At 73.5% G+C, this 55,397-nt stretch carries 51 protein-coding genes (1 of these 51 running past the window's edge); 24 read left to right on the top strand and 27 right to left on the bottom strand.

The window, feature by feature from the left end:
- The 3 genes in view from DOO78_RS12765 to DOO78_RS12755 are tightly spaced (at most 42 nt apart) and all read right to left on the bottom strand, a layout consistent with a single transcriptional unit that may run on beyond the window.
- Window positions 1-494, bottom strand: the 5' end (the start) of a protein-coding gene (locus DOO78_RS12765) for a ketopantoate reductase family protein (RefSeq protein WP_111470175.1). 496 nt of this gene lie to the left of the window's left edge; the window shows 494 of its 990 coding nt (coding positions 1-494); the start codon lies at window positions 492-494; its stop codon lies beyond the left edge, outside the window.
- An 8-nt stretch (window positions 495-502) separates the two neighbouring features.
- Window positions 503-1,495 carry a ketopantoate reductase family protein gene (locus tag DOO78_RS12760; RefSeq protein WP_111470174.1) on the bottom strand — a complete coding sequence of 331 codons (993 nt, stop codon included), beginning with the start codon at window positions 1,493-1,495 and terminating at the stop codon, window positions 503-505.
- Between the two features lie 42 nt (window positions 1,496-1,537).
- Entirely contained in the window at window positions 1,538-2,734 is a 1,197-nt protein-coding gene (locus tag DOO78_RS12755) for a M20 metallopeptidase family protein (RefSeq protein ID WP_111470173.1), read from the bottom strand.
- 497 nt (window positions 2,735-3,231) lie between these two features.
- Here DOO78_RS12755 and DOO78_RS27085 point away from each other — a divergent pair, with 497 nt between their 5' ends.
- The 5 genes from DOO78_RS27085 (at window position 3,232) to DOO78_RS12735 (ending at window position 6,460) form a co-directional block, all read left to right on the top strand.
- Window positions 3,232-3,474: a hypothetical protein gene (locus tag DOO78_RS27085; protein ID WP_128080047.1), complete on the top strand. Its 243-nt coding sequence runs from the start codon at window positions 3,232-3,234 to the stop codon at window positions 3,472-3,474.
- A gap of 199 nt (window positions 3,475-3,673) precedes the next feature.
- On the top strand, window positions 3,674-4,243 hold the full coding sequence (locus DOO78_RS12750; protein ID WP_243634528.1) for a tripartite tricarboxylate transporter TctB family protein: 570 nt from the start codon (window positions 3,674-3,676) through the stop codon (window positions 4,241-4,243).
- 30 nt (window positions 4,244-4,273) lie between these two features.
- Entirely contained in the window at window positions 4,274-5,773 is a 1,500-nt protein-coding gene (locus tag DOO78_RS12745; RefSeq protein WP_111470171.1) for a tripartite tricarboxylate transporter permease, read from the top strand.
- 169 nt (window positions 5,774-5,942) lie between these two features.
- Complete coding sequence (locus tag DOO78_RS12740) at window positions 5,943-6,269, top strand: antibiotic biosynthesis monooxygenase family protein (protein WP_111470170.1); 327 nt, start codon at window positions 5,943-5,945, stop codon at window positions 6,267-6,269.
- A 35-nt stretch (window positions 6,270-6,304) separates the two neighbouring features.
- On the top strand, window positions 6,305-6,460 hold the full coding sequence (locus DOO78_RS12735) for a hypothetical protein (RefSeq protein ID WP_207802888.1): 156 nt from the start codon (window positions 6,305-6,307) through the stop codon (window positions 6,458-6,460).
- A 263-nt stretch (window positions 6,461-6,723) separates the two neighbouring features.
- Here the strand turns inward: DOO78_RS12735 and DOO78_RS12730 are convergent, their stop codons facing one another.
- Window positions 6,724-7,743, bottom strand: a complete 1,020-nt coding sequence (locus DOO78_RS12730; protein ID WP_207802887.1) for a S1C family serine protease — start codon at window positions 7,741-7,743, stop codon at window positions 6,724-6,726.
- Between the two features lie 107 nt (window positions 7,744-7,850).
- Between DOO78_RS12730 and DOO78_RS12725 the strand changes: the two genes are divergently transcribed.
- On the top strand, window positions 7,851-9,485 hold the full coding sequence (locus tag DOO78_RS12725) for a Na+/H+ antiporter (RefSeq protein WP_165838869.1): 1,635 nt from the start codon (window positions 7,851-7,853) through the stop codon (window positions 9,483-9,485).
- 246 nt (window positions 9,486-9,731) lie between these two features.
- Entirely contained in the window at window positions 9,732-10,388 is a 657-nt protein-coding gene (locus DOO78_RS12720) for a CBS domain-containing protein (RefSeq protein ID WP_111470295.1), read from the top strand.
- Window positions 10,389-10,629: 241 nt separating this feature from the next.
- Here the strand turns inward: DOO78_RS12720 and mscL are convergent, their stop codons facing one another.
- Window positions 10,630-11,109: a large-conductance mechanosensitive channel protein MscL gene (gene mscL, locus DOO78_RS12715; protein ID WP_243634527.1), complete on the bottom strand. Its 480-nt coding sequence runs from the start codon at window positions 11,107-11,109 to the stop codon at window positions 10,630-10,632.
- A gap of 364 nt (window positions 11,110-11,473) precedes the next feature.
- Between mscL and DOO78_RS27870 the strand changes: the two genes are divergently transcribed.
- Window positions 11,474-11,941 carry a hypothetical protein gene (locus DOO78_RS27870; RefSeq protein ID WP_207802886.1) on the top strand — a complete coding sequence of 156 codons (468 nt, stop codon included), beginning with the start codon at window positions 11,474-11,476 and terminating at the stop codon, window positions 11,939-11,941.
- A 211-nt stretch (window positions 11,942-12,152) separates the two neighbouring features.
- On the opposite strand, the gene DOO78_RS12705 is transcribed toward DOO78_RS27870, so the two are convergent.
- The 6 genes from DOO78_RS12705 to DOO78_RS12680 form a co-directional block, all read right to left on the bottom strand.
- Entirely contained in the window at window positions 12,153-13,574 is a 1,422-nt protein-coding gene (locus tag DOO78_RS12705) for a TRAP transporter large permease (RefSeq protein WP_207802885.1), read from the bottom strand.
- A gap of 3 nt (window positions 13,575-13,577) precedes the next feature.
- Entirely contained in the window at window positions 13,578-14,111 is a 534-nt protein-coding gene (locus tag DOO78_RS12700; protein ID WP_165838868.1) for a TRAP transporter small permease, read from the bottom strand.
- Between the two features lie 154 nt (window positions 14,112-14,265).
- Window positions 14,266-15,249 carry a TRAP transporter substrate-binding protein gene (locus DOO78_RS12695; RefSeq protein ID WP_111470165.1) on the bottom strand — a complete coding sequence of 328 codons (984 nt, stop codon included), beginning with the start codon at window positions 15,247-15,249 and terminating at the stop codon, window positions 14,266-14,268.
- 87 nt (window positions 15,250-15,336) lie between these two features.
- Entirely contained in the window at window positions 15,337-15,588 is a 252-nt protein-coding gene (locus DOO78_RS12690) for a hypothetical protein (RefSeq protein ID WP_111470164.1), read from the bottom strand.
- A gap of 95 nt (window positions 15,589-15,683) precedes the next feature.
- Entirely contained in the window at window positions 15,684-16,118 is a 435-nt protein-coding gene (locus DOO78_RS12685) for a CBS domain-containing protein (RefSeq protein WP_111470163.1), read from the bottom strand.
- A gap of 155 nt (window positions 16,119-16,273) precedes the next feature.
- Window positions 16,274-18,058: a glucan ABC transporter ATP-binding protein/ permease gene (locus DOO78_RS12680; RefSeq protein WP_111470162.1), complete on the bottom strand. Its 1,785-nt coding sequence runs from the start codon at window positions 18,056-18,058 to the stop codon at window positions 16,274-16,276.
- A gap of 493 nt (window positions 18,059-18,551) precedes the next feature.
- Between DOO78_RS12680 and DOO78_RS12675 the strand changes: the two genes are divergently transcribed.
- Window positions 18,552-19,538, top strand: coding sequence for a Bug family tripartite tricarboxylate transporter substrate binding protein (locus tag DOO78_RS12675; RefSeq protein WP_111470161.1), 987 nt, complete (start codon window positions 18,552-18,554; stop codon window positions 19,536-19,538).
- A 103-nt stretch (window positions 19,539-19,641) separates the two neighbouring features.
- Entirely contained in the window at window positions 19,642-20,640 is a 999-nt protein-coding gene (locus tag DOO78_RS12670; protein WP_111470160.1) for a Bug family tripartite tricarboxylate transporter substrate binding protein, read from the top strand.
- Here the strand turns inward: DOO78_RS12670 and DOO78_RS12665 are convergent.
- The 3 genes from DOO78_RS12665 to DOO78_RS12655 all read right to left on the bottom strand — a co-directional run bounded on the left by DOO78_RS12665 (window position 20,576) and on the right by DOO78_RS12655 (window position 24,419).
- Window positions 20,576-22,480, bottom strand: coding sequence for an AsmA family protein (locus DOO78_RS12665; RefSeq protein ID WP_111470159.1), 1,905 nt, complete (start codon window positions 22,478-22,480; stop codon window positions 20,576-20,578). The genes DOO78_RS12670 and DOO78_RS12665 overlap by 65 nt on opposite strands.
- Before the next feature lie 100 nt (window positions 22,481-22,580).
- A complete protein-coding gene (locus DOO78_RS12660) occupies window positions 22,581-23,327 on the bottom strand; it encodes an aspartate/glutamate racemase family protein (RefSeq protein ID WP_111470158.1) in 747 nt (248 codons plus the stop codon).
- Window positions 23,328-23,459: 132 nt separating this feature from the next.
- Window positions 23,460-24,419, bottom strand: coding sequence for a TauD/TfdA family dioxygenase (locus tag DOO78_RS12655; protein WP_111470157.1), 960 nt, complete (start codon window positions 24,417-24,419; stop codon window positions 23,460-23,462).
- A 186-nt stretch (window positions 24,420-24,605) separates the two neighbouring features.
- On the opposite strand from DOO78_RS12655, the gene DOO78_RS12650 reads away from it, so the two are divergent.
- Window positions 24,606-25,739 (top strand): M20/M25/M40 family metallo-hydrolase, encoded by a 1,134-nt coding sequence (locus tag DOO78_RS12650; RefSeq protein WP_111470156.1) that lies wholly within the window; start codon window positions 24,606-24,608, stop codon window positions 25,737-25,739.
- Window positions 25,740-25,982: 243 nt separating this feature from the next.
- Here the strand turns inward: DOO78_RS12650 and DOO78_RS12645 are convergent, their stop codons facing one another.
- Window positions 25,983-26,387, bottom strand: coding sequence for a gamma-glutamylcyclotransferase family protein (locus DOO78_RS12645; RefSeq protein ID WP_111470155.1), 405 nt, complete (start codon window positions 26,385-26,387; stop codon window positions 25,983-25,985).
- Between the two features lie 41 nt (window positions 26,388-26,428).
- Between DOO78_RS12645 and DOO78_RS12640 the strand changes: the two genes are divergently transcribed.
- From DOO78_RS12640 to DOO78_RS12630, 3 genes are all read left to right on the top strand, one after another.
- Window positions 26,429-27,826, top strand: a complete 1,398-nt coding sequence (locus DOO78_RS12640) for an L-lactate permease (protein WP_111470154.1) — start codon at window positions 26,429-26,431, stop codon at window positions 27,824-27,826.
- Window positions 27,827-27,965: 139 nt separating this feature from the next.
- A complete protein-coding gene (locus DOO78_RS12635; protein WP_111470153.1) occupies window positions 27,966-28,943 on the top strand; it encodes a Bug family tripartite tricarboxylate transporter substrate binding protein in 978 nt (325 codons plus the stop codon).
- 125 nt (window positions 28,944-29,068) lie between these two features.
- On the top strand, window positions 29,069-29,644 hold the full coding sequence (locus tag DOO78_RS12630) for a DNA-3-methyladenine glycosylase family protein (RefSeq protein ID WP_111470293.1): 576 nt from the start codon (window positions 29,069-29,071) through the stop codon (window positions 29,642-29,644).
- A gap of 92 nt (window positions 29,645-29,736) precedes the next feature.
- On the opposite strand, the gene DOO78_RS12625 is transcribed toward DOO78_RS12630, so the two are convergent.
- On the bottom strand, window positions 29,737-31,158 hold the full coding sequence (locus DOO78_RS12625) for a dipeptidase (protein ID WP_207802884.1): 1,422 nt from the start codon (window positions 31,156-31,158) through the stop codon (window positions 29,737-29,739).
- Window positions 31,159-31,466: 308 nt separating this feature from the next.
- Here DOO78_RS12625 and DOO78_RS12620 point away from each other — a divergent pair, with 308 nt between their 5' ends.
- Together DOO78_RS12620 and DOO78_RS12615 are read left to right on the top strand one after the other, a co-directional pair.
- The gene (locus DOO78_RS12620; RefSeq protein ID WP_111470152.1) at window positions 31,467-32,711 is read left to right on the top strand and encodes an ABC transporter substrate-binding protein; all 1,245 of its coding nucleotides are present in this window, start codon (window positions 31,467-31,469) and stop codon (window positions 32,709-32,711) included.
- 483 nt (window positions 32,712-33,194) lie between these two features.
- Window positions 33,195-34,094 carry a metallophosphoesterase gene (locus tag DOO78_RS12615; RefSeq protein ID WP_207802883.1) on the top strand — a complete coding sequence of 300 codons (900 nt, stop codon included), beginning with the start codon at window positions 33,195-33,197 and terminating at the stop codon, window positions 34,092-34,094.
- A gap of 10 nt (window positions 34,095-34,104) precedes the next feature.
- Here DOO78_RS12615 and DOO78_RS12610 read toward each other — a convergent pair whose 3' ends face one another.
- Genes DOO78_RS12610 through DOO78_RS12600 form a run of 3 tightly spaced genes read right to left on the bottom strand, consistent with a single transcriptional unit; the run spans window position 34,105 to window position 36,930 of the window.
- The gene (locus DOO78_RS12610) at window positions 34,105-34,866 is read right to left on the bottom strand and encodes an alpha/beta fold hydrolase (RefSeq protein WP_111470150.1); all 762 of its coding nucleotides are present in this window, start codon (window positions 34,864-34,866) and stop codon (window positions 34,105-34,107) included.
- Between the two features lie 40 nt (window positions 34,867-34,906).
- Window positions 34,907-35,911 carry a DMT family transporter gene (locus DOO78_RS12605; RefSeq protein ID WP_243634526.1) on the bottom strand — a complete coding sequence of 335 codons (1,005 nt, stop codon included), beginning with the start codon at window positions 35,909-35,911 and terminating at the stop codon, window positions 34,907-34,909.
- Window positions 35,912-35,922: 11 nt separating this feature from the next.
- Window positions 35,923-36,930 carry an NAD(P)H-quinone oxidoreductase gene (locus DOO78_RS12600; RefSeq protein WP_111470148.1) on the bottom strand — a complete coding sequence of 336 codons (1,008 nt, stop codon included), beginning with the start codon at window positions 36,928-36,930 and terminating at the stop codon, window positions 35,923-35,925.
- A gap of 147 nt (window positions 36,931-37,077) precedes the next feature.
- Here DOO78_RS12600 and DOO78_RS12595 point away from each other — a divergent pair, with 147 nt between their 5' ends.
- Both DOO78_RS12595 and DOO78_RS12590 read left to right on the top strand, forming a co-directional pair.
- On the top strand, window positions 37,078-38,325 hold the full coding sequence (locus DOO78_RS12595; protein WP_111470147.1) for an ABC transporter substrate-binding protein: 1,248 nt from the start codon (window positions 37,078-37,080) through the stop codon (window positions 38,323-38,325).
- A 121-nt stretch (window positions 38,326-38,446) separates the two neighbouring features.
- Window positions 38,447-39,673: a glycoside hydrolase family 108 protein gene (locus DOO78_RS12590; RefSeq protein WP_111470146.1), complete on the top strand. Its 1,227-nt coding sequence runs from the start codon at window positions 38,447-38,449 to the stop codon at window positions 39,671-39,673.
- 159 nt (window positions 39,674-39,832) lie between these two features.
- Here the strand turns inward: DOO78_RS12590 and ugpC are convergent, their stop codons facing one another.
- The 6 genes from ugpC to DOO78_RS12560 form a co-directional block, all read right to left on the bottom strand.
- On the bottom strand, window positions 39,833-40,909 hold the full coding sequence (gene ugpC, locus DOO78_RS12585; protein ID WP_111470145.1) for a sn-glycerol-3-phosphate ABC transporter ATP-binding protein UgpC: 1,077 nt from the start codon (window positions 40,907-40,909) through the stop codon (window positions 39,833-39,835).
- Complete coding sequence (gene ugpE, locus DOO78_RS12580) at window positions 40,909-41,760, bottom strand: sn-glycerol-3-phosphate ABC transporter permease UgpE (protein WP_111470144.1); 852 nt, start codon at window positions 41,758-41,760, stop codon at window positions 40,909-40,911. Before ugpE ends, ugpC begins: the two co-directional genes overlap by 1 nt.
- Entirely contained in the window at window positions 41,747-42,628 is an 882-nt protein-coding gene (ugpA, locus tag DOO78_RS12575) for a sn-glycerol-3-phosphate ABC transporter permease UgpA (protein ID WP_111470143.1), read from the bottom strand. The genes ugpE and ugpA overlap by 14 nt, the downstream gene beginning before the upstream one ends.
- A gap of 33 nt (window positions 42,629-42,661) precedes the next feature.
- On the bottom strand, window positions 42,662-43,993 hold the full coding sequence (gene ugpB / locus DOO78_RS12570; protein ID WP_111470142.1) for a sn-glycerol-3-phosphate ABC transporter substrate-binding protein UgpB: 1,332 nt from the start codon (window positions 43,991-43,993) through the stop codon (window positions 42,662-42,664).
- Between the two features lie 225 nt (window positions 43,994-44,218).
- The gene (locus DOO78_RS12565) at window positions 44,219-44,536 is read right to left on the bottom strand and encodes a DUF2171 domain-containing protein (RefSeq protein WP_111470141.1); all 318 of its coding nucleotides are present in this window, start codon (window positions 44,534-44,536) and stop codon (window positions 44,219-44,221) included.
- Between the two features lie 88 nt (window positions 44,537-44,624).
- Window positions 44,625-45,788 (bottom strand): diaminopropionate ammonia-lyase, encoded by a 1,164-nt coding sequence (locus tag DOO78_RS12560; protein WP_111470140.1) that lies wholly within the window; start codon window positions 45,786-45,788, stop codon window positions 44,625-44,627.
- Window positions 45,789-45,960: 172 nt separating this feature from the next.
- Here DOO78_RS12560 and denD point away from each other — a divergent pair, with 172 nt between their 5' ends.
- Complete coding sequence (gene denD / locus DOO78_RS12555) at window positions 45,961-46,947, top strand: D-erythronate dehydrogenase (RefSeq protein ID WP_111470139.1); 987 nt, start codon at window positions 45,961-45,963, stop codon at window positions 46,945-46,947.
- A gap of 35 nt (window positions 46,948-46,982) precedes the next feature.
- Here the strand turns inward: denD and DOO78_RS12550 are convergent, their stop codons facing one another.
- Together DOO78_RS12550 and DOO78_RS12545 are read right to left on the bottom strand one after the other, a co-directional pair.
- Window positions 46,983-47,387, bottom strand: a complete 405-nt coding sequence (locus DOO78_RS12550) for a YkvA family protein (protein ID WP_111470138.1) — start codon at window positions 47,385-47,387, stop codon at window positions 46,983-46,985.
- Between the two features lie 2 nt (window positions 47,388-47,389).
- Window positions 47,390-47,839: an acyl-CoA thioesterase gene (locus DOO78_RS12545; protein WP_165838867.1), complete on the bottom strand. Its 450-nt coding sequence runs from the start codon at window positions 47,837-47,839 to the stop codon at window positions 47,390-47,392.
- A 148-nt stretch (window positions 47,840-47,987) separates the two neighbouring features.
- On the opposite strand from DOO78_RS12545, the gene DOO78_RS12540 reads away from it, so the two are divergent.
- From DOO78_RS12540 to DOO78_RS28425, 5 genes are all read left to right on the top strand, one after another.
- Complete coding sequence (locus DOO78_RS12540; RefSeq protein WP_111470136.1) at window positions 47,988-48,962, top strand: tripartite tricarboxylate transporter substrate binding protein; 975 nt, start codon at window positions 47,988-47,990, stop codon at window positions 48,960-48,962.
- A gap of 134 nt (window positions 48,963-49,096) precedes the next feature.
- Window positions 49,097-50,089 (top strand): tripartite tricarboxylate transporter substrate binding protein, encoded by a 993-nt coding sequence (locus DOO78_RS12535; RefSeq protein ID WP_111470135.1) that lies wholly within the window; start codon window positions 49,097-49,099, stop codon window positions 50,087-50,089.
- Window positions 50,090-50,437: 348 nt separating this feature from the next.
- Complete coding sequence (locus DOO78_RS12530) at window positions 50,438-51,145, top strand: GntR family transcriptional regulator (RefSeq protein ID WP_165838866.1); 708 nt, start codon at window positions 50,438-50,440, stop codon at window positions 51,143-51,145.
- 78 nt (window positions 51,146-51,223) lie between these two features.
- Window positions 51,224-52,798, top strand: a complete 1,575-nt coding sequence (locus tag DOO78_RS12525; RefSeq protein ID WP_111470133.1) for a gamma-glutamyltransferase — start codon at window positions 51,224-51,226, stop codon at window positions 52,796-52,798.
- Between the two features lie 81 nt (window positions 52,799-52,879).
- The gene (locus DOO78_RS28425; RefSeq protein ID WP_111470132.1) at window positions 52,880-55,198 is read left to right on the top strand and encodes a methyl-accepting chemotaxis protein; all 2,319 of its coding nucleotides are present in this window, start codon (window positions 52,880-52,882) and stop codon (window positions 55,196-55,198) included.
- Window positions 55,199-55,397: the final 199 nt, after the last annotated feature.

Below are 55,397 nucleotides of genomic sequence, written 5' to 3'. Positions count from 1 at the left end.
AGCTTGCTGCCCTTGCTCGTCACCTCGATCACGCCCGGCTCCGGCACGTGGCAGGCGGAGTAGATGACGCCGCCGATGGCCCGGCCCGGCCCGATCCGTTCCCAGACGCTGCCGTCGGGATCGGCCTCCGGCACGCGCTGCCCCTCCTCCGGCCCGCCATGCCCGGCGAAGTACCACCAGGGGATGCCGTTGGTGACGAAGAGGACCGGCGTCTCCGGCCCGAGCAGCGGCGCGATGGCCCGCGCCACGCTGCCGAGCGCCGGCACCTTGGTGCAGACGATGACGGCATCCTGCGGGCCGAGCCTGGCCGGGTCGTCGCTGGCCTGCGGCCGCAGATGCATCTCGCCGTCACCGGCGCGGATCAGCAGCCCGCGCTCGCGGATCGCCGCGAGATGCGCGCCGCGGGCGACCACCGAGACCTCGGCGCCGCCCTTGCCGAGCCGGCCCGCCAGATGCCCGCCGATCGCCCCGGCGCCGAAGATGCAAAGCCGCATCGCCTTCTCTATCCCATCCCCGCCGGCGCCACGTAGAGCCCGGCCCCGGTCGCGGCCTGCGTGGCGAGCGCGACCATCAATTCCAGCATCGGCACCGGCACCCCGGCGGCGCGGGCCAGCGCCAGCGGCGCCTGGAACAGCGCCTCCACCTCCATCGGCCGCCCGGCCTCCAGGTCCTGCAGGATGGAGGGCCGGTGCCGCAGCCCGGCGGAGCGGGCGATGCGCGCCTCCGGCGCGTCGCCGGCGATGGGCTGGCCATGGGCGGCGGCCAGCGCCATCACCTCGCGGGCGATGGCGATGGCGGCCTCGCGCACCGCCGGCGCCGCCAGCACCTCCTGCATCGAGGCGCGGGCGAGCAGGCAGAGCGGCCCGGTCATCAGGTTGCCGAGCAGCTTGGTCCAGACCGCCCGGCGGATGTCCGGCACCGCCTCGCCGCGCATGCCGCCGGCCGAGATCGCCGCGGCCAGCGCCGCGAGCCGCGGCGTCATGGCGCCGTCGAGCTCGCCGAGCAGCACGCGGCTGTCGGGCGCGAGGGCCTCGATCCGCCCCGGCGCGGTGACGCTGGCCGCGGCGTAGACCACGCCGCCGAGGGTGCGCGGGATGCCGACGGCCCGCCGCAGCGCCTCGCCGGGATCGAGCGCCGGCAGCCGCTCGCCCTCCCGCGCCGTGCGGTCGAAATACCACCAGGGGATGCCGTTCATGACGAAGGCGACGGCGGTCTCCGGCCCGAGCAGCGGCGCGATGCCGGCGGCGACCTGCGGCAGGGCCGGCGCCTTGACGGTGACGATCACCGCATCCTGCGGGCCGAGATCGCGCGGGTCCTCGCTCGCCCGGGGCTGGCAGTACAGCATCCCATCGGCCGCCGCGACCGTCAGCCCCCGCTCGCGGATCGCGGCCAGATGCGCGCCCCGGGCGACGACCGAGACCGCCGCCCCGCCGCGCGCCAGCCGGGCCGCGACATGGCCGCCGATGGCGCCGGCGCCGTAGACGCAGACCCTCATGCGCCGGCGGCGCCCCGCACCTGTCTCATGCCCGTGCCTGCCTCATGCCAGCATGTCGAGCGCGATGCGCGAGAGGGCCTGCACGCCGAGGCCGATGCAGCGCTCATCCGGCTGGTAGCGGTCGTTGTGCAGATGGTCGTCGCGGCCGGGGGCGCCGCTGCCGACGCGGAGATGGAAGGCCGGCACCCGCTCGGCGAACTCGGCGAAATCCTCCGCCCCCATGCTCGGCCGCCCCTCGGCCAGCACCTCGCCGAGCTGCCGCCGCACGGCGGCGACGGCCGGCTCGAGCACGCTCTCGGCATTGATCAGCGGCGGCACGCCGCGGCGGAAGTCGAGCGCCGAGCGCGTGCGGTGCATCGCGTCCAGCCCCGCCGCCAGCCGGCGCAGCGCCGCCTCCGCCACGTCGCGCGCCGCGGGCTGCAGCGTGCGCACCGTGCCCTTCAGCGTCACCGTCTCGGGGATGATGTTCGGGGCGGTGCCGCCCTGCACCATGCCGATGGTGACGACGGCGGGCAGCAGCGGGTCGATCTCCCGGCTCACCACGGTCTGCGCCTGGCCGATGAAGGCGCCGGCGGCGACGATGGGATCGATGGCGAGCTCCGGATGCGCGGCATGGCCGCTGCGGCCGCGGATGACGAGGTCGAAGCGGTCGGCCGCCGCCAGGGTGGAGCCGCGGACATAGGCGAAGCGGCCGACCGGCATGTCCGGATGGTTGTGGAAGCCGAGCGCCATGTCGACGCCCTCCAGCACGCCATCGGCGATCATCGCCGCGGCGCCGCCCAACGCCTCCTCGGCCGGCTGGAAGACCAGCACCACGCGGCCGGCGAGCTGCGGCGCCAGCCCCCGCAGCACCTCGGCGACGCCGAGCAGCGTCGTCGTGTGGATGTCATGGCCGCAGGCATGCATCGTCCCGGGCACGGTGGAGGCGAAGGCGAGCCCGGTCTCCTCCTGGATCGGCAGCGCGTCCATGTCGGCGCGGATGGCCAGCGTCGGGCCCGGCCTGCCGCCCTCGATCACCCCGACCACGCCGGTGCGGCCGATGCCGGTGCGGTGCGGGATGCCGAGGCGGGCCAGCTCGGCGGCCACGATGCCGGCGGTGCGCATCTCCTCGAAGCCGAGCTCGGGATGGGCGTGGATGTCGCGGCGGATCGCCACGAGGCCCGGCTCGATCGCCGCGACCGCCTCCCGGATGCGCGTTTCCGGGTCGTTTTTCAGTCGTTCGGAATGGGCGGCCGACATGGTGCGATCCCAGGCAGCAAGTCCCGGAGGATTGCGGGAAGCCCCTTCCCTGTCCAGGGCGCCGCCCGGCGCCGGGGCGCGGCTTGCCGGGCCGGCATCCGGCATGCGATACGCAACCCGCCCGTCCGGGGAGGAAAATGTCCGGGATCCCGTCACGCCGTGTCCTGCACGCAGGCGGCGCCACCTTGGCGCTGCTTATGGTTGCGCGTGTCCGGACGGTGCGGCGGCACCCGGCGTCGCATCGCGCCCTGCCCGTTCCTCGCAGCGCCCCGCGCTGCCGTGCGACGCGATCGGATGGCTCCGCCGTCGCATATGTGAACCGCCGGCGCGTGCCGTCCCGGCCTGCTCGCCACCCCACGCCGACACCCGCCCGCCACACCGGTCTCCCTGGACCGGCGCGGGCCGCTGGCCCGTCGCCCGCCGCGGCGCCGGCGGCCGACGACGCGGCGCGCGCTCTTGCACTTTTGGCCGAGACGCGGCACGCAGCGCTTCCGGCCGTGCCGGTGCACCGCGAGTTGGAGGCTGATCCCGTCGGCATCCGCTCAACCGGGCCGGCCAGCCTGATGGCTGCCTGCCAGGCGCGGATCATCGCCGCGGCATGGGCCGAACGGGTGCTGCCTGTCCGTTGCACCGGCGATGCGTCCGGCGGGCCCGACGTCTCCGCCCATGCAGAGTTCCTGCGGGCCGGTGGTGCCCGCCGGGCGCCGGTGGCCAGGGCCGCCGGCGCGCAGGTCGCTTGAGGCCGGCCGCGCGTCCTGCGCCGCCTGCATCAGGCATCGGTCCTGTGGCTGGGCGGTGTCCCGCGCGGCCATGGGATGAGTCTGCCGGGCGCTGGCGGGCTGACTGTTGGACTGACAATGCCCGGAGGATCGTGCCGGGATGGTGGGAGCCGAGAAAGGTCGCCGCATGAAACTGAACGCGAAGGACATTGCCGCAGGCTTGTTCCTGATCCTGCTGGCGGCAGTCGGCCTCTGGCTCAATCAGGACCATGCGCTCGGCAGCGCCCGGCGGATGGGGCCGGGCTACATGCCGATGCTGGTCTTCTGGATCCAGATCGGCCTCGGCTTCCTGGTGCTCGGGATCGCCTTCTTCAACGGGCCGGACCCGCTGGAGAAATGGACCGGCCTCGAGATCGGCAGCCTCGTGCTCGGCATCGCCGCTGGCACGGCGGCGATGCTGGTGGCGCCGCATCTCAGCAGCTTCTTCACCACCTCCTATGCCGATCTCGGCTTCGGCATGCTGGTCGGCTTCCTGGTGATCTGCGTCGCCAAGGGCTGGCGGCTGATGGGCTATATCTGCGCCGCGATGTGCGCCTTCTGCCTGCTGCTCGAGCGCGGCGGGCTGATGCTGGCGCTGATCGCCACCATCGTCCTCTCCGCCATGGCCGAGCCGGAGCACCGGCAGCGGCCGCTCGGCGTGCTGGGCATGGCGGTGTTCCTGCTCGCGCTCTGCTGGTGGGTCTTCATCAAGCAGCTCGACATCCGCGTGGCCGTCTGGCCGCAATTCTGAACCAGGCGCCGGGAGGGAGCCACACGGACCATGGATATCCTAGGCAATCTGGCACATGGATTCAGCGTCGCGCTGAGTTTCCAGAACCTGCTCTTCGCGCTGATCGGCGCGCTGATCGGCACCGCCATCGGCGTGCTACCGGGCATCGGGCCGGTCGCCACCATCTCGCTGCTGCTGCCGATCACCTTCGGCCAGCCGGCGACCACCGCCATCATCATGCTCGCCGGCATCTACTACGGCGCGCAGTATGGCGGCTCGACCACCGCCATCCTGCTGAACCTGCCGGGTGAGATCAGCTCGGTGGTGACCACGCTCGAGGGCTACAAGATGGCCCGCAACGGGCGGGCCGGCGCGGCGCTGGCCACCTCGGCGCTCGGCTCCTTCTTCGCCGGCTCGGTCGCCACCATCCTGGTCGCCGCCTCCGGCCCGCTGCTCACCTCGGTCGCGCTCTCCTTCGGCCCGGCCGACTACTTCTCGCTGATGCTGCTCGGCCTCATCATCTCGGCGGTGCTGGCGCAGGGCTCGGTGCTGAAGTCGGTGGCGATGGTGGTCATGGGCGTGCTGCTCGGCCTGGTCGGCACCGATGTGCAGACCGGCCAGCAACGCTTCACCTTCGGCATCCCCGAGCTCTCGGACGGCATCAGCTTCGTGGCGCTGGCCATGGGCATGTTCGGCATCGCCGAGATCATCCTGAACCTCGAACGCCCCGAGGCGCGCTCGGTCCTGAAGACCAAGGTCGACAGCCTCTGGCTGACCAAGGAGGAATGGAAGCGGGCGACGCCCTCGGTGCTGCGCGGCACCATCGTCGGCTCGGTGCTCGGCATCCTGCCGGGCGGCGGCGCCTCGCTGGCGGCCTTCGGCTCCTACATGATGGAGCGGAAGATGTCGAAGGGCCGGCACATGTTCGGCCAGGGCGCGATCGAGGGCGTGGCGGGGCCGGAAGCGGCCAACAACGCCGCGGCGCAGACCAGCTTCATCCCGCTGCTCACCCTCGGCATCCCGGCCAACGCCGTCATGGCGCTGATGGTCGGCGCGCTGATCATCCAGGGCATCCAGCCCGGGCCGCGCATGGTGGAATCGCAGCCCGACCTGTTCTGGGGCCTGATCTGCTCCATGTGGATCGGCAATGTGATGCTGCTGGTCATCAACCTGCCGATGATCGGCATGTGGGTGAAGCTGCTGCAGGTGCCCTACAAGTTCCTCTACCCGTCGATCCTGGTCTTCTGCTGCATCGGCGCCTACTCGGTGAACAACAACGTCTTCGACGTCTACTCCACCGTGCTGTTCGCCATCTTCGGCTACTTCTGCAACAAGCTGCGGATGGAGCCGGCGCCGCTGCTGATCGGCTTCGTGCTCGGCCCGATGATGGAGGAGCATCTGCGCCGCGCCATGCTGCTCTCGCGCGGCGACCCGATGGTCTTCCTGCAGCGGCCGATCAGCGCGACGCTGCTGGCCATCGCGGCCATCGCCCTGCTGGCGATGATGCTGCCCAACCTGCGCAAGGGGAAGGAAGCGGCGATGGCGGGCTGAACGCCCCGCCCGCCCCAGGTCTGGAAGGCCGCCCCGCCTGTCGGGGCGGCCTTTTCTTTTCCGCCGCCGCGCCGCAGGCTGCGCCACCGGATGCGGCGGGTCTGGCCCTGGGCCATCGCGCCGCGCCCAGGGCGGGCGGCCCGGGGACCGGCAGAGCGAGGAGAATGCCATGTTCATCGCCATGAACCGCTTCCGCGTGGCCCCGGGCTCGGAAGCGGAGTTCGAGACCATGTGGAAATCCCGCGACAGCCAGCTGCAGAGCGTGCCGGGCTTCCTGGAATTCCACCTGCTGAAGGGGCCGGCCAAGGAGGACCACGTCCTCTATTCCTCGCACACCACTTGGCGCTCGCGCGACGATTTCGAGGCCTGGACCCGCTCCGAGGCCTTCCGCATGGCGCACCGCAACGCCGGCACGACGCGGCCGCTCTATCTCGGCCATCCCGAATTCGAGGGCTTCGAGCCGGTGCAGACCATCACGCGGGACCGTGCCGGCTGAGATGCGCCGGCAGCAGACCGGCGGGAGCCTGGACGGTGCCGGCTAGGATCCTGCTGGTCGCGGCCGGCGCCATCACCGCCCTCTTCGTCGCCCGCGACGCGCCGAACTTCCAGGTGATCGAGGGCATGGTCGGCATCGCCATCATCGCCGTGGTGGTCGGCGTGCTGGTGCTCCTGAACCGGCGCGGCTAGGGCAGGTCCCGATCAGGTGGACTCACCTGATCGGGTGACGATGCCCTGGAACCAGTAGACTAGAGCAGATCCTGTCCGGATGACCTCATCCGGACAGGTGAAGATGCTCGTAAAAACAAATACCGAGAGCATTGCAGGTGAACGGAAGCTCACCGGAAATGCTGTGGGGCGCTGTTCGATCGCGGGACGCGCCCGGATGCCCGCCCGCAGCGGTGCGGGCCGCCCGGGGCGCGCCGCTCAGGGTCGCTCCTCAGGGCCACTCCTCAGGGCCGCTCGGCCGGCACCACGCGCAGCCGCCGTGGATCGCCCCGCCGCAGCACCAGTGCCTCGGCCGGCCGCCCGACCCGCTCCCCGGTGAGCCAGCGCAGCAGGGCATCCACCCCGGTCACCGGCTCGCCGGCGATGGCGAGCAGCAGGTCGCCGCGCTCGATGCCCGCGCGATCGGCCGGCCCACCCGGTTGCACGGCGGCGACGAGCACGCCATGCGCCTGCTCGATCCCGAGCGGGCGGGCGAAGCGCCGCGGCACCGCCTCGCGCTGGCCGGTCAGGCCGAGCGCGGCGCGCCGGACCCGGCCGAAGCGGATGAGCTGGCCGAGGACGAGCTGCGCGGTATTGGCCGCGACCGCGAAGCAGAGCCCCTGGGCGCCGGCGATGATGGCGGTGTTGATGCCGATCACCTGCCCGCCGCTATCGACCAGGGCGCCGCCGGAATTGCCCGGGTTCAGCGCCGCGTCGGTCTGCACCAGATCCTCGATGGGCCGCCCGCCACGCCCCGGCAGGCTGCGGCCGAGGGCGCTGACCACGCCGGCGGTGACGGTCGAGGAGAAGCCGAGCGGGTTGCCGATGGCGATGGCGAGCTGGCCGACCCGCAGCGCCGCCGAATCGCCGAGCCGCGCCGCGGGCAGCGCCGCCGCGCTCTCCGCCCGCAGCAGGGCGAGGTCGGTATCGGGATCGACGCCGAGCACCCGCGCCGCCATGGGCCGGCCCTCGGCCGCGGTCACCTGCACCGTGCCGGCGCCGGCGACGACATGGGCATTGGTCAGGACGAGCCCGTCCGGTGCGACGATGACGCCGGAACCGGCACCGGCGCTCCGCTCGCCGCGCACCGCCACATGCACCACGGCGGGCCCCACCCGCTCCACCGCCGCGGTCACGGCGCGCGAATAGGCATCGAGCAGGGGTGCGTCCTCGGACGCCTGGGGGATATCCAGCATGGTGACATCCAGTTGGGCGCCCGGCGGCGCCCGGGCCACCTGGCCGTTCGGGCAGGGCACGCGCCGCATCGGGGCATTTCCGCCCGGCCGCCATCCGCGGTAGGAGGCCGGCTGCACCAGGGCCGATGCGCGCATCGCGGCGCGATCGGCCCCGAGGATGCGTCCGGGGGCGTTGCATGGACCTTGTCGACACGCTGCTGGTCCTGATCGCCGCCTGCATCGGCTTCGCCCTGCTCTCCCGCCGGCTCGGCCTGCCCTATGCCGTGATCCTGGTAATCGGCGGCATGCTGCTGGCGCTGGTGCCGCAGCTGCCCACGGTCCGGCTCGATCCCGACCTCGCCCTCGCCCTCTTCCTGCCGCCGCTGCTGCAGGCCAGCGCCTGGCGCACCGACTGGAGGTCCTTCCGCAGCAACCTGCGCTCCATCCTGGCCCTGGCGCTCGGCGCCGTGCTGTTCACCGCCTTCTGCGTCGCCCTGGTCGCGCGGCAATTCCTGCCGGACCTGCCCTGGTCGGTCGCCATCGCGCTCGGCGCCATCGTCGCCCCGCCCGATGCGGTGGCGGCGGAGGCCGTGCTGCAGCGGCTGCGCCTGCCGCGACGGATCGTCACCGTGCTGCAGGGCGAGAGCCTGGTGAACGACGCCTCCTCCCTGGTGCTCTACCGGCTGGCCGTTGCCGCGGCCGTGGCGCAGGGCAGCATCGCGCCCCTCGATGGCGGCCTCGCCTTCCTCGCGCTCGGCGCCGGGGGCATCGCCACGGGCTGGGTGGTCGGCCGGCTGACGATGATGGCCCTGCGCCGGCTCGGCGACCCGATGCTGGAGGTGACGACCAGCTTCCTCGCCGCCTATGCCGCCTACCTCGCCGCCGAGAGCATCGGCGTCTCCGGCGTGCTCGCGGTGGTGACGGCCGGCCTGCATATGGGCCAGGCGCAGCACGCCCTGCTCACCTCCCGCAGCCGGCTCAGCGCCCAGGCCGTCTGGGGATTCGTCGAATTCGTGCTCACCAGCCTGATCTTCATCCTCATCGGGCTGCAGCTCCGGCAGGTGCTGTCGAACATCGCCGACCGCGGCATCGGACAGTTGCTGGCGCTCGGCGGCGCCGTCGCCGCGACCGTCGTCCTGTCGCGCTTCCTCTGGATCTTCCCCACCCTCTGGCTGGGGCGGCTGGCGCCGGCCCTGGCCCGCCACGCGCCGCTCTCCTCCTGGCGGCAGGCCACGATCCTCTCCTGGGCCGGCATGCGCGGCGTGGTCAGCCTGGCCGCCGCCCTCGCCCTGCCCTTCGAGGTGCCGGAACGCGACCTGCTCGTCTTCCTCGCCTTCGTGGCCATCCTGGCGACCCTGGTGCTGCAGGGCACCACGCTCGAATGGCTGATCCGCCGGCTCGGTGTCGAGGAACCGGCGCCGGAGGGCGGCATCGATCCGGACGAGGCCGAGGGGCGGCGCCTCATGGCGACCGCCGCCCTGGAGGAGATCGAAGGCCGGGTGGAGGATCCGCTGGAGGGGGCGATCGCCCGCGAGATGCTGCCGGAATTCCAGGACCGGGCGGAGCATCTGCACCGGGTCGCGACGCATGACGCGGCGGCGACGGCCGAGCGCGCGGCGCGGCGGTCCCTGCGCCTGGCGGCGCTGGAGGCGGCGCGGACCAAGCTCATCGCGCATGCCCGGGCCGGGAATCTGCATGCCGACATCCTGCAGAAGCTGGAGCGGGAGCTCGACCTGGAGGAGCTGCGGGTGCGCGCCGTCCTCGGCGATCCGCGGAGCCCGGCGGAGCGGGCGGCGGATGCGGCGCGGCGGGCGGCGCAGGGCCCGGGCTGAGGCCGGCGCCGGCTTGGACAGCGGGCGCTGGCCTCCCACCTCTTCGGCCGCGCGGTTCGGGCTTGACCCGGCGCAAGGCAGCCTGCCGAAAGTTCCGGCAGGTTCACCGCATGGGGCGGGCGACCGCCGCGCCTCCTAGGGCATTCTCCGTTCACATGCGTTCACGGCAAATGCTCTAGCCTATTGTTCTCAGAGCATCTTCACCCGCTCCAAGGGAAGGGCAAGACCATGCAGGTCCGCGATGTCATGAGCCGGAAGGTGATCTCGGTCCCCGGCGACACCCCCGTGATGGCCGTGGCGCGGCTGCTGGCCGATCGCGGCATCTCCGCGGTGCCGGTGACCGATAGCTGGGGCCTGCTGCTCGGCGTCGTCTCCGAGGCGGACCTGATCCGCCGCCTCTCCACCAGCGACGAGCCGGAGCCGGGCTTCTGGCGCGCCCTCTTCTACGACCGGGAGAAGGCCGCGGCGCGCTACGCGGCGGGGCATGGCGCCACCGCCGGCGACATCATGACCCGCAACGTCATCACGGTGACCGAGGAGGTCCCGATCGAGCATGCGGCGCATATGCTGGAGACGCACAACATCCGGCGGTTGCCGGTGGTGCAGGATGGCATGCTGGTCGGGATCCTCTCCCGCGCCGATCTGCTGCGGGCCCTGCTCGCCCCCGCCACCGAGACCTCGGACCAGGCGATCCGCAGCGCCGTGGCGGCGGAGATGGCGCGGCTTCCCTGGGCGGACGCGCCCTATGTGTTCTTCGAGGTCGCCGAGGGGGTCGTGACCCTCTACGGCTTCTGCCACTCCCAGGCCGTCCGCCGCGGGCTGGAGGCCATCGCGGCGGGGGTTCCGGGGGTGCGGAAGGTTGAGGACCGCATCACCGATGCGAGCCCCGGCCGCTGGGCCTGACGCCCCGGGGCGCAGTCGGATCGCGGGCCGAGGTGATGGCCTGGCGGCGTGGATGGCGCCGGTACCGGTAAGGGCCGCGGCCGGCGCAGCGTCGGCCGGGCCGGGATGCAACCGGGCCCGGCCGGCCAGCGGCCTTGCGGAGGCTGCCGCCCCGCCAGGTCGCATGCGGGCTCGGCCCCGATGCGGCGGCCCTGCCTGAGGACCAGGCCCCGGCGCGTCGCCGCCGCACCGGGGCCCGCTGTCAGGCCGGCGGCCTGGGCGTGGCCACGGCGGCGCCCGGCAGGCCGCGCTGCACCTTGAGCTCATCGCGGATCTCGGCGAGCAGGCTCTCGGTCGGCGTCGGGCCCGGCGGCGGCGTCTCCACCTTGCCCAATTCGCTGACCCGCAGCTTCGACAGCGCCTTGACCACCCAGAAGATGGCGAAGGACACGATCAGGAATTTGATGATCGTGTTGATGAAGCTGCCGACCGCCAGCACCGCGGCGCCGCCGTCGCGCGTCGCCTGCAACGAGGCGCGGCGCTCGCCGCTCATGACCACGAAGATGTTCGAGAAATCGACGCCGCCGATGAGCAGGCCGATCACCGGGTTGATGATGTCCTCCACGAAGGAGGTGACGATCGAGGTGAAGGCGGCGCCGACCACCAGGCCGACCGCGAGATCCACCACGCTGCCGCGCATGATGAAGGCTTTGAATTCCCGCAGCCAGGCGGGCTCGTGCATGGAAATGGGTGGCTGCATGAGGTCTCGACTCCGCGCATGGTAGTGGACCCGGGTCGGAGAAGGCGCCGGCCGGCGATCCGTCGCTATGCAAGACGTGCAACGGACCGGCGTCCAGAGCCTCCGTGCCGGTCCGCGCGGAGCGTCGCAGCCCTCCCTGCGAAGCGTTCCGCCGGGAACACGCCCGACGCCCGCGCCCGGTTGCATCCGCGCCGTTCCCGCTGTCCCCGGACGCGATCACAACGCTGGGTGGTCATCGGATGCGCAACCAAGCCAGCGGGGCGACGTTGCGCCGTTGCGGGCGGACGATGGTTCCCTCCGACACGCCGGAGAGTATCCGCCCCGGATTCGAGGAGGAGAGGCGAGGATGATGGGCAGATTGCTCGGGGCCGTGGCTTTGGCGACGAGCCTGGCCGCCTGCGGCACCAACAGCACGGACCGGACCACGGGCGGCGCCGCGGCGGGCGCGGCCACGGGTGCCGGAATCGGCGCCCTCGGCGGCCCGGTCGGCGCGCTGGCCGGCGCGGCCATCGGTGGCGGCGCGGGCGCGGTCACCGGTGCCGCCACCTCGCCGAGCGACGTCAATCTCGGCAAGCCGGTCTGGAAGAATCCCGAAGTCCGCACCCCGCTCGACGAGAAGGGGAAGAAGAGCGCCAGCCGCCGCAAGGCCACCGCGACCCAGACGGCGCGGCATGAGCCGCGCGACGAGCGCGACCGCGCCTATATGGGCGGCGGCGTGGTCGGCCCATCCACATCCGGCGGCAGCGCGGCGACGAGCACGGGCACCGGCGCCACCACCCCCGCCGGCTCCTCGACGGCCGCCCCGGCGCGCTAGAGCATTGTTTGGTCGCGTGATGCACGCTTTCGGTGAGTCAACCTCGAGCGATCACGCGCCAGAGCAGAGCCCGATCAGGTGGGCTTACCTGATCGGGTGAAGATGTTCTGAAAACAGTGTCTGGGGCGCTTCCCGTGAACGCCGGTTCACGGGAAGCGCCCAGCATAGCGAGCAGGCAAGCGCGAAGGCGCGCCCCTGTCGTCAGGCTGTCCTATCGCGCCAGCAGCCAGTCCGGCAGGCCGGTGACCAGCGTCACCGGGAAGACGGTGCACAGCACCACCGTCAGCACCAGCATCAGGAAGAAGGGCAGCGAGGCCATGGCAACCTCGGTTTGCTCCTTGCCCGTCATCGTCTGCATGACGAACAGGTTGAAGCCGACCGGCGGCGTGATCTCGGCGATCTCGACTAGCAGCACGATGAAGATGCCGAACCAGACCAGGTCGAACCCCGCATGCTGCACCAGCGGGATGACGATGGAAGTGGTGAGCACGATCATCGAGACGCCGTCGAGCGCGGTGCCGAGGATGACATAGACCACCGTCAGCACCGCGATCAGCCCGTAGGGGCCGAGATTCATCGCCGCCACCGCCTCGGCCAGCGCCGCCGGGATGCCGGTCAGCGCCATCGCCTTGGTCAGGAAGGCGGCGCCGGCCAGGATGAACATGATCATGCAGGAGAGCCGGGTCGCGCCCTTCACGCTGTCGAGGAAATTCTCCCAGGTCAGGATGCGCTCCCCGGCGGCGATGCCGAGCAGGGCGAAGAAGGCGAAGGCCATCGCCTGGTGGAACACGATCACCCCACCGATCCAGAGCAGGGCACCGAGCGCCAGCACGCCCCAGCCGGTGCGCCGCCCGAGCGCCATGAGCAGGGAGCCGAGCACGCCGAAGGCCGCGGCCTCGGTCGCCGTGGCCCAGCCGGCGAACATGGTGCCGATGACGACGATGATGAGGATGGTGCAGGGGATGAGCTGGGCGCTCTGCCGCAGCTTGGCGGCGAGCGGCATCCGCGGCTCCGGCGGCGGCTGCTTGTCCGGGTTCAGCATCGCCCAGATGGCGATATAGGCGCTGAACAGCAACATCACGATCAGCCCCGGCAGGCAGCCGGCGATGAAGACGCGGATGATCGAGACCTCGGCCGCCACCGCATAGACCACCATGATGATGGAGGGCGGGATGAGGATGCCGAGCGTGCCCGAGGTGGCGAGGCTGCCGACCGCGACATCCTCGTCATAGCCGCGCCGCTTCAGCTCCGGCAGGGCGATCTTGGAGACGGTGGCGCAGGTCGCCGCGCTCGAGCCGGAGACGCTGCCGAAGATGCCGCAGGCGAGGATGTTCACGTGCAGCAGCCCGCCCGGGATGCGCCGCACCCAGGGGGCGAGGCCGTTGAACAGCTCCTCCGACAGCTTGGTGCGGAACAGGATCTCGCCCATCCAGACGAACATCGGCAGCGCCGCCAGCGTCCAGGAGCCGGTCGATTCCCAGAAGGCCGAGGCAAGGAAAAGGCCGGGCGTCGGGTGCACGAAGGTCATCGCCACATAGCCGACGGCGGCGAGCGACATCGAGATCCACAGCCCGGCGCCGAGCAGGATGCAGAGCAGGACCAGCAGCAGCAGGGCGAAGGTGAGGAGATCCACGGCTCAGACCTCCGCCGAGAAATCGCCGGCGGCGGCGCGTTCCTCGGCCGCCACCACATAGCCTGGCTTCCGGCCGCGCAGCACCGTCACCAACTCGTCGAGGATCGCCACCAGCAGCAGGCCGGCGCCGATCGGCATGGCGAGCTTCGGGATCCAGAGCGGGATGGGCACCGTGCCCTGCGCCACCTCCTCGATCTCGTAGGAGAAGAGCATGTCGGAGAAGGTCCAGCGGGTGACATAGGCCATGATGACCGCGGCCAGCACCAGCACCGTGGCCTCGGCGACGCGCCGGGCGCCGGGACCGAGGCGCTCGATCAGCATGCCGACGCGGATCAGCTCGCCGCGGCGGAAGGTGGCAGCCAGGGCGAAGAAGGTGGTGGCGACGCAGAGATAGGCGCTGACGTCATCCGCCGCGGGAAGCTGCCGCTCCATCTCGCGCATCGCGACCTGCGCCATCATCACGAGGAAGATGGCGAAGAGCGACAGCGCGGCGAGCGCAGCCCCGAGGGCGTAGAGGGCATCGAGCAGGCGGCGCATGCGGAACGCCCTTTCCGGAAAGCGACGGCCGCACGATGCGGGCGGCCTTCCGGCCAGGCAAGGGGCCCTGCCCCCTCCTTTGCGGCGGCGCAGGCCGGGCTTGCCGCGCGCTTGGGCAGGCCGTGCCGCTTGCCGAGGCTGCTCTCGCCGGCCGCTACCCCGCCTGCAGCGAATCGATGAGCTTGCGCCCGTCCGGCCCAGCCTTGGCGACCCATTCCTCGGCCATGGTCGCGCCGATCTTGCGCAGCGCGGCGAGGGCATCGGGCGGGATGCTGCCGATCGTCATGCCCTTCTCCGCCAGCCGCGCCTGCGTCGCCTCCTGCGCGTCCCTGGCATAGCCCCAGCCGCGATCCTCGGCGCGCAGGGCGGCGGCCGCGACGGCCTCCTGCACATCCTTCGGCAGCGCCTCCATGGCGCGGCGCGAGACCATGACCGCATTCTTCGTCATGGAGAAATTCGCGGGCGTGAAGACCTTGCAGTAGTCCCAGGCGGAGGTGTCGACGCCGGTCTGCGCGCTCGTCACCATGGCGGTGGCGATGCCGGTGGCGAAGGCCTGGGCCAGCTCGGCCTGCTGCACCAGCACCGGATTCGCCTGGATGAGGGCGGCGAAGCGGTTGGTCATCGGGCTGAAGGTGCGGAAGCGGCTGCCCTTGAAAACGTCGAGGCTGGTGATCGGCACCTGGGTGTAGAAGCCCGCGGCCGGCCAGCCCACCGTGTAGAGGAGCGAGACGCCCTGCTTGGCGAATCGCTGCTCGATATAGGGCCGCTGCAGCCCGGCCAGCTTGCGGGCGCCGGGGAGGTCGGGCGCCAGGAAGGGCAGCGAATCGGCGTCGAAGAAGGGGTCCTCGTTGGAATAGGCCGCGAGCAGGACCTCGCCGAGCTGCACCTGGCCGGTCTGCACGCCGCGCTTGATCTGCGGCATGGGCAGCAGCGAGGCGTTGCTGTGCACCGAGATCGCCAGGCGGCCGCCCGTCGATTTCTCGATGTCCTCGGCGAATTCGCGGATGTTGCGGGTGTGGAAATTCCCGTCCGGATAGGGCGTGGCCATCTGCCAGCGGGTCGCGCCCTCGGCGCGGGCGCCGCCGGCGAGGACGAGGAAGGCGGGCGCCGCGAGGGCGGCGCGGCGGGAGATCGGCATGGTCGGTACCCCGGGTCTGGCTGCCGCGCCATCAAGGCGCGGCGCGCCCGGCCCGGCAAGCCCCATGCCATGGCCGGGCGGCCGGGCTCAATGCCGCGGCGGCTCGACCCCGGCGCCGAGCAGGAACTGGCGGATCGCCACCACCTCGTCCTTCGAGAGGCTGTGCCGGCTGTCATGGAAGCCGTGGGTATGGCCGTTGAGGCTGACGATGATCTGGCCATGGCCGCCATGCGTCACCTCGGCGCCGAGATCCTCGATCGCCGCGAAGACGTGCTTCGGGTCGAGATTGGCGCTGACCGGATGGGCGAACAGGGCCTGCAGGGTCTTGCGGTTGCTCATCGGACTCCTCCGCTTGCGATGGGGGGAGTGTCCGCCCAGCCCGGCCGGCCGTCCTTGCGGCAGGTCAAGCTGGCCGGCGCCGGGCCTCCCGCGGCCTATCCCGCCGCGGCGACATAGGCCTTCAGCTCCTCGGCCTCCTGCTCCGCCTCGTCGATCCGCGCCTTCACCAGGTCGCCGATCGAGACCAGGCCGACCAGCCGGTCGCCGTCGAGCACCGGCAGGTGGCGGATGCGGCGGCGGGTGACCAGGGCGAGGGCGTGCGTCACCAGGGTCTGCGGCGCCACCGTGACGAGATCGCGCGTCATGAACTCCTCGACCGAGCGACCGGTGGTGCCCGGGCCATGCGCCGCCATGCCGCGCACGATGTCCCGCTCGCTGACGATGCCGAGCAGCGCGCCGCCGGCATCGCGCACCAGGGCGGCGCCGATGCGGCGCTCGCTCAGCACGCGGGCGACGGACAGCACCGTATCGGCCGGGCCCACCGAGATCACCTCGGTGCCCTTGCCCTTGAGGATCGCGCCAATGATCACGTGCCTGCCCTCCCGGAGCCGTCCTTCCGCGGCGCGGAGCGGGGGCGACGAGGCTCCCCCGCGCCCGCTCCGCGCCTTGTCGGAAGGCTGCGCCCGCCGGCCGGCCGGTTGCAAGGAAAACGCGCCCCGCAACCTGTCCCGCCGGCGGCGGAGGGCTATTCGGCGGCCTTCACCGCCTCGTTCATCGGCTCGGTGCTGGTGAGCTGGGTCCGCACCAGCTCGGCGAAGCGGCCACCCTGGCGAACCAGGGCATCGAAGGTGCCGCGCTCGACGATGTGCCCGGCATCGAAGACCATGATCTCGTCCGCGTCGCGCACGGTGGAGAGCCGGTGGGCGATGATGAAGGTGGTCCGGCCCGCCATCAGCGCCTTCAGCGCCTTCTGCACCCGGGCCTCTGTGGCGGCGTCGAGCGCGCTGGTCGCCTCGTCCAGGATCAGGATCGGCGGGTCCTTCAGCAGGGCGCGGGCGATGGCGAGCCGCTGCCGCTGCCCGCCCGAGAGGCTGGCGCCCCGCTCGCCCACCATCGTGTCGTAGCCGCGCGGCTGGCGGGTGATGAAGTCATGCGCCTCGGCCATCCGGCAGGCGCGCTCGATCTCGTCCTGGGTCGCGCCGGGCCGCCCGACCAGCAGGTTGTCCCTGATCGTCCGGTTGAAGAGCATGCTCTCCTGGAAGACCACGCCGATATTCTGCCGCAGGCTCTCGATCGTGATGTCGCGCAGGTCGTGGCCATCGATGGTCACCCGCCCGCCGACCGGGTCCCACAGGCGCTGCAACAGGGCCATGGCGGTGGACTTGCCGGCCCCGGTCTGGCCGACCAGCGCCAGGGTGCGGCCCGGCGCGGCACGGAAGGAGACATCGGCCAGGATGCGCGGCCCGCCCGGATAGGCGAAGGAGACGTTCTCGAAGGCGACCTCGCCCTGCACCGCCGGCAGCGGCACGGCGCCGGGCTTCTCCGGCACGCTGGTCTCGGCGTCCATCACCTCGAAGAATTGCTGGATCGCCGGCGCCTGGAAGACCAGGCGCGAGACGAAGGCGACCGCCGCCTCGAGCTTGCCGATGACCAGGTTGGCGAAGCCCATGAAGCTGACGATCTCGCCGACCGAGGCCTTGCCGTCGAGGTGCAGCACCGTCCCCAGCATGAAGATCGAGATGGTGGTGATGGTGCTGGCGGCGCGGGTCAGCACCGAGACCAGCGCCCACCAGTTGAGCACGGGGAATTGGTGGTCCAGCACCTGCCGGACGATGTCGCCGAACATCCGCGCCTCGGAGTTCAGGCGAGTGAAGGACTGCACGACGACGACGTTGGAGAGCGCATCCTGGGCGTTGCCGGCGAGCTGGGTCTGGAAGCGTTCCACCTGCGCCTGGGCGTTCTCGGTCTTCTGGATGATCAGGGTGATCAGCGTCGCGAAGACCACCACCAGCACCACCAGCAGCAGGCCGAGCCGCCAGTTCATCGCCAGCGTCAGCGGCATCAGGATCAGCGCCGCGATGAAGGTCGACATGTGGTCGCGGAAGAAGCTCAGCCACATGCTGAACAGGTTGTCGGTGCCGGTCAGCATCACCTTCATCAGCCGGCCCGACTGGATGTCGCCGTGGAAGGAGAGCGGCAGCGAGAGCACGTGCTGAAAGTAGCGCGCCATGGCGGCCAGGCGGTTGCGGTGCGCCATGCGGTCGGCGAGCAGCGAGACCGCGACATTGGCGCCGATCCCCGAAAGCCCGACCGCAGCCCAGAGGGCGAGCAGGGCCAGCGCCTCGTTCCAGACCGCCTCGCGCGTCATGTAGACGGCGCGGGTCAGCACATCGACCACCCGGCCGAACAGCACCGGCTCGAGGAAGACGAGCCCGGCCATGGCGACATTGGCGACCGTCATCCCGATCGCCACCCATTTGTCGGGCTTCAGCAGTCCCAGGACGCGTCCATACAGCCTGACAAGTTGCATCCGGCGGTGCCCCCGTCTGCCCCGATCACCCTCTGCCCATCATGCAGCGGCCACAGGACTTCGTCGCGCGCTGCGTACAGGCGGCCCCACCCTTCGGGCAAGCCTCTGCCGCCGGGCGTCCCCCGGCAGGCCCTGGGGTGATCGGCCGGGCGGCTGCGGAGTTCCCCGCGGCCGGGGCAGCCTGGGCGGGCCGCCCGGGTCCGGCCCGGGCCGCTCGCGCCGGCGTGGCAAGGGCGGATGGGCGGCGCGGCTCATCTGCCGAATGTGATCGTGCCCTGGCCCGGCCCGCTGGCATTCACCGGCCATGCACGTCCTGGCGGCCAGCATCCCCGCCGCGCCCGGATTGATCGGGCGGGCCGGCCGGGCGATAGGCTGGCGGCGGCCTTCCGGGCCTCGCCGGCATGGCGTTCCGGAATGCGAATGATACTACAATGCGCCGGCGTTCGGCTGCCGCCAGCGGCCGCGAACCGGAGACCGGGAGGAGACCTGAGCCATGATCACCCGCCGTGCCGCGCTGGCCGCCAGCGCCGGGCTGCTCGCCATCCCCGCCGGGGCCGAGGAGGCCTGGCCCTCCCGGCCGGTGCGGATCGTCGTGCCCTTCACCCCGGCCGGCACCACCGACATCGCCGCCCGCATCCTCGCCGAGCGCCTGACGGCGCATCTCGGCCAGCCCGTGGTGGTCGAGAACCGCCCGGGCGCCGGCGGCAATGTCGGCTCGGACTATGTCGTGAAGGCCGAGCCGGACGGCTACACGCTGCTGATGGGCACCGTCTCCTCCGGCGCCATCAACTACAGCCTCTACGGCGCCAAGATGCCCTACAAGCCCGACGACCTGATCGATGTCGGGCTGATGACGCAGGTGCCGAACCTGATCTTCGTCACCAACGCCCTGCCGGTGAAGACGCTGCGGGAGCTGGTCGACCTCGCCAGGAAGAAGCCCGGGCAACTCAATTACGGCAGCTCGGGCGCCGGGACCTCGCTGCACATGACGGGCGAGCTGCTGAAGGCAGTGGCCGGCATCGACCTCATCCATGTGCCCTTCCGCGGGGCCGGGCCGATGCTGCAGGAGGTGATCGCCGGCCGGATCGAGGTCGGGGTCGACAACCTCCCCTCGGTGATCGGCCATATCCGCGACGGCAGGCTGCGGCCGCTCGCGGTCACGACGAAGATCCGCTCGCCCGCCCTGCCGGAGGTGCCGACCACCGCCGAGGCGGGCTTCCCGGAGGTGCTGGCCACCGCCTGGTTCGGCCTCCAGGCGCCACTGAAGACGCCGCAGCCGATCATCGACCGGCTCGGCCGCGAGATGGATGCGATCATGAAAGAGCCGGGGACGCGCGAGAAGGTCGGCGATCTCGGCGGCATGCCGCCGGGGCTGACGGCGGATGGCGGCACCAGCCCGGCCGCCTTCAAGGCCTTCGTCCGCGCCGAGGTCGCCAAATGGGCCGAGGTGGTCAGGCGATCGGGCGCCTCGGCGGAATGAGCCGCCGGCGCGGCGCTCCCCTGCACCACGGGGAGCGCCCGCCGCCATCCCCGGCCGGCGCGGCCTTGCCGCCGCCGCCGCCGCGGGCTAACCGCCCCGCCCCATGAGGACCCCCCGCCGCACCCTCCTGGGCGCCCTTCCCCTCCTCGCCGCGCCGCGGCTGCTGCAGGCCCAGCCGGCCGCGACCGGCGCCTGGCCGAACCGCCCGATCCGCCTCATCGTGCCCTTCCAGGCCGGCGGCGCCACGGACGTGACCGCCCGGGTCATCGCCGAGCAGATCGGCACCCTGCTCGGCCAGCCGGTGGTGATCGACAACCGTGCCGGCGCCGGCGGCAATCTCGGTGCCGATGCCGTCGCCAAGGCGGAGCCGGACGGCCACACCCTGCTGATGGCCACCATCGGCACGGCCAGCATCAACCAGTATCTCTACCAGAAGCTGCCCTACGATCCGCAGAAGGACCTGGCGCCGATCGCCCTGGTGAACGAGGTGGCGAACGGCGTCATCGTCGATGCCCGGGTGCCGGCGCAAAGCCTGGCGGAGCTGGTCGCCCTGGCCAAGGGCGATCCGGGCGGCATGAATTACGGCACGCCGGGCAACGGCACCTCCGGCCATCTCTGCGGCGAGCTGCTGAAGGCCCGCGCCGGCATCGACCTGCAGCACGTGCCCTATCGCGGCACCGGCGCGGTGATCCCCGAGCTGCTCGCCGGGCGCCTGCAGGTGGCGGTGGACAACCTGCCGGCCTATCTGCCGCACCTCGCCTCCGGCGCGCTCCGCCTGCTCGCCGTCACCTCGAAGGAGCGCTGGTTCACCGCGCCGGAGACGCCGACCGTGGCCGAGGCGGGCGCGACGCTCGGCCTCAAGGGCTTCGAGGCGGTGGCCTGGTTCGGCCTGCAGGCGCCGGCCAAGGTGCCGCGGCCGGTGATCGAGGCGGTGGCCGGCGCCACCCTGCGCGCCCTGGGCGAGGCCTCGGTGCAGGCGAAGCTGCGCGAGATCGGCAGCGCGCCGCGGCCGATGGGCCCCGAGGACTTCGGCCGCTTCATCGCGAGCGAGAACGCGAAGTGGTCGGAGGTGGTGCGGATCTCGGGGGCGCGGTTGGAATAGCCGCCGCCTGGAAGCAGGGGTTGCGCTGCGCGAAGTCGCGCAGCCGCGGCGGCAGCGGCGCCACCACATCCCCGGCCGCCAGCCGGGCCCGGCCATCCGCCGACCAGCTGGCCGGCCGGATGCTCGGATCGCCGAAGCTGCCGAAGACCCGCACCGGGATGTCGAGCGCCCAGAAGCTCGTCGTGCTGCGCAGGCTGCCGATCACCAGGTCGAGCTGCCGGCGGTTCAGGTCGAAGCTGGCCGTGCCCGCCACCTGGCCCGTGGCGGCGCGGATGCGCAGCGGCGCCACCTCGCCCACCCCCGCCCGCATCTCCAGCATGCCGAGCAGGCAGGTGACCGGCACCATGCCGCGCGGCGTGCGGAAGAGCAGGCGGATATCGGTCGAGGCCATCTCGATCACCTCGCGCGCGATCTGCCCCTGTTGCATGGCCAGCACGGCCGAGACCCGCGCCCCGCGCGCCGCGGCATTCAGCCGCTCGCCCTCGCCCTGGGCCGTGACCCAGCCATCGAGGCGCCCGGCGAGCGGCAACGGCCGCAGGCCGAGGACGCGGCGCATGGTCTCGACATCGCCTGCCTCCATGCGGACCTCGGCGGCGACCACGCCGCCCTCGCCCTTCGCATCCACCCGGCCGCTGGCGCGCAGCCGCGCGCCGCTGGTGCTGAGCGCCAGGGTGGAGACGGCGATGTGGCGCGGCTCGAGCGAGCCCTCGAAGACGACGTCGCGCGCTTCCAGCCGCGAATAGAGCAGCTCCTCGACGGTGATCCGGGCGGTGAGCCGCGGGTCCGGCGAGGCGCTGACCGCCAGCGGCAGATCGGCTTCCGGCTCGCGCGACCGCGACCCGGCGGCAAGCCGGCGGTTCAGGTCGAGCCGGCCAAGCCCGAGATCGAGGGCGACGGCATCCGGCTCGCCCCTGCCCCCCTCGGTGAACTTCGCGCTGCGCACCGTGACCGCCTCGCCGGCCAGCCGCCCCCGCCCTTCGCTCAGCCGCCAGACCGCGCTGCGATGCACGAGCCGGCCCTCCAGCTCCAGGCCGCCCGCGATCGCCGCCTCGGCGCCGCCCAGCGCCAGCAGCCGGTCGAGCGTCGGCGCGCGCAGCTCGGCCCGGCCGTCGGCGCCGTCGATGTCGAAGGGATCCTCCATGTGCCCCGTGAAATCGAGCCGGGTATCGCCGGAGGAGAGGCGCAGCCGGGTGCCGTAGGGGCGGCTGACGTCGCGCAGCCGGGCGATGGAGTCGAGATCGCCCTCAAGGGCGATATCGAGGTCGTTGTAGGTGCCGGCGGCCTCGATGCGGACCGGGCTCTCCAGGTCATCGGTGCGGATGCTGGCCCGGTGCAAGGCGGTGCGCAGCCGCTGGCCGCTGCTGGTGCGGACGATGACCTCGCTGTCGCGCAGCGCCGCGTCGAGGAGCAGCGGGGTGCCGGCGCGGCCGGCCGGCGCCTCCCCGGCCTCCCGCGCCGGGCCGAATTGCCAGTTCTTCCGGCCGGCCCCGACATGCTCGAGATGCAGGCTGAAGCCCTCGACCTCGACCGCCCGCAGCCGCGGCGGCCCATCGACCAGGGAGAGCAGGTCGAGCTGCAGGCGCGCATGGCCGAGGGTCAGCATCTCCGGCCGCGTGCCGCCCGCGAGATTGGCGATGCGCAGGCCCCGCAATTCGAGCTGCAGCCAGCGCCCGGGCGCGAGGCGGAGCGAGTCGATCGCCACCTCGCGGCCCAGCGCGGCCGAAGCCCGGGATGCGGCGAGGGCGGCGACGTCGAGATGCCCCAGCGCGAGATAGCCGGCGAGGCCGAGGGCCGGCAGCCAGAGCAGCGTGCTGAGGCCGGACAGGACAGGACGAAGCAACGAACCTCCCGCGGCGGGCAGCGCCCAGCCATGGCCGCGGCCGAGAATCGGCCGCGCGAATCGCCCCTGTCAACACGCTCGGTTGCAGCGGCCTTCCCGCTCAACCATCGCGCAGCAGGGCGGCGAGCGCCGGGTCGAGGCCGAGGCTCTCCCGCCCCCGCGGCGCGGCGTAGCTGCCGGTCCGCGGCTTCGGCGGGCGGAGCGCGACCAGCATCTCCAGCAGCTTGACCCCACAGGCGATGCCATCGAGCAGCGGCACCATGGCCGCGCGCTGCAGCCGCGGCCCCATGCCGGCCAGCGCGGCGCCGCCGAGCACCACGGCATCGGCCCCCTCGGCCACCACCTCGGCGATGGCAGCGTCCATCTGCCGCGCCACCGCCTCCGGGTCGCGCACCGCATCCTGCGGCGTCAGCGCGATGCCGCGCAGCGCCGCGAGGCGGCCGGCGAGGCCGTGCTGGGCGATCCGCTCGCGGTAGGGATCGACGCTGCCCATGGTCACCAGCCCGAAGCGGCCGCCGAGCAGGCAGGCGGCGAAGCAGGCGGCCTCGGTCATGCCGACCACCGGGCAGGGCAGGAGCTGCCGCGCCGCCTCCAGCGCCGTGTCATGCGAGACGGCGAGCAGCACGCCATCCACGGCGCCGGCATGCTCGGCGAGCAGGGCGAGCAGCCCGTGCGCGGCGATCGCCCCCTCGGCGCGGGTGGCGATGACGGCCGGGCCGAAGCGCGGCGTCGCCGGGACGATCTCGGTGCCCGGCGCGGCGGCGGCGCGGGCGGCGGCGGCGCAGAGATCGGTGATCGCCCCGGTGGTGTTGGCATTGGCCACCAGGAGGCGGATCGGGGCGGGCATGGGGCGGACTCCTCAGCATGTTGACCGGGGGATGCCGACCGGGGCGCATCGACCGGCGGCTGCGATCGGCCCCTCGGGGCATCGCCGGTGGCTGCCTTGCAAAGGCCGCACCGCGACCCAGGCCGCGCCGGCTCAGCCGCCGACCAGGCCCTCCGCCTGCGGCACGCCGCCGCGCGGCGCCCCGGCCGCGGTGGTGCCGAAGACCGCGCCGAAGCTCTCCGGCAAGGCGCGCGAGCCGGGCGTCGCCAGCCAGAGCCGCAGCATCGCGCGGGCCGCCACCGCATCGGCCGGCGCCTCCCCGGCGACGACCTGCTTCCAGACGAGATGCGGGTTGTAGAGCAGCAGGTCCCCCGCATGCAGGGCGAGGGTCAGCGCCTGGCCGGGCAGCGCCGCGGCGGCATCGAGCGCCGCCAGGGCCCGGAGCTGCGCCGGCTCCAGCGCCGGCTCGAACAAGGCCTCGCGGTCGTAGCGGCCGACGAAGCTGCCGCTCGCGGTGCTGAAGACCGGCATCTGCGCCGGCGCGCCCTCGCCGTTGCGGTGCGGCAGGCCGGCATGCAGCGCCGCCAGCGCGGCGCGGTCGGATCGCAGCAGCGCGTTGTGCAGCGCCGGCGCCGAGACCAGCGTCACCGCGCCGCCCTCGCGCCGCTGCCGCAGGCAGAGCAGCATGACCGCATCCGCCGGATCGGCATGGAAGCGGGGCACCGACGCGGCCCCGGCGCCGGGGCTGGCGAGCCGGCCGACCAGGCCGCCCGCCGCGTCCTGCGGCAGGCTGGTGCCGAGATGCGCGCCGAGCAGCAGCAGCGCCGCCTCCGCCGCCGCGCCCGGCAGCCGCTCCAGGTCGAGGCCGCGCAGCAGCACGAAGCCGCGGCCATGCTCGAGCCGCCCGGCCACCGCGTGCAGCATCGGCGCCAGGCGGGGCAGCGCGGCATCGCCCGGGCCGGCGGGGAGCCTGCCATCGAGGGCGGCGAGGGCGGCGACGAGCTCGGCCGTCGCCTCGACGCCGATCGGCAGCATCCAATCGGCCGGGGTGAGGGCGGCGCCACTCCAGACGGAGAGGCCGGCTTGCGGCACCAGGCGGGGCGGGGGGGTCATCCCGCCAGTCTAGAGCAACCGCACGCTGACCGTGCAGCGGGCAAATGCTCCCCCGCATTGATCCCCGACATCGATCCCAAGCATCGATCCCCAGCATCAATCCCTCGGGGGCGCTCCCCGCCGATCCGCCCCTTGATGCACCGGCCGGGTCGCGGGAGGCTTGGCGCGACGACCCAGGAGACCGCCATGGACGCGCCCGCCCTCGACCTGCCCTTCGATGCCGAGGCGATGCTGCCCGGGCTGCGCCGCTGGGTGGAGTGCGAGAGCCCGACCTTCGACGCCGCCGCGGTCAACCGGATGATGGGCATCGCCGCGCGCGACCTCGCCCTGATGGGCGCCCGGGTCGAGACCATCCCCGGCCGCATGGGCTTCGGCGACTGCGTGCGGGCGAGCTTCCCGCATCCGCGCCCGCAGGAGCCCAGCATCCTGGTGATGGGCCATCTCGACACCGTGCACCCGGTCGGCACGCTGGCGCCGCTGCCCTGGCGGCAGGAGGGCAACCGGCTCTACGGCCCCGGCGTCTACGACATGAAGGGCGGCAACTGGATCGCCATCGAGGCGATCCGCCAGCTGCTGCGCGCCGGCATCGCCACCCGCCGGCCGGTGACGGTGCTGCTGACCAGCGACGAGGAGGTGGGCAGCCCCTCGACCCGCGACCTGATCGAGGCCGAGGCGGCGCGGCATGCCGTGGTGCTGGTGCCGGAGCCGGCGCGCCCGGATGGCGGCGTGGTGACGGGCCGCTACGCCATCGCCCGCTTCAACCTGCGCGCCACCGGCCGGCCGAGCCATGCCGGCGCCCGCCTCGCCGATGGCCGCAGCGCCATCCGCGAGATGTGCCGCCAGGTGGTGGCGATCGAGGCGATGACGAGCGATGCCGTCACCTATTCGGTCGGCGTCATCCATGGCGGGCAATGGGTGAACTGCGTCGCCACCCATTGCGATGCCGAGAGCCTCTCCATGGCCAAGCGGCAGGAGGATCTCGACGAGGCGGTCGAGAAGATGCTCTCGCTGCGCCCGACCGGGAACGACGTGCAGCTCAGCGTCACGCGCGGCGTGACGCGGCCGGTCTGGGAGCCGGACGAGAAGGTCATGGCGCTCTACGGCACGGCGCGGCAGATCGCCCAGCGCATCGGCTTCGACATCCCGCACCAGAGCGCCGGCGGCGGCTCGGACGGCAATTTCACCGGCGCCATGGGCATCCCGACGCTCGACGGCCTCGGCGTGCAGGGCGCCGGCGGCCATACGCTGGAGGAGCATCTGCTGATCGACAGCCTGGTGCCGCGGGCGAAGCTGCTCGCCGGGCTGCTGCAGCTCGCCTAGGGCACGTCCCCTGAGCACCGGTTCAGGAGAAGTGCCCTAGGCTATTGTTTTCAGAGCATCTTCACCCGATCGGGATCTGCTCTAGGCCATTGCTTGATCGCGCGAGTCACGCCTTCGGCGAGTCCGCCTGATCAGGATCTGCGATGGGCGCGGGCAGCGGCCCGGGCGGCGCCGGATGGGAGGAAACGGGATGTGGCAGGCGGCAGGGCCGGGACCCGGGCGGCGCCCCGGCGGCGCGGACGCTCACCCGCCGCGGGCGAGCGCCGCCTCCAGCGCCGCGGGATCGAAGCCGAAATCCCGGTAGCCATGCCGCAGCCGCTCGACATAGCCGGGGGCCGGCGGGCCGGGCCGGTCCACGCGCTCCAGGTAGATCCAGGCCGCGCGCCCATCCGGCAGCGCCAGGCGCCGGCGCTCATAGACCTGCGGCACCCCTTCGTGCCGGTCCAGCACGGCGAGATGCGCCGGCGTCACCCGCCACAGCCCGACCGGGCAGGTGGCCGCCGGATCCGGCTCGATCCGGGCATAGCGCCGCAGCACCAGCCGCCAGCCGGGCAGCGACAGGCCGCCCGCCGGCTCGGCGCCGGGACAGCGCTGCCGCATCTGGGCATGCGAGAGGTTGCTGCCATAGGCGGCGTAGAGATCGCTCATCGGCGGCGAGAATCCCGCTCCGCGCCAGGGCCGGCAAGCCGGTGACGCTGGCGCTGCAGGCCCTGCCGCTCCTGCTGCTGCTCGCCCTGCTCGGCAGCGGCCGGGCGGGGCCGGTCGTGGCCTGCCTGGTCGCGCTGGCCGCCACCCTGCCGGCCACCCTCCTCGCCCTGCCCGATCCCGGCGCCCTGCCCGGCTTTCTCGGCGACCAGGCGGGGCGCTGGCTCTTCCTCGGGCTGCAGCCGGTCGCGGTGGTGAGCGGCGGGCTGCTCTTCCATGCCGCGGCGACGCCCGCGGCCGAGGACGCGGCCGGGCCCCTGCCCGCCAGCCCGGCCCGGGTCTTCGCCGTCTCCCTGCCGATGGGCGCCTTCCTCGAGAGCGTTACCGGCTTCGGCATCGGCATGGTCTTCGCGCTGTCCGGCCTGCGGCGCCTCGGGCTCGGGGGGCCGGTGGCCGGGGCGCTCGCCCTGCAATCCCTGGTCATGATCCCCTGGGGCGGGCTCGGTCCAGGCACCGCGCTCGGCGCCGCCCTGGCCGGGGTGCCGGCGCAGACCCTGTCCTGGCTCGCCGCCTGGATGACGGCCGCCTGGCTGCTGCTGCTGGCGCCGCTCCTCTGGTCGCTCTCGGCGCGCGCCGGGCTGCCGGTGCCGGGGCGCGAGCGGGCGGCGCAGCTCGCCATGCTCGCCACGCTCGGCGGCCTGCTGCTGCTCGCCGCCGCGACCTTGCCCTTCGAGCTCGCTGGCCTGCTCGCCGCCGGCCCGGTCATGCTCTGGGCGCTCTGGCGCGCCAACCCGCCGCGGAGCCCGCGCGCCACGCTCGGCCGCGCCGCGCCCTATCTGCTGCTCACCCTCTGCCTGCTGGCGGCGCGGCTCTGGCCGGGCGCACCGGCGCTGCACCCCTACCCCGACTATCCCGGCCTGCCGCTGACCCATGTCGCCGTGGTGCTCTGGCTGGTCTCCGGCGGGCTCCTGCTCGCCCGCCGCGACGGGCCGGCCCGCGCCGCCGCGGCGCTCCGCCGGGCGGCGCGGCCGGCCCTCGCCCTGCTCCTCTACGTCCTGCTCGGCCGGCTGCTGACGGCAAGCGGCGCCGCCGCGGCGCTGGCCACCGCGGCCGCGGCGGCGCTCGGGCCGCTGGCGCCGCTCGCCATCGCGCCGGTGGCGCTGCTCTCCGGCCTCGTCACCGGCAGCAATGTCGGCTCCAACGCGGCGCTGATGCCGGTGCAGGTGGCGCTCGGCGCCGCCGCCGGGCTGCCGCCTCCGCTCGCCCCGGCGGTGCAGAATTTCGCCGGCGCCGGCAGCGTGCCGGCCAGCCTCGGCGTCACCGCCCTGGCCTGCGCCCTGCTCGCCGACGGCACCCGGCCGGCCCAGCTCTGGCGGCTGCTCTGGCCCTCCCTGGCCATGGTGCTCGGCCTCGGTTGGGCGGCGACGCTGTTGCTGCGCTGAAGGCCGCTTGCTACAGCGACGATGCGTTCGCCCCTGGACGCCAGGATGCCGCCCCGTCCCCGTCGTGCCGGCCCCGGTCCTGCTGCCGGGCGGCACCGCGCGGCCGGGACGGGACCACCGCCCAGCCAGGATCCCGCCGATGCTCACCCGCCGCGCCGCGCTCGGCACCGCCGCTGGCCTGCTGGCCGCCCCCGGCCTTCCCCGGACCGCCCGCGCCCAGGCCGGCTTCCCCGACCATCCGCTGCGGCTCGTCGTCGGCTACCCGCCCGGCGGCGTCACCGACATCGTCGCCCGGATCCTCGCCGAGCCCTTCGGCCAGCGGCTCGGCCAGCCGGTGGTGGTGGACAACCGCGCCGGCGCCGGCGGCAATATCGGCGCCCAGGCGGCGAGCAACGCCGAGCCGGACGGCTACACGCTGCTGGTCGGCACCGCCGCCATGTTCGGCGTGAACCCGCTGCTCTACGCCAATTCCGGCGTCGACCTGATGCGGGACTTCCTGCCGCTCGGCACCATCAACGACATGGCCAACGTCCTCTCGGTCAACCCGAAGCGGCTCGATGTCGGCTCGGTGTCCGAGCTGGTGGCGCGCGGCAAGAAGGGCGGGCTGATCTTCGGCTCGGTCGGCAATGGCAGCTCCTCGCATCTCTGCGCGACGTTGCTGCAGCGCCTGGCCGGCTTCGAGGCGGTGCACGTGCCCTATCGCGGCTCCTCGCCCGCCGTCGCCGCGCTGCTCGCCGCCGAGGTGGATTTCCTCTTCGACACCACCGCCACCTCGACGCCGCAGATCCAGGCCGGCAGCTTCCGCGCGCTCGGCGTCAGCACCGCGACCCGCGCCTCCGCCCTGCCCGAGGTGCCGACCATCGCCGAGGCCGGTGTGAAGGGCTATGCGGTCTCGGTCTGGAACACGCTGCTGGTGCATCGCCGGACGCCGGAGCCGGTGGTGGCGCGGCTGCGCCAGGGCTTCACCGCGGCGATGGACGCCGCCACCCAGGCGAAGCTGCGCGCCAGCTTCGTCGATCCGCTGCTGGTGCCGCCGGCCGAGCTGCCGGCCTGGCTGGAGCGCGAGCAAGCCACCTGGCTGCGCATGGCCAGGGAGGCCGGGGTTTCGGTCGACTGATGGTCGAGATCGTCGGCACCGGCGCGGCGCCGGCGAGGCCCGGCCCGACTCCCACTCCTCGGGCGCCCGGTCCTTGGGCGAAGGCGGAGCGGCACCTGCGCAAGGACCCGCGGCTGAAGCCCTGGATGAAGCGGATCGGCGCCTGCACCCTGGTCGCGGTGGAGCGCGAGCCCTACGAGGCGCTGGTGCGCGCCATCGCGCATCAGCAGGTGCATGGCCGCGCCGCCGAGGCGATCCTCGGCCGCTTCATCGCCCTCTATCCGGGGCAGGGTTTCCCGCCGCCCGAGGCGGTGCTGGCGACCGATGCGGCGGCGCTGCGCGGCTGCGGCTTCTCGCAATCCAAGGTCGCCGCCATCCGCGACATCGCCGAGAAATCCGCCGGCGGGCTGGTGCCGGTGCGGGCGGGCTGCGCCCAGCTTTCGGATGCGGCGCTGATCGAGCGGCTGGTCGCCATCCGCGGCGTCGGCCGCTGGACGGTGGAGATGCTGCTGATCTTCACCCTCGGCCGGCCGGACATCCTGCCGGTCGACGATTTCGGGGTGCGCGAGGGCTGGAAGGTGGCGGCGGGACTCGAGACCCAGCCGAAGCCGAAGGAGCTGGCGGCGATCGGCGAGGCCTGGGCGCCCTGGCGCAGCATCGCCGCCTGGTATCTCTGGCGCATCGCCGATGCCGCCAAGCGCAGCGCCTTCAAGCCGCAATAATACGAACGGCCGTTGCGGGCGACCCATCAACGGCCCCTCCGTCGCCGGGTGGTTTGCTCCGCAACCCTGGCTACGCGCCACCTGGCGCGGCCTCAGCCCGGCAGCACCGCCTCCAGCACCCGGGCGTAATTGCCGCCCAGCAGCAGCGCCGCCTCATCCGGGGCGAAGCCCTGCGCCAGCAGCGCCGCGGCCAGCGCCGGCGTCTCGCGGTAATCGCCATAGGCCGGGGTGCCGAGCAGCCCCAGCATGTCGCTGCCGATGCCGACATGGGCGATGCCGACCGCATCCACCATGCGGGCGATGCTGGCGGCATAGGCACGGAGCGTCGGCGCCTCCGGCCCGGTCAGCGGCCAGACGCCGATCACCCCGCCGGTCCCGGCCACCAGCCGCGCATGCTCGGGCGTGATCCAGCGGCTGCGCAGGGAGGGGCGCGCCGAAAGCGCGGTGTGCGACAGCACCAGCGGCCGCGTCGTCACCTCGGCGGCGCGCTGGGTGAGCCAATAGGTGCCATGCGCGACATCGACCACCACGCCGAGCCGGTTGCAGCGGCGCACGACCGCCGCGCCGAACTCGGTCAGCCCGCCATGCACCGGCGCCGCGGTCTGGATGTCGCCGAGCTCGTTGACGCGGTAATGCACGAGCTGGAGATGCCGCAGGCGGTGCGCCTGGATGGCGGCGTCCAGCCGCGCCTCCTCGCCCTCCAGCCAGTCGGCGCCCTCCGAGGCGACGATCACGGCGGGGCCGGCCCCAGGCTGGCGGGCGGCGCGCAGCCCGGCCTGGTCCGTCACCACGGCGAGACCCTGCTCCGCGACCAGCCCGGCGAGGCGGGCGAAGGCGGCCTCGGCATGGGCGCGGAGCTCGCCCGGCAGAGGCGTGCGGTAGGCCTCGATCCGCCGCTCCGGCGTCACCATGGTGGTCGGCGTGTCGGCCACCATGGCCAGCGCGACGAGCCGCATGCCGCCCTCGCGCATCGGCCCCGCCAGCGGCTCGGTCGGCCGTGGCCGGTTGCGGCCGAGGATCACACGGCCGGCATGGCTGTGCAGGTCCATGGGCGCGGCGCTGGCGAGCAGCGCCTGCGCCGCGGCGGAGGGCGGCGCCTCGCCCCTGGCGCAGCCGCCGGCGGCGGCGCAGAGCAGCGGCCCGGCCGCCAGCAGGGCCCGCCGCCGCAGCCAGGGGCCCGGCAGCCAGGGGTCCGGGGGCGTGCCGGCGGCGGCCGGCTCCCACCGCGCCTCCCGAAGCTGCCAGCGCCAGCCGGCCGAATCGTCGGCCGGCAGCGCCTGCCAGGTCCCGCGGACGCGCTGCGGCCCGGCGCCGGGCCGGCCGGCGACGCCCAGGACCTCCACCGTCATCGCCGGGTCGGGCGGGCAGGCGCCGCAGCAGCCGGCCTCGGGCAGCAGCAGCGCATAGCCGGGCGGGGTGCCTGGCAGGGTGAAGGCGGCGCCCTCGATCACCACCGCCGCGCCCGGCGCCGGCAGCCCCTGCCCCAATGCCAGCGCCGTCCAATCGAGCCGCACGCGCCGCCCTCACCCCATGGTCCGCCCGGCAGTCCATCCTAGAGCAGATCCCGATCAGGGGGACTCCCCTGATCGGGCGAAGATGCTCTGAAAACAATAGTCTAGGGCACTTGTCCTGAACCGGTGTTCAGGGGACGTGCCCTGGAGCGTGATCGCTTGAAGTGGCCTCACCGAAGGCGTGACCCACGCGACCAAACGGGACGCAGCGGCCCCTCCGGCCAGGGGAGGGTCGCGGGAGCCGGTTCCCAGGACCGTGCGGCACGCGCATGCTGGCGCCGCAACGAGCCACCAAACCGGGAGCGTCCTCCATGACCCATGCCATCACCCGCCGCGGCCTGGCCACGGCCGCCGCCGGCCTCGCCCTGCCGCTCGGCCGCGCCCAGGGCCAGAGCCAAGCCCAGGGCCAGGCGCCGGTGATCCGCCTCGGCGTGCTCTCCGATTTCTCCGGCCCCTATCGCGACTGGTCCGGCCCGACCACCCTCGCCTGCGTGCAGCAGGCCGTGGCCGAGGCGATGGCGGCGCATCCCGGCCTGCGCGTCGAGCTGCTGCAGGCCGACCACCAGAACAAGACCGATATCGGCGCCAACACCGTGCGGCAGTGGTTCGACCAGCGCGAGGTCGATGCGGTGGTCGATGTCAACAACTCCGCCGTCGGGCTCGCGGTCTCGGGCGTCGCGCGGGAGAAGAACAAGGTCTTCCTTGCCTCCGGCGCCTCCACCGCGGCGCTGACCGGCGCGCAATGCTCGCCCAACACGGTGCAGTGGACCTACGACACCTACATGCTCTCGAAGGCGACGAGCACGGCGATGGTGAAGGATGGCGGGACCGCCTGGTTCTTCATCACCGCCGACTACGCCTTCGGCCATACCATCGAGCGCGAGGCGCGCGGCTTCATCGAGGCGGCGGGCGGCAAGGTGCTGGGCGCGGTCCGCTACCCCTTCCCGCAGACCACGGATTTCTCCGCCCTGCTGCTGCAGGCGCAGGCGAGCGGGGCGAAGGTGCTCGGCCTCGCCAATGCCGGCAACGACACGGTGAACGCGGTGAAGCAGGCGCAGGAATTCGGCCTGCCGAAGCGCGGCATGAAGATCGCGCTGATGCTCGCCTACCTCACGGACATCCACACCATGGGCCTGCCGGTGGCGCAGGGGCTGCGCCTGACCGAGAGCTTCTACTGGGACCTGAACGACCGCACCCGCGCCTTCTGGGGCCGGGTGAGGGAGCGCACCGGCGGCGCCTGTCCGAACCAGATGAATGCCGGCGGCTATGCCGCGACGCTGCACTACCTGAAGACCTGCGCCGCCATGGGCGCGGCGCGGGCGAAGGAGAGCGGGCAGGAGACGGTGGCGGCGATGAAGGCGATGCCGACCGACGACGACTGCTTCGGCCAGGGCAGCATCCGCAAGGACGGGCGCAAGCTGCACCCGGCCTATCTGTTCGAGGTGAAGCGGCCGGAGGAGTCGAAGGCGCCCTTCGATTACTACCGCCTGGTCGCCACCACCCCGCCGGAGGAGGCCTTCCGGCCGCTCGCCGAGGGCGGCTGCCCGCTGGCCTGATTCCAACGGCGGTTGATGGTGACCCATCAACGGCCCCCATTGGCGGTTCCCTTGGCGCCGGCGCCGCCATGCGGCGTCGGCATCCCTTCCCGGCGCCGGGGCGATGCGGCGATGCCGGCTTCCGGTAGCGCCGACGTGAGGGCTTGTGTAAGAAGCCACCGCGTCCCGGGCGCCGGGGAGGCGGCCTGCGGCCCGGTGATTCGGGGTTCGGCAGCATCTCGCGGCGCAGACTGGGGGAAGGGCCCGATCGGGCGTCCGGCGGCCCGGATTGCGGCCGGACTCGCACCAATCCACACGGAGACGGCCCAGGGGAGGACACCTCAGGGGCGCGGCCTGGCCCGCGCGTCGCGCAGCCGGCGCGCGCCAGGCGAGGCTTGGGCCAAGGTCGGCCAGGGTCGGGACGAGTAGACGGGGACTGAGATGGACGGTGATGCGATGGCCCTGGCCCGCGGGGGAGAGGCGCGGCCTGGCTGGCGGACGCGCTTGCGGCGCCGCGCCGTGCTGCGCGGCGCGGGCGCGGCGGGCACCGGTCTCGGCGGCTTCGGCGGCTTCGTCCTCCGCCCCGAACCCGGCCCGGCGCTGCGCCTGGTGCGGCACCGGCTGGCCCCCGCGAGCTGGCCGGCGGACCTGCCGCTCAGCATCGCCCTGATCGCCGATCCGCATTGCGGCGGGCCGCAGGCGACGCTCGAACGGCTGGCGCGGATCGTGGCGACGACCAATGCGCTGCGGCCGGACCTCGTCGTGCTGCTCGGCGACTACCTGGCCGATCACCGCTTCACCCCCAACCGGCCGGGCTTCCGCGCCGTGGCCGAGGTGCTGGCCGGGCTGCGCGCGCCCCTCGGCGTGCATGCCATCCTCGGCAACCATGACTGGTGGGAGGATGCGGCGACCCAGGCCGGCGGGGCGGGGCTGCCCGAAGCGGCGGAGGATTTCGCCGCCGCCGGCCTGCCGGTGCTGCACAACGCGGCGCGGCGGCTGCTGCATCGCGGCCGGCCGGTCTGGCTCGGCGGCCTCGGCAGCCAATGGGCCTACCGGGCGCGGCGTGGCGCCTATCGCGGCGCCGACGACTTGGAGGCGACGCTCGCCGCCTTCACCGACGACGCGCCGGCCATCCTGCTGGCGCATGAGCCCGACATCTTCCCGCAGGTGCCGGCGCGGGTGGCGGTGACCCTCTCGGGCCACACCCATGGCGGCCAGGTGCGGATCGGCGGCTATTCCCCGGTGGTGCCCAGCCGCTTCGGCAACCGCTACGCCTATGGCGCCATCGAGGAGGCGGGGCGGCACCTCGTCGTCTCCGGCGGCCTCGGCAACTCCATGCTGCCGGTGCGGCTCGGCATGCCGCCCGAGCTGACGCTGGTCGAGCTCGGCGGCCCGGCGGCCTGACGACCGCGCCTCAACCGCCGAGGAAGGGCTCGACCAGGGCCAGGAAGCCCTCCGGGTTCTCGGCATGCACCCAATGCCCGGCAGCGGGCACGGTGGCGAAGGCAGCGGCGGGGAAGAGCGCCCGGAACCGGGCCTCGTGTTCCGGCCGCACATAGGGGGAGCGCTCGCCGCGCAGCACCAGCACCGGCCCGTCGTAGCGGCCGGGGAGCTCGGGGAACCCCTCGATCGCCGGCATGGCCGCGGCGATCTCGGCGAGGCCGAGGCGCCAGTGCGGGCCGCCCTCGCCGAGGCGGAGATTCTGCAGCAGGAAGGCGCGGATGCCGGCCTCCGGCACGGCCGGCGCCAGCGCCGCATCCGCCTCTCGCCGGGTCAGGCCGGGATGCAGCGGCACCGCCTGCATCGCCGCGACATAGGCGCGCAGCGCCGGCGGATAGGCGACGGGCGCGATATCGGCGACGACCAGCCGGCCGACCAGCGCCGGCCGGGTCAGGGCGAGCGCCATCGCCACCTTCCCGCCCATGGAATGGCCGAGCACGGCGGCGGGTGCGGCGCCGAGGGCCGCCAGCGTCTCCGCGACATCCTCCGCCAGGGCGGGATAATCCATGGCCGCCGCGCGCCCAGAGGCGCCGTGATTGCGCAGGTCGAGGGCGATCACCCGCCGCCGCGCCGCCAGCCTGCGCTGGAGGCTGCCCCAATTGCCCGCGGCGCCGAAGAGCCCGTGCAGCAGCACGAGCGGCGCCCCCTCCCCCGCCTCGACCGCATTCAGCCGCATCCCTGCACACCCTCCCCGCTGCGGCCGGCGCCGCGCCGCCTCACCCGCGGGCCGCGCACAGGACGCTCGCGCCGATCAGCAGCCCGCCGGCCAGGACGTCCCAGCCCAGCCTCTCGCCAAGCCAGAGATTCGAGAGCGCGACGCCGAGCGCCGGCACGGCCAGGAATCCGACCGAGGCCATGATGCCCGACAGGCGGCGCCCCGCCTCCACGGTCGCCCAGGTGCCGATCGGCGCCGCGACGGCGCCGACGAAGGCGGCATGCGGCCAGGCGCCGGGGCCGATGCCGCCCCCCGGCTCCCGCCAGAGCGCCAGCGGCAGCAGCAGCGCGGTGCCAACGGCGAAGCACCAGGGCAGCAGCTCCAGCACCGGGCGCTGCGGCGGGAAGCGCCGGGTGACGAGGATGGCGAGGCTCCAGCAGAGACTCGCCACCAGCAGCATGGCATAGCCCGGCAGCGCGCCGAGGCCCTGGCCCAGCAGGTCCCAGGGCCGCATCAGCACCAGCACGCCGAGCAGCCCGACCAGCACCGCCAGCCATTGCCGCCGCGAGACGCGGTCGCCGAGCAGCCAGACCGAGAGCGGGATCAGCCAGAACACCGTGACATTGGCGAGGATGGCGGTGCGCCCCGCCGGCACCCATTCCAGCGCCAGATGCGTCAGCGCGAAGAAGGCGCCGAGCTGCAGCAGCCCGATGCCGGCGATGCTGACGAGGTCGTGCCGCTCCGGCCAGCGCAGCCGCCGCAGCAGCGTCAGCAGCAGCGCCGAGGCCAGCGCCGCCAGGCCGGCCCGGTTCACCGCGAACCAGAGCGGCGTCGCCTCGGCCAGCGCCGCCTTGGTCACCGGCCAGATGCCGCCGAAGAGGCAGACGGAGACGGCCAGATAGGGCAGGCCGGCGGCCAGGCCGCGCCCGGCCGCCGGGCGCGCGGCGACCGGCGCCGCCCCGGCCAGCGGCGCCCTGGCCAGTGGCTCCCTGGCCAGCGGCTCCCCGGCCAGTGGCTCCCCCTGGGCCTCGGCCGGCATGGCGGGGCGATGCCGGAGGGACGCCATGCCCGGCTGCCTCAGTCCGCCACCTGCAGCATGATCTTGCCGATATGCTGGCTGCTCTCCATCAGCGCGTGCGCCGCCGCCGCCTCGCGCAGCGGGAAGACCTTGTCGATCGGCGGCGCCACCTTGCCGGCCTCGAGCAGCGGCCAGACCTTCTCGCGCAGCGCCCTGGCGATCTCGCCCTTCTGCGCCGTGGTCCGCGGCCGCATGGTGCTGCCGGTGACGACGAGGCGGCGCAGCATGATCGGGCGGAGATCGACCTTCTCCGCCTCGAAGCCGCCGAGGAAGGCGATGAGGACGAGCCGCCCATCCATGCCGAGGCAGCGCAGGTTGCGGCCGAAATACTCGGCGCCCACCATGTCGAGCACCACGTCGGCGAGCTTGCCGCCGGTCTCGCGCTTCACCGCCTCGACGAAATCCTCGGTGCGGTAGTTCACCGCGACATCGGCGCCGAGCTCGCGGCAGGCGCGGCACTTCTCCTCGCTGCCGGCGGTGGCGATCACCCGCGCCCCGAAGGCCTTGGCGAGCTGGATGGCGGTGACGCCGATGCCGGAGGTGCCGCCATGGATCAGCGCCGTCTCGCCGGGCTGCAGCCGGCCATGGCCGAAGAGATTCGCCCAGACGGTGAAGAAGGTCTCCGGCAGCGCGGCGGCGCGGATGGCGTCGAAGCCCCGCGGCCAGGGCAGGCATTGCGCCGCCGGGGCGGTGCAGTACTCGGCATAGGCGCCGCCATTGGTCAGCGCCGCGACCCTGTCGCCGGGCTTCCAGGGCGCCGCCTCCGGCCCGGCCGCCACCACCTCGCCGGCGGTCTCGAGGCCGATCACCGGGCTCGCGCCCGGCGGCGGCGGATACTGGCCCTTGCGCTGCTGCACATCCGGCCGGTTCACCCCCGTCGCCAGCACCCGGATCAGGACCTCGTCCGGCCCGGGCCGCGGCAGCGGGCCGGTCTTCGGCACCAGCACCTCCGGCGCGCCGCCGGCGCCGTGGTCGATGAAGGTCATGGTCTCGGGCAGGGGCGACATGGCGTTCCTCGTTCTCCGGCGGGCGGCGGAGGTTCCGCGCCGCGCCCTGCCCCGTCAAGCGGCCCCGCCCGCCACCGGCGCGGGGTTGCGCCGGCCGGCCGGCCCGCGGAGTATCCGGCCATTCCGCCACGCAACGAAGGGACAGGCATGGCCCGGACCGCCCGCCGCCCGCTGCTCGGCGGCCTCGCCGCCCTGGCCGGCGGCCTGCCTGCCCTCCGCAGCCCGGCCCTGGCGCAGCAGCCCGAGGCCGCCAGCCTCCGGCTCGGCGCTCTCTTCCCCTTCACCGGCCCCCTCGCCCTGCTCGGCGACGAGCATTTCCGCGGGCTCGAGCTGGCGGCCGAGGAGCGCAACGCCGCCGGCGGCCTGCTCGGCAAGCCGATCCGCCTGCTCCGCGGCGACGTCGCCGATGCGGCGCAGGCGCAGGCCGAGGTGAAGCGGCTGCAGGGGACGGAGCGCGCGGTGGCGCTGTTCGGCACCTGCGCCTCGCCGCTCGCCTTCGCCGCGACCCAGGCGGCGGAGCTGCAGGGCATCCCCTATATCGAGCTCGGCGCCATCGCCGACCCGATCACCGATCGCGGCTTCCGCCTGCTGGTGCGCACCTGCCCGCGCGCGGCGGAGGTGGGACGCATGGCGGTGGACGCCGTCGCCGAGCAGCTGACGCTCGCCTGGAACAAGCCGCTCGGCGGCCTCTCGGTCGCGGTGCTGCACGAGGACAGCCTCTACGGCCAGTCGGTCGCCGGCGCGCAGGAGGCGCAGCTCAAGGCCCGCGGCATGACGCTGGCGGAGCGGCTCACCTACTCCATCCGCAGCGTCGAATGGCCGCCGCTGGTGCAGCGGCTGAAGGGGCTGGACGCCGAGGTGCTCCTGCACACCGGCTACCAGAACGACATCCTGCTGCTCTACCGCGGCTTCCGGGAGGCGGGCTGGCGGCCGCGCATGGTGGTCGGCGCCGGGGCCGGCTACAGCCTGACCGACACGGCCCACGCCATCGGCCCGGATTTCGAGGGCACGCTGAATGTCGACGTGCCGCAGTTCGAGGTGAACGAAAGGCTGGCGCCGGGGGTGAAGCCCTTCCTCGAGCTTTACCGCAAGCGCTACGGCAGCGATCCGCGCTCGGGCAGCAGCCTGTCCAACTATGTCGGCGCCCGGGCCGCCTTCGATGCCATCCAGCGCGCCGCGGCCACCGAGAAGGACAGGATCCGCGCCGCCCTGCAGGCCACCGACATCGCCGAGGGCGCGACCGCGAATGGCTGGGGCATCCGCTTCGACGAGAAGGGCCAGAACACCCGGGCCCGTCCCATCCTGCTGCAATGGCAGGGCGGCCGGCAGGTCGCGGTGGGGCCGGCCGAGGCCGCGGTGGCGCCGCTGAAGGGCCGCATGGGGGCGGTGGGCTGAGGGACGTCCCGGCGATCCGGTAACGGAATAAATTCCTTGAAATTGCGCGCGCAGGTTGGGTACGATTTCCCAACGAGGCGCCCGCGCCCGGCGGGGGCCATGGCCGGGAAGGAGTGCCCCCATGCTTCCCCTCATCCCCCTGATCTCCCTCGCCGGCAGCCTGGTGCCGGAGCTGGTCGGCCTGTTCGGCGGCCGCCGCGCCGGCGAGCTCGCCGGCAAGGTGGCCGAGGCCGTGCAGCAGGTGGCCGGTACCGCCGACCCGGCGGCGGCGGCGCGCAGCGTGCAGGAGGACGCCGCCAAGGCCGGCGCGCTGCGCCTCCGGCTGGAGGAGATCCGCATCCAGTACCAGGCGCTGCAGGTCGAGGACGCCGCCTCGGAGCGGCAGGCCCTGCTGGAGACGCTGCGCGTGGAGGCGGCGGACCGCGCCCGGGCCGGCGCCAACCTCTCGGCCGCCCTGCTCGCCCCCGGCGTCTCGGCCAGCATCGCCGCCGCGACCCCGGCGGCGGTCTCGGCCCTGGTGCTGGCCGGCTTCTTCGGCTTCACCGCCTGGCTGGTGCGCTTCCCGCCGGCGGGCGGCGACCCGACCACGCTCACCCTGCTCAACGTCGTGGTCGGCGCGCTGGTCGCGGGCTTCACGGCGGTGGTGAATTTCTGGCTCGGCTCCAGCCAGGGCTCGCGCGACAAGGACCGCACCGTCGCCAGCCTGCAGCAGGCGCAGATGCAGGCCGGCGCAGGGGCGGGGGCGGCGCGCGCCCCGGCGACGGCGCTGGAGGCGCTCGTCGCGGCCCCCTTCGCCGGGCTCGCCCCGGCCAGGGCGACGCCCCGCCCCGGCCAGCCCGGGCGCTTCGATCTCTGCCTGGAGGTGGTGCTGCAACAGGAAGGCGGCTTTTCCAACGACGCCGCCGACCCGGGCGGCGCGACGCAGATGGGCATCACCGAGCATTGCCTCGCCGCCTGGCGCGGCCGGCCGGTGACGCCAGAGGAGGTGCGCGCCCTCTCGGCCGAGGAGGCGAAGGAGATCTACCGCGCCCAGTACTGGAACCTGATGCGCTGCGAGGACCTGCCGCGCGGCATCGACCTGATGGTCTTCGATTTCGGCGTGAATGCCGGGCCCGGCACCTCGGTGAAGCTGTTGCAGCGGGCGGTCGGGGTGAAGCCGGACGGCGCGGTCGGCCCCTACACGCTGCGGGCGGCGAAGGCGGCCGAAGCCGGCCCGCTCATCGAGGCGCTGGCCCAGGCGCGGCTCGACCATTACCGCGGGCTCGCCACCTTCCCCCGCTTCGGCCGCGGCTGGGCCCGGCGGGTGGAGGATGTCCGCCGGCAGGCGCTGCTGATGGCCGGCGCCTGATCCCGACGGCGGCGGCCGGTGACCCACCGACCGCCCGCCTTGGCAGTCCCCTTGGCGCCGGGCGGCATGCGCCGCGGTTGCGGCGGCGCCCCTCTCGGGCGCTCGGCAGGGATGAACCCTTTGGCAGGACTCTGCCCCGCCCCGCCTGCCTCCGGCGCCTCAGGCCGGCGGTGCGGGATCGAGCCGCTTGCCGCTGCCGGCCTGGAAGACGTGCAGCGCCTCGGGCGGCAGGGCGATGGGCAGCACCCCCTCGCGCGGCGCGGCGCCGGCGAGCTTGACCACCAGCGCCTCGCCGCCCGGCAGCCGGCCATGCAGCACCGTCTCCGAGCCGAGCGGCTCCACGAGCTCGAGCGCCAGGGGCAGGCCCGCCGGGTCGGGGCGGAGATGCTCCGGCCGGATGCCGATGGTGAGCGGCTCCCCCTCGGCCCCCGGGCGCGGCCCATCGGCGAAGCGGATCACCGGCCCGGCGGCGAGCGCGACGGCCCGCCCGCCCTCGGCCAGCCGCCCGGCCAGGACGTTCATCGCCGGGCTGCCGATGAAGCCGGCGACATAGGTGTCGGCCGGGCGCTCGAACACCTCCATCGGGGTCGCCACCTGCGCCGCATGGCCCTGATGCATGACGACGAGGCGGTCGCCGAGCGTCATCGCCTCCACCTGGTCATGGGTGACGAAGAGGCTGGTGACGCCGAGCCGCTTCTGCAGCCGGCGGATCTCGGCGCGCATCTGCACCCGCAGCTTGGCGTCGAGGTTGGAGAGCGGCTCGTCGAAGAGGAAGAGCTTCGGCTCCCGCACGATGGCGCGGCCCATGGCGACGCGCTGGCGCTGGCCGCCGGAGAGCTGCCGCGGCCGGCGGTCGAGCAGCGCCTCGATGCCGAGCAGCGCCGCCGCCTCCCCCACCCGCCGCGCGATCTCGGCCCGCGGCAGGCCGCGGATCCGCAGGCCGTAGCCCATGTTCTGGGCGACGGTCATGTGCGGGTAGAGGGCGTAGTTCTGGAACACCATGGCGATGTCGCGCTCCGCCGGCTCGAGCGCGGTGACGTCGCGGCCGCCGATGACGACGCGGCCGCCGCTCGGGCGCTCGAGCCCCGCCACGATGCGCAGCAGGGTCGACTTGCCGCAGCCCGAAGCGCCGACGATGACGATCATCTCGCCATCCCGGACGGCGAGGTCGACGCCGTGCAGCACCTCGACCGGGCCGAAGGACTTGCGGATGCCCGCGAGGTCCAGCGTCGCCATTACTTCTCGGTCTCCGTCAGGCCCTTGACGAACCAGCGCTGCATGAGGAGCACCACCAGCACCGGCGGCAGCAGCGCCAGCACGCAGGTGGTCATCACCAGGCTCCAGTCGGTGTTCGACTCCGAGCCGATCATCTTCACCATGCCGATCACCACCGTCTCGACATCCTCGGAGGTGGCGACCAGCAGCGGCCAGAGATACTGGTTCCAGCCATAGACGAAGAGGATGACGAAGAGCGCCGCCATGTTGGTGCGCGACAGCGGCAGCACCACGTCGCGGAAGAAGCGCAGCGGCCCGGCGCCGTCCATCTTCGCCGCCTCGACGAACTCGTCCGGGATGGTGAGGAAGAACTGCCGGAAGAGCAGGGTCGCGGTGGCCGAGGCGATGATCGGGATGATCAGGCCGGCATAGGTGTTCACCAGGCCGAGGTCGGAGACGACCTTGAAGGTGGGGAAGATCCGCACCTCGACCGGCAGCATCAGGGTGAGGAAGATCGACCAGAACACCAGGTTGCGGCCGGGGAGGCGGAAGAACACCACCGCATAGGCCGAGAGGATCGAGATCGCGATCTTCCCGACCGCGACGCAGAGCGCCATGACGGTGCTGTTCCACAGCATCCGGGCGACCGGCACGCCGGTGGGGCCGCGGCCCCAGGCGGCGGCGTAATTCTCGGCCGCGTGCGGGCCGGGCAGCAGCGGCACCTCGCCGCGGCCGATGGTGGCGGCGTCGTGGCTCGATCCCATGAGCACGATCCAGAGCGGCAGGGCGAAGAGCACGACGCCGAGCAGCAGCACGGCATGCGCCAGCCAGTCCGTGCCCGCCCGGCCGCCGGGGGAGTCAGTAGTGGACACGGCGCTCGATGAAGCGGAACTGGACGGCGGTGAGCAGGATGACGACCAGCATCAGCACCACCGACTGGGCCGAGGACATGCCGAGATCGAGGTTCACCCGCCCGTCGATATAGGCGCGGTAGATCAGCGTCTCCGTCGCCCGCGCCGGCCCGCCCTTGGTCAGCGCGTCGATGACGCCGAAGGTCTCGAAGAAGGCGTAGACCAGGTTGACGACCAGCAGGAAGAAGGTGGTCGGCGAGAGCAGCGGGAAGGTCACGGTCCAGAAGCGGTAGGCCGGCCGGGCGCCGTCGATGGCGGCGGCCTCCAGCACCGATTTCGGGATGCTCTGCAGCCCGGCGAGGAAGAAGATGAAGTTGTAGGAGACCTGCTTCCAGGCGGCGGCGAGGATCACCACCAGCATCGCCTGGGTGCCGTTCAGCTTGTAGTCGAAGGGCAGGCCGGCCTCGTTGAGGGCGCGGCCGAGCAGCCCGATCTGCGGGTGGAAGAGGAAGATCCACAGCACCGCGGCGACCGCCGGCGCGATGGCGTAGGGCCAGACCAGCAGGATGCGGTAGAGGCCGGCCCCGCGGATCTGCCGGTCCGCCATCACCGCCAGCAACAGCGCGACGGTCAGCGCGATCAGGCTGACCCCGGCCGCGAAGACGAGGGTGTTGCGCAAGGTCTCGAGATAGAGCGGGTCGGCGAAGAGATCCTGGAAATTCTCGAGGCCGACGAAGCTGGTGCGGATGCCGAAGGCGTCCTGCCGGAGGAAGGCGAACCACACCGCCTGCCCCGCCGGCCAGAAGAAGAAGAGGATGGTGACGAGGAGCTGCGGCGCCACCAGGAGGCAGGGCAGCAGCTTCCCCTCGAAGACGGTCTTGCGCTCCACCCCCGACCTCCCGGCCTCCAGGCTCCCGGCCCGTCAGGCCTTGTTGGCCTTCTCGAAATTCCGCAGCACCACGTTGCCGCGCCGGTTGGCGCTCTCCAGCGCCTGGGTGGCGCCCTGCTGGCCCTGCAGCGCCTTCTCCAGCTCCTCCTGGATGATGTTGCGGATCTCCACCATGCCGCCGAGCCGGAAGCCCATGCTGTTCGGCGTCGGCTCGGCGCGGGAGAGCTGGATGATGGCGGCGTCGGCGCCCGGGTTCTGCGCGTAGTAGCCCTCGGCCCTGGCCTTCTCGTAGCCGGCGAGGGTGATCGGCACGTAGCCGGTCGACTTGTGCCACCAGAGGTCCTGCTCGGCCTCGGAGATGAACTGGAAATAGGCGGCGACCGCCTTGTACTCCGCGGGCGTGCGGTTGCGGGCGGTCAGGGTCCAGAGGCTGGCGCCGCCGATGACGCCGTTCTTCGGGCTCTTCGTCAGGTCGTCGTGATAGGGCAGCGGCACCGCGGCCCATTTGAACTTCGCCTCCTTCTCCAGCCGGGAGCGGAGGGAGGAGGACATGAAGCTGATCGCCGCCTCGCCGGCGACGAAGAGCCCGTCCGCGGCGTTGTCGCGGCCGCCATAGCGGAACAGCCCGTCCTTCTGCGCCGCCAGCAGGTACTCGACCTGCTTGACGAAGAGCGGGCCGGTGAGCCGCAGCTCGGTGCCGAGCCCCTCGAAGCCGTTGGCCAGGGTGGCGAAGGGCACGTCGTGCATCGCCGCCATCTGCTCGAACATCACCCAGGTGGGCCAGGAGGTGGTCATCGGCACCGGGGTGGCGCCCGCCGCCTTCAGCTTCTCCGAGGCCTGGCGGAGCTGCGCCCAGGTCCTCGGCAGATCGGTGGTCGAGAGCCCGGCCTTGGCGAAGGCGTCGAGGTTCAGGAACATGATGGCGGAGGAGGAGTTGAAGGGCATCGAGATCAGCCGGCCCTTCGTGTCGCTGTAATAGCCCCGCACCCCCGCCAGGTAGCGCTTCGGGTCGAGCGCCACGCCATTCTCGCCGAGCAGCTCGTGCACCGGCCGGATGGCGGGCCCGGCCGCCATCATGGTGGCGGTGCCGACCTCGAAGACCTGCACGATATGCGGCGCGTTGCCGGCCCGCCAGGCGGCGATGGCGCCGGTCATGGTGTCGGTGTAGCCGCCCTTGAAGCTCGGCACGACGGTCACCGCCGGCTGGCTGGCGTTGAAGCGCCTCACCTGCTCGGCCACGACCTCCCCCAGCACCCCCGGCATGGCGTGCCAGAACTGGATCTCGGTGCGGGCCTGGGCCCGGAGGCTCGCCGGCGCGGCGAGGCCGAGGGCGGCGGCCCCGGCCATGAAGGAACGGCGCTGCATGGCGGCGTGGTCTCTCCCTGTCCCGTTCTGCGGTGGGCGGCGAGTAGCCGCCGTGCGTTGCGTCGCTGTGACAGAAGAACGGCAGAACGATGAAGGGGGCAAGCGCGATGACGCGGCCGGCCGGCATCACGCACCGGACTGTGTGCCGCCCGGTGGCCGCCGCGCCGCCCGGGCGCGGCGCCGGTCCAGCCGCTAGGCCGCGGCGGGAGCCGGGACGCGCTTTCGCTAACCGGGGTCCTTGCCCCGCAGCGCCTCGCCCATGCCGCGGCTCTCGGCATCGTCGCTCTCGATCGGGCCGGTATAGCCCTCCTCGTTCTGCCAGTAGCCGGCGACGCGGTCGAGCGGCACGGTCAGGCGCAGGGTCTCGCCCTCGATATCGGCGACCATCGAGAGCGGCAGCCAGTGATGCCGCCCGCCGGCGCCCCGGTCGGTGCGCGTGAGCTTGATGCGGTCGCCGTCCAGGTGGTCGACGGTGCCGACATGGCCGCCATCGGCCCCGACCACCTCCATGTGCTCGCGGATGCTCTCGCGGGTCGGTCGCATGCGCCTGTCTCCTCTTGCTGGGACGGGGCGGAAACGGCGCAGGCCCCCGCCGGGATGCAGGGGGCGGCCGCTCGTTACGCGCCCCGCCTCAGCCGGTCAGCCGCGCATATTGCGCCGGGTCGGTCGCCCCCTCGGTGCCGAAGAGCAGGATGCGGCTCCCCTCCTCCAGCCCCAGCATGGAGCGGCCGAAGGGGTCGCGGGCGGCGAGCAGCAGGCCGGCGAGGCCGGCGACCGCGCTCTCGCCGGCGACCACCTTCGGCTCGCGCCGCGCCAGCAGCTTCATGCAATCCACCGCCGACTCGTCCGGCACCGCCATCCAGGCGAAGGCCGCCCGCTCCAGCTCCTGCCAGGCGAGCAGGCTCGGCTCGCCGCAGGCGAGGCCGGCCATCAGCGTGTCGAGCTCGCCCTCGAGCGCGGTCGGCTGCCCGGCCTCGGCGCTGGCCAGCAGGCAGGCGGCCTGCTCCGGCTCCACGACGACGAGGCGCGGCGCGGCGGCGCCGTAGCGGGCGCGCATCTGCACCGAGACCGCGGCGGCGACGCCGCCGACGCCGCCCTGGACGAAGACATGGGTCGGCGGCTGGTCGAGCGCCTCGGCCGCCTCCTCGGCCATCAGCCGGTAGCCCTGCATGACGTCGCGCGGCACCTCGGTATAGCCGGCATAGGAGGTGTCGGAGACGACGAACCAGCGCTCCGCCTCGGCGGTCCGCTGCGCCGCCCGCACCGCGTCGTCATAGGTGCCGGGCACCTCGCGGATCTCGGCGCCGTAGCGGGCGATGGCGTCGCGCCGCGCCTGGCTGACGCCGGCATGGACGAAGATGACGCAGCGGGCGCCGAAGCGCTCCGCCCCCCAGGCGACGCTGCGGCCGTGGTTGCCGTCGGTGGCGCAGGTGACGGTGAGCTTGCGCGTCTCCTCCCGCAGGCCGCCTTCGGCCAGCTCCGCCGCCGTCGCGGCATTGGCGAGGCCGCGGCGCGCCAGCTCGGCCTGCAGCAGGCGCATCACCGCATAGGCGCCGCCGAGCGCCTTGAAGCTGCCGAGGCCGAAGCGGCCGCCCTCGTCCTTCCAGTGGATCGCCGCCACCCGGGCGGCGGTGGCGAGCTCGGGCAGGGCGAGCAGCGGCGTCGGCGCATAGCCGGGCCAGGCGGTGATCTCCTCCTTCGCCCGGCGGAAGCCGGACTCGGGCAGGACGACCACGCCCGGTGTCCCGGCATGGCGATTGAGCAAGAGGCGATAGGAGCGACGAGGGATGGTCATGGCAGCGGGAAAATGGCCCGCTTGCACCGCCGCTGCCAAGGCGCGACATGGCATGGCGGCCCCGGGCTGGGGCAACGGCGCCGGTCGCCGAGGGCGGGAACCGCCTCGAGGCGTGAACCGGCCCTGCGATCAGGGAGCAGGAGCCTCGTCCGGGGCTCCAGGGGAGGTGGCCATGCAGATCACGATCCTGGGCGGGGGCGGCTTCCTCGGCCGCAAGCTGGCGCAGCGCCTGGCGCGGGAGGGACAGCTCGGCGACCAGGCGATCACCGGCCTGACGCTCTTCGACCTCAACGCCCCGCCGCCGCTCGACGCCCCCTTCCCGGTGCGCCGCCTCGCCGGCGACATAGCCGACCCCGCGGCGGTGCAGGCGGCCGTGCCGGCCGGCACCGGGGTGGTGGTGCATCTCGCCGCCGTGGTCTCGGCCCAGGCGGAGGCGGATTTCGACCTCGGCCTGCGGGTGAACCTGCAGGGCACGCTGGCCGTGCTGCAGGCCTGCCGCGCCCTGGCGACGCCCCCGCGGGTGGTCTTCACCTCCTCGGTCGCCAGCTTCAGCGGCGGGCAGGAGGCGCGGCTGGAGGACGATGCCCGCCAGCTCCCCGGCAACAGCTACGGCGCCGAGAAGGCGATGGGCGAGCTGCTGCTGCAGGACGCCTCGCGCCGCGGCTTCGTCGATGCGGTGAACATCCGGCTGCCGACGGTGATCATCCGCCCGGGCCGGCCGAACAAGGCCGCCTCCTCCTTCGTCTCGGCGATCCTGCGCGAGCCGCTGCTCGGCCTCGAGACCGATCTGCCGGTGGGCGAGGCCTTCGCGGTCTGGATCTGCTCGCCGCGCCGCGCGGTCGACTGGTTCCTGCACGCCATGACCATGGACACCAAGGGGCTCGGCCTCGACCGCGGCATCAACCCGCCGGGGCGCAGCGCGACGGTCGGCAAGATGCTGAGCGCGCTCGAGGCGGTGGCCGGGCCGGAGGCGCGGGCCCGGGTGCGGCACGCGCCCGACCCGGCGATCGAGGCGATCGTCGGCACCTGGCCGGCGAGCTTCACCGCCGAGCGGGCCCGGCGGCTGCTCGGCTTCTCCGAGCAGGAGAGCCTGGAGGAGATCATCGAGGCCTTCATCGCGGACGACCTCGCCGCGACGCGGGCCGAGCGCGGGCTCTGAGACCGAGCGCAGGACGGTTTCACCGTCCTGCCCCCTCAAGCGCAGGGCGCAAACCTCCCTACCCCCGTCAGCCATGGCCGGAGCCAGCGGAGCAGCAGCAGCGCGGCCAGCAGCCAGAGCCCCACGATCAGCGCCGCCCCGGCCCGGCTGACCGGCCGCGCCGCCGCGGCCGCCGCCCGGGCGCGGAACTCGGCGAGCAGCGGCGCCGGGATCAGCCGCGCCGCCAGCAGCAGGCCGAGGGGCAGCAGCACCGCCTCGTCCAGCAGGCCGAGCACCGGGATGGCGTCCGGGATCAGGTCGATCGGCGAGAGCGCATAGGCGGCGAGCAGAAAGGCGAGCAGCCGCGCCGGCCAGGGGGTGCGCGGGTCGCGCGCGGCGAGCCAGAGCGCATGCGCGTCGCGGCGGATGCCCCGGGCCCAGCGGCGCAGCCGCCCGAGCATGGCTACCCCGCCTCATCCTTCGCGCCGGCGGCCAGCATGGCGGCGCGGATCGCCGGCGGCACCGGCACTCGCTCGCCGGTATCCTGGCGCACCGCCACCAGCACGGTGCGGCAGGAGAAGCAGAGCCCGTCCTTCCACACCGCATACTCATGCACGAAGCTGGTGCGCTTCACCGCGGCGAAGCGGAGCGTCAGCAGCGCCTCGTCCTCGAAGACCAGGGAGCGGAGGTAGCGCGCCTCGATCTGCGCCACCACCGGGCTCACCGCATCCGCGGCGAAGCGGCCGCCGAGCGCCGACCAGCCCGGCCCGACGCGCAGATCCTCGCAGAAGGTCAGGTAGGCGGTGTTGTTGGCATGGCCGAGCGCGTCGCATTCGGACCAGCGGATGCGGTGCCGGCGCCAGGCCGCCCAGTCGCCCTCGACCCCGAACGCCGCGCGTTCCTCCGGCGTCATCGCCCGCCCCCTGCCCTTGCCTCTGCCGCAGGGGGTAGCGCAGCCTGCGGGGGATGCCCAGGGCGGGGATGCCCCGGGAAGGAGGCCGAGGGAGCTGCCGCGACACGACGGCGGACGACCCGGACCGGGCCAGGGAGGACCCGCATCCATGATGGCACGCCGCCGGCTGCTCGCCGCACCGCTCGGGCTCCTCGCGGCGCCCGCCCTCGCCCAGACCGGCCCCGGCGCCGCCTGGCCGACCGCCCGCGCGATCGAGGTCTTCGTTCCCTTCCCCGCCGGCGGCGGCGTCGACACCATGGTGCGCGGCGTGCTGCAGGCGGTGGCGCCGCACCTGCCCGGGGCGCGCTTCGTGGTGACCAACCGGCCCGGCGCCGGCGGGCAGCTCGGCTTCGAGGCGAATTTCAACGCCGCGCCGGATGGCTACACCCTCGGCGGCGCCACCAACACCGCGATGAACGCCATCAGCATCGAGCGGACGCCGCGCTACCGGCCGGAGGCCTTCACATACATCGCCAATGTCGTCGACGACCCGGCCGCCTTCTGGGTGCACCCCGACAGCCCCTGGCAGGGCCTCGCCGACCTCGCCGCGGCGGCGCGGGCGCGGCCGGAGAGCTACGGCGTCGGCACCGCGGGCGTCGGGTCGGACGACCACATCCTGCAGCTCTCCTTCGAGGAGGCGACCGGCACCCGGCTGGTGCATGTTCCCTACAACGGCACCGCGCCGACGCTGCGCGACCTGCTCGGCGGCCGCCTGCCGATCGGCAGCTTCAACATGGGCGAGGGCCTGCCGCTGCTGCGGGAAGGGCGGCTGCGCTGCCTCGGCCAGGCCGGGCCGCAGCGCTGGTCCGCCGCCGCGGCGGTGCCGACCTTCCGCGAGCAGGGCTTCGACATCCTGGGCGGCAGCGCCCGCGGCATCGCCGGCCCGCCCGGCCTGCCGGCCGAGATCGCCGCGGCGCTGCGCGCCGCCTTCGGCGCCGCCCTGGCCGATCCCGCCTTCCTCGCCGAGGCGGAGCGGATGAACCTGCCGCTCCGCCCGCTGGTCGGCGAGGCCTATGCGGCGATGATGGCGGCCGACCTCGCCACGCTGCGGCGGCTCTGGGCGCGCCGCCCCTGGAAGGAATAGGCCGGGCCCGTCGCGCGGACGCGCCCGGGCGGGTGGCGCCGCGCCGGCCGCTTGCGCCCGCCGCTTGCGCCCACCGCTTGCGCCCGCCGGGCCGGGCGGCGAGGCTCGGGCAAAACCGTCCGGGGAGGACCGCCATGATCCGCCGACGCCACACCGTCGCCTGCCTCGCCGCGCTCGCGGCACCGGGGCTCGCGCCGCGGATCGGCCGCGCCCAGGCCACCGCCCCTGGCTGGCCGGGGGAACGGCCGATCGAGGTGGTGGTGCCGGTGCCGCCCGGCGGCGCGCTGGATGCGCTGGCCCGGCTGCTGATGCCGCATGTCTGCGCGCATCTCGGGGAGGGGGCGCGCTTCGTGGTGATCAACCGCCCCGGCGCCGGCACCCAGCTCGGCAACGAGGCGGTCTTCAACGCCGCGCCGGATGGCTACACCCTCGGCTGCATCACCGCCCCGGCGCTGCCTGCCCTGCCGATCGAGCGGCAGGTCCGCTACCGCAGCGCCGACTTCGCCTGGCTCGCCAATGTCGTCGAGGACCCCAACACCGTCTTCGTGCTGGCCGGCTCGCCGCTGCGCGACCTCGGCGCGCTGGTCGCCACGGCGCGGGCGCGGCCGGGGGCGCTCACCTATGGCAGCACCGGGGTCGGCGGGGACGACCACATCGCCATGCTGGCCTTCGAGGACTGGGCCGGCACGCCGCCCATGGTGCATGTCCCCTTCACCGGCAGCGCGCCGGCGATCCAGGCGCTGCTCGGCGGGCATCTCGACCTGCTGGTGGGCAATATCAGCGAGCATCTGCCGCTGCAGCAGGAGGGGCGGATCCGCGCCCTCGGCCTCGCCGCCCCGGCCCGGTTCGCCCCCCTGCCGCAGGTGCCGACCTTCCGCGAGCAGGGCTTCGACCTGGTCGCCGGCGCGAGTCGCGGCTTCGTCGGCACGCCGGGACTGCCGGCGCCGATGCGGGCGCGGCTGGAGGCGGCCTTCGCCGCGGCGCTCGCCGAGCCGGCCTTCCTGCGGGAGGCCGAACGGGCGGGGATGCCGCTCCGGATCCTGGTCGGCGATGCCTATGCGGCGATGATCGCCGAGATGGAAGGGCGGCTGCGCCATCTCTGGAGTCGGCGTCCCTGGCGTGAATAGGGCACTGCCGGAGTTTGTCACGCAACCGTTGCAATTTTATCGCGGTCGGCCGAGCCGGGCGGCATGGCCCGGTTTGTATCGAATACGAGACATATTGCATGCGAAGGCCTGATTTCCGGGGTCGGAAAGATCTTGTTGCGATTGTTCTTGTTTGATTTATCTACCTATGGTTGTGTCTGCCCTGCCCGGAAACGCGGGTGGTCGTTGTGCTCCCTTGCAGGGCAACTGCGGCTTCGCTTCCAAAACCAGGAAGTTGAATTTAAACTTCTCGTGTTCGCGAGCGGATCGGGAGCCATGTCAGTGACAGTTCGAGACCTCCGCGCGCGGGCCGGCGCGCCGGTGGGTTTTATGAGAGCCGGCTCCGGCGTCGAGCTCAGGCGGCTCCTGCCGGTCCAGCCGCGGACCATGGTCGAACAGGCGGCGGAGGCGATCGTCGCCGGCGCCGCGCGGGGCATCTTCCTGCCGGATGACCGCCTGGTCGAGGCGGAGATCGCCCGCGACCTCGGCATCAGCCGGGTCCCGGTCCGGGAGGCCCTGCGGCTGCTCGAGAGCCAGGGTATCGTCGTCAGCACGCCCTACAAGGGCATGCGGCTGATGCGGATCAGCAACCGGGGCGTCGCCGCCCTGATGCGGGTCCGCCTGTCGCTGGAGACGCTTGCGGTGCGCGAGGCCCTGGCCCAGCCCGGCGGCCGCGAGCGCTTCGACCGGCTGCGGGTGGCGGCGGCCGCCTTCGCCTATGCGCTGGAGGCCAGCGATCCGGCCCTGCCGGTGCTGGCGGAGGTGGAGTTCCATGCCGAGCTCTGCCGCGTCTCCGGCAATCCCTCGCTGCTCGCGCTGTGGCAGGGGCTGGCCCGGCAGCTCGCCGTGGTCTGGGGCCTGGCGCTGCGCCTGCAGGGCGGCCTGCCGCAGAACGAGGAGCACGAGGCGCTGCTCGAGGCGCTGGATGCCGGCGACGAGGCCGGCGCCATCGCCACCCTGGTCGAGCATATCGGGCGCTATGCGCGGCTCGACTTCGAGACGCTGGTCGCCGAGCGGCGCCGGGCCCCGGCGATGTAGCGGCCCCCGGCCGCATGGGCTTGCCGGCGAGGGCGGCTGGCGGGAGCATGCGCCGACCTCTCCCGCCGGAGCCGCACCATGCCGGATACCCCTGCCCCGCACCTCACCCAGAACTGGGTGCTCCGCAAGCCCGCCGCGCGCGGCGCCGGGGGCATGGTGGTCTCCCAGGTCGGGTCGGCCGCCGAGGCCGGCGCCGCCATGCTCGCGGCCGGCGGCACCGCGGCCGATGCCGCGGTCGCCACCGCCTTCGCCCTCGCCGCGGTCGAGCCGTGGAATTCCGGCCTCGGCGGCATCGGCTTCGCGCAGGTGATGCAGCCCGGCATGGCCCGCGCCGAGACGCTGGATTTCGGCCCGGTCTCGCCCGCCGGCCTCGACCCCAGCGCCTTCCCGCTGACCGGCGGGATGAAGCGCGACCTCTTCCCCTGGCCCGAGGTGGTGGGGGACCGGAACGTCCACGGCCCGCTCTCCTTCGTCATCCCCTCGGCGGTCGCCGGCTATGCCCTGCTGCACGAGCGCTACGGCCGGCTGCCGATGCGCGAGGTGCTGGCGCCGGCCCTGGCGCTGGCCCGCCGTGGCCTGCCGCAGGACTGGTACACCACGCTGAAGGTCGCCTCCTCGGCCAGCGTGCTGCGGCTCTATCCGGAGAGCGCCCGGGTCTACCTGCCGAACGGCCTGCCGCCGGTGCCGCCCTATCAGGGCACGCCGGGCAGCTTCGTGCTCGGCAACCTGCCGGCGACGCTGGAGCGGCTGCAGCAGGCCGGGCTGCGCGACTTCTACGAGGGCGAGATCGCGGCGCAGATCATCGCCGATGTGCAGGCGATGGGCGGCGTGCTCTCCGCGGCCGACCTGGCGCAGTGCCGGGCCCGCACCCTGCCCTCCATCGCCGTCCCCTGGCGGGGGCGGGAGCTGATGCTGGTCAATGGCCTGACCGCGGCGCCGACGCTCCGCCGGGTGCTGGAGCGCATGGCCGATGCCGACTGGTCGGGCAGCGAGCCCTCCCCCGCCTGGTATGCCGGGCTCGGCCGGGCGATGCAGGAGGCCTATGCCGAGCGCCTCGCCGGCCTCGGCGATGCCGAACCCCAGGGTGCCGACAGCTGCACCACGCACCTCACCGTCTGCGACAAGGACGGGCTGACCATCGCGATGACGACGACGCTGCTCTCCTCCATGGGCTCGCGCGTCATGCTGCCCGGCACCGGCATCATGATGAACAACGGCGTCATGTGGTTCGACCCGATCCCCGGCACGCCGAACGCCATCGGCCCGGGCAAGCGGCCCCTGAACAACATGTGCCCGGTCATCGCCGCGAGCGGCGGGGCGCCGGAGATCGCGGTCGGCGCCTCGGGCGGGCGGCGCATCATGGCCGCGGTCTTCCAGCTCCTCGCCTTCGTCGCCGATTTCAGCATGGATCCGGAGGCGGCGGCGCATCATCCGCGCATCGACGTCTCCGGGCCGGAGGGGATCAGCGCCGATCGCCGGCTGCCCGAGCCGGTGCTGGCCGCGCTCCGGGGCGCCGGGCCGGTGGAGCTGGTCGAGCATGGCGTGATGCCGATCAACTTCGCCTGCCCCAACCTGATCCGCCGCGGCCCCAAGGGGGTGGTCGGCATCAGCGACGCCGCCAGCCCCTGGAGCGCCGCCGTCGCGGCGGGCTGACGGGCCCCGCAGGGGGGCGTTGAAGGGAAATTAGCCTTCCGCCTGTAACGCTCCCGGGACGCACGCATCCCGAGGGCACCCATGCGGCTGAACGAGCCGATCACCGACCGCGAGATCCTGGTGCCGGAGACCGAGGTCCTCGTCTCCGGCACCGATGCCGGCGGCCGCATCCTGTTCGCCAACCCGGCCTTCGTCGAGGTCAGCGGCTTCGCCGCCGCCGAGCTGGAGGGGGCGCCGCACAACCTGGTGCGGCATCCGCACATGCCGCAGGCGGCCTTCCACGATCTCTGGGCGACGCTGAAGGCCGGCCGGCCCTGGGAGGGGCTGGTGAAGAACCGCACCAAGGGCGGCGACTTCTACTGGGTGCGGGCCAATGTCACCCCGCTCGTCGAGTCCGGCCAGACCACCGGCTACATCTCCATCCGCACCCGCCCCGACCGGGCCGAGATCGCCGCGGCGGAGGCCGCCTATGCGGCGCTGCGCCAGGGCAGCCGGCGCCTCCGCCTGCGGGATGGCGAGCTGGTGCCCACCGGCTGGCGGCATCGCCTCGCCGGGCTGGCGCGGAGCATCACCGGCCGGCTCGGCGCCGCCGGCGCCGTCGCGGCGCTGAGCCTCGGCCTGGTCGGCTGGCTCGGCCTGTCCGGCATGACCGCGATGGAAGCCCGGCTGCGCCAGGTGCAGGAGGAGCGGATCCAGCCGGCGGCGCGCCTGGCCGAGCTGCGCGAGCTGAGCCGCGAGGCCGTGCTGCAGGTCTCGCTGATGCCCGGGGAGCTGCTCGGCCAGACGGGCGTCGCGCCGCGGATCGCGGCGGTGCGGCACCAGCTCGCGCAGATCGACGCGGCCTGGCCGGAGATCGCCGCGCCTCTCCGGGGCGGCGAGGAAGCGGCGCTGGCCGGGGAGCTGGACGCGGCGCGGCGGCGCCTGGTGGCGGAGGGCATCGAGCCGGCCCTCGCCCTGGCCGAGCGGCAGGACGGGCCGGGCCTGCGGGCGCATCTGCAGGCGCGGGTGGCGCCGCTCGCCGAGTCCGTCTCCGCCCTCGGCCTCCGGCTCGGCGCCCTGCAGGCCGATGGCGTCGCCGCGGCGCAGGCCGCCGCGCGGGCGGAGCTGGCCTGGCGGCTCTGGCTGGTGCCGATGGTCGGCCTCGCCGGGCTGGCGCTGCTCGCGGCCATCGGCCTGCTCGGCCTCCGCAGCCTGCGGCGGCATCTCGGCGCCGTCGAGGCGACGCTGCAGCGGCTCAGCCGCGGCGAGTTGCGGGGGCGCATCGCCAGCCCCGCGGCCAGCGAATTCCGGCGGGTGACGAGCCTCCTGCGGGCCCTCCGCGCCCGCCTCTCCTATGCCGAGCAGGAGCATGGCGAGCTCGACCGCCGGGCCGCCGAGGCGCGCTGCGGCGCCATGCGGGAGATGGCCGGCAAGGTGGAGGCCGAGGCGCAGGCCGCGGTCGATGCGGTCGCCGGCCGGTCCGGCCGGATGGCAGCCCAGGCTGCCGAGGTGGCCGAGGCGGCGGGCCGGCTCGGCGAGCATGCCGAGGCCTCGGCCCGGGCCTCCGGGCGGGCGCTGGAGAACACCCAGGCGGTCGCCGCCGCGACCGAGGAGCTCGCCGCCTCCATCCGCGAGATCACGACCCAGACGGCGCATGCGCGGGAGGTGGTCGAGGAGGCGGTCAGGGGCGGCCGTGCCGCGGAGACGACCATCCTCTCCCTCGCCGAGGCGGCGGGACGGGTGAACGAGGTGGTGCGCCTGATCGGCGATGTCGCGGCCAGGACCAACCTTCTCGCCCTCAACGCCACCATCGAGGCGGCCCGGGCCGGCGATGCCGGCAAGGGCTTCGCGGTCGTCGCCGGGGAGGTGAAGCAGCTCGCGGCGCAGACTGCGCGCGCGACCGAGGACATCTCGCGCCAGTTGAACGGCATCGCCACGGCGACGGATGCGGCGGTGCATGCGGTCGCCGGCATGGGCCGCGCCATCGGTCGCATCTCCGAAAGCGCCGGGGTGATCGCTGCCGCGGTCGAGCAGCAGGGCGTGGCGACCCAGGAGATCGCCCGCAACGTCGCCGCCAATGGCGAGGAGGTGCGGGAGATGGCCGGCCGCATCGATGCGGTGGCGCGCGACGCCCTGGCGGCGGGGGCCCGCGCCGCCGAGCTGCGCGACGGCACGGACGAGGTGGACCGTGGGTTGCACGCCCTCCGCGCCTCGCTGAACGACGTGGTGCGCAGCTCCATGGACGAGGCCGACCGGCGGCTCGAGCCGCGCTTCCCGGTGCGGGAGCCCTGCCTGATCGAGGCCGGCACGGTGCAGACGGAGGCGAAGCTGCTCAATCTGTCGGCGCATGGCGCCCTGGTCACCGGCGCCCAGGCCGTGCCGCCCGGCACCCGCGGCGTGCTGACGCTGCCGCGGCACTAGAGCAGATCCTGTCCGGATGACCTCATCCGGACAGGTGAAGATGCTCGCAAAAACAAATACCTAGAGCACTGCCGGTGAACGGACGTTCGCAGGACATGCTCTAGAGCGTGTTACGGACCGAGTTGATCCCAAATATATGGGATGTGTACTGAGCTGCGGCGATATTGCTATCCGACCGACACGAGCGAGGAGGAATGGG

Source organism: Roseicella frigidaeris (genome assembly GCF_003258945.1).
Taxonomy (GTDB): domain Bacteria; phylum Pseudomonadota; class Alphaproteobacteria; order Acetobacterales; family Acetobacteraceae; genus Paracraurococcus; species Paracraurococcus frigidaeris.
This window is presented reverse-complemented; position numbering and strand designations above follow the sequence as displayed.

Bases quoted from the DNA above. Each gene is read 5' to 3' on its own strand.
- DOO78_RS12720 (WP_111470295.1), top strand. From the start codon at position 9,732: ATGAGCCGGAAGGTGATCTCGGTCCCCGGCGACACCCCCGTGATGGCC.
- denD (WP_111470139.1), top strand. From the start codon at position 45,961: ATGCAGATCACGATCCTGGGCGGGGGCGGCTTCCTCGGCCGCAAGCTG.
- DOO78_RS12610 (WP_111470150.1), bottom strand. From the start codon at position 34,866: ATGCGGCTGAATGCGGTCGAGGCGGGGGAGGGGGCGCCGCTCGTGCTG.
- DOO78_RS12600 (WP_111470148.1), bottom strand. From the start codon at position 36,930: ATGTCGCCCCTGCCCGAGACCATGACCTTCATCGACCACGGCGCCGGC.
- DOO78_RS12530 (WP_165838866.1), top strand. From the start codon at position 50,438: ATGAGAGCCGGCTCCGGCGTCGAGCTCAGGCGGCTCCTGCCGGTCCAG.
- mscL (WP_243634527.1), bottom strand. From the start codon at position 11,109: ATGCACGAGCCCGCCTGGCTGCGGGAATTCAAAGCCTTCATCATGCGC.
- DOO78_RS12630 (WP_111470293.1), top strand. From the start codon at position 29,069: ATGAAGCGGATCGGCGCCTGCACCCTGGTCGCGGTGGAGCGCGAGCCC.
- DOO78_RS12525 (WP_111470133.1), top strand. From the start codon at position 51,224: ATGCCGGATACCCCTGCCCCGCACCTCACCCAGAACTGGGTGCTCCGC.
- ugpC (WP_111470145.1), bottom strand. From the start codon at position 40,909: ATGGCGACGCTGGACCTCGCGGGCATCCGCAAGTCCTTCGGCCCGGTC.
- DOO78_RS12745 (WP_111470171.1), top strand. From the start codon at position 4,274: ATGGATATCCTAGGCAATCTGGCACATGGATTCAGCGTCGCGCTGAGT.
- DOO78_RS27870 (WP_207802886.1), top strand. From the start codon at position 11,474: ATGATGGGCAGATTGCTCGGGGCCGTGGCTTTGGCGACGAGCCTGGCC.
- DOO78_RS12560 (WP_111470140.1), bottom strand. From the start codon at position 45,788: ATGACCATCCCTCGTCGCTCCTATCGCCTCTTGCTCAATCGCCATGCC.
- DOO78_RS12700 (WP_165838868.1), bottom strand. From the start codon at position 14,111: ATGCGCCGCCTGCTCGATGCCCTCTACGCCCTCGGGGCTGCGCTCGCC.
- DOO78_RS12655 (WP_111470157.1), bottom strand. From the start codon at position 24,419: ATGACCCCCCCGCCCCGCCTGGTGCCGCAAGCCGGCCTCTCCGTCTGG.
- DOO78_RS12595 (WP_111470147.1), top strand. From the start codon at position 37,078: ATGGCCCGGACCGCCCGCCGCCCGCTGCTCGGCGGCCTCGCCGCCCTG.
- DOO78_RS28425 (WP_111470132.1), top strand. From the start codon at position 52,880: ATGCGGCTGAACGAGCCGATCACCGACCGCGAGATCCTGGTGCCGGAG.
- DOO78_RS12605 (WP_243634526.1), bottom strand. From the start codon at position 35,911: ATGGCGTCCCTCCGGCATCGCCCCGCCATGCCGGCCGAGGCCCAGGGG.
- DOO78_RS12755 (WP_111470173.1), bottom strand. From the start codon at position 2,734: ATGTCGGCCGCCCATTCCGAACGACTGAAAAACGACCCGGAAACGCGC.
- DOO78_RS12695 (WP_111470165.1), bottom strand. From the start codon at position 15,249: ATGCCGATCTCCCGCCGCGCCGCCCTCGCGGCGCCCGCCTTCCTCGTC.
- DOO78_RS12660 (WP_111470158.1), bottom strand. From the start codon at position 23,327: ATGCCCGCCCCGATCCGCCTCCTGGTGGCCAATGCCAACACCACCGGG.
- DOO78_RS12725 (WP_165838869.1), top strand. From the start codon at position 7,851: ATGGACCTTGTCGACACGCTGCTGGTCCTGATCGCCGCCTGCATCGGC.
- DOO78_RS12540 (WP_111470136.1), top strand. From the start codon at position 47,988: ATGATGGCACGCCGCCGGCTGCTCGCCGCACCGCTCGGGCTCCTCGCG.
- DOO78_RS12760 (WP_111470174.1), bottom strand. From the start codon at position 1,495: ATGAGGGTCTGCGTCTACGGCGCCGGCGCCATCGGCGGCCATGTCGCG.
- DOO78_RS12675 (WP_111470161.1), top strand. From the start codon at position 18,552: ATGATCACCCGCCGTGCCGCGCTGGCCGCCAGCGCCGGGCTGCTCGCC.
- DOO78_RS12535 (WP_111470135.1), top strand. From the start codon at position 49,097: ATGATCCGCCGACGCCACACCGTCGCCTGCCTCGCCGCGCTCGCGGCA.
- DOO78_RS12550 (WP_111470138.1), bottom strand. From the start codon at position 47,387: ATGCTCGGGCGGCTGCGCCGCTGGGCCCGGGGCATCCGCCGCGACGCG.
- DOO78_RS12680 (WP_111470162.1), bottom strand. From the start codon at position 18,058: ATGCAACTTGTCAGGCTGTATGGACGCGTCCTGGGACTGCTGAAGCCC.
- DOO78_RS12565 (WP_111470141.1), bottom strand. From the start codon at position 44,536: ATGCGACCGACCCGCGAGAGCATCCGCGAGCACATGGAGGTGGTCGGG.
- DOO78_RS12670 (WP_111470160.1), top strand. From the start codon at position 19,642: ATGAGGACCCCCCGCCGCACCCTCCTGGGCGCCCTTCCCCTCCTCGCC.
- DOO78_RS12645 (WP_111470155.1), bottom strand. From the start codon at position 26,387: ATGAGCGATCTCTACGCCGCCTATGGCAGCAACCTCTCGCATGCCCAG.
- DOO78_RS12590 (WP_111470146.1), top strand. From the start codon at position 38,447: ATGCTTCCCCTCATCCCCCTGATCTCCCTCGCCGGCAGCCTGGTGCCG.
- DOO78_RS12635 (WP_111470153.1), top strand. From the start codon at position 27,966: ATGCTCACCCGCCGCGCCGCGCTCGGCACCGCCGCTGGCCTGCTGGCC.
- DOO78_RS12650 (WP_111470156.1), top strand. From the start codon at position 24,606: ATGGACGCGCCCGCCCTCGACCTGCCCTTCGATGCCGAGGCGATGCTG.
- DOO78_RS12730 (WP_207802887.1), bottom strand. From the start codon at position 7,743: ATGCGGCGCGTGCCCTGCCCGAACGGCCAGGTGGCCCGGGCGCCGCCG.
- DOO78_RS12545 (WP_165838867.1), bottom strand. From the start codon at position 47,839: ATGACGCCGGAGGAACGCGCGGCGTTCGGGGTCGAGGGCGACTGGGCG.
- DOO78_RS12690 (WP_111470164.1), bottom strand. From the start codon at position 15,588: ATGAGCAACCGCAAGACCCTGCAGGCCCTGTTCGCCCATCCGGTCAGC.
- ugpB (WP_111470142.1), bottom strand. From the start codon at position 43,993: ATGCAGCGCCGTTCCTTCATGGCCGGGGCCGCCGCCCTCGGCCTCGCC.
- DOO78_RS12620 (WP_111470152.1), top strand. From the start codon at position 31,467: ATGACCCATGCCATCACCCGCCGCGGCCTGGCCACGGCCGCCGCCGGC.
- DOO78_RS12740 (WP_111470170.1), top strand. From the start codon at position 5,943: ATGTTCATCGCCATGAACCGCTTCCGCGTGGCCCCGGGCTCGGAAGCG.